Genomic DNA, 50622 nt, shown 5'->3' on the forward strand with positions numbered 1-50622 from the left:
AAACCCCCCCCCACACCCCACCCCCCCCCCCCCCCCCCCCCAAACCCCCCCCCCCCCCCCCCCCCCCCCCCCCCCCGCCGCCCTGTTCTCTGCCGGTACCCCGCCGGCCGTCGGGAGCGAGCGGCCCGGTACCGGCTTCTCAGCCGGCCATCGGCAGCGAGTTCCCCTGGACCGCCTGGATGTCCAGCTCCACCCGGAGGGTGGTGCCGATGGCGGCGATACCGGCCGCCACGACCTGGTTGTAGTTCATCTTGAAGTCCTCGCGGTGCAGCTCGGCGGTGGCGCTGAACGCCGCCCGCGTACCGCCCCACGGGTCCGGGCCCGTCCCCAGGTACGAGAGGTTCAGGTCCACCGGGCGCTCCACGCCGTGCAGCGCGAGGTCGCCGTGGACGATCCAGCGGTCCGGACCGGCCGCCTCCAGACCCGTGGAGCGGTAGGTCAGCTCCGGGTAGGTCTCCACGTCCAGGAAGTCGGAGTTGCGCAGGTGCCCGTCGCGCATCCCGTTGCCGGTGTCGATCGACGAGGCCTTGATGACCGCCTCGACGCGCGACTTCTCCACGTCCTCCGCGATGTCGATCCGGCCGGCGAACTCCGTGAACCGGCCGCGCACGCTGGAGATCCCCAGGTGCTGCGCGGCGGCGGCCACCGACGAGTGCATCGGGTCGATCGTCCACGGCCCGGGCGGCGGCAGCTCCGCGCCGCCCTGCCGGGCCAGCGTCACGGTGCCGACGTCCATCCGGCCGCTCGCCGTCACGATCGAGGTCGAGGCGACCGGCGCGTAGCCCACGGCCGTCACGATCACCGTGTACGGGCCGGGCTGCAGCGGGGCCGCGTCGCGCACGACGCCGTCCTCGTCGGCCGTGGCGCGCAGGACCTGCGTGCCCGTCATGTCCGTGACGGTCAGCACCGCGTGCTTGACCGCCCAGCCGTCGCGTGTCCGGACCTGTGCCCGAACGCCCGCGCCAGTCGAACTCATACCCACTCCCGATTCGTGCTTGGTACATGTGGGCCCCGGTGGCGGCGGGCAGGCCGTCCCCTGCCTATGTCGCCCGCCGCCGCCGAGGCCCTGTGGTCCGGCCCGGGACGCGTCTCCGCTCAATGCGTGCCCCGGACCGGGGCTCTGCTCACAGGGCGATCGCCCCGGCCCCCGTTCTGATGACCGCCGGTCAGTCGCCGGGGTGCGCGAGCTCGACGTCGTAACCGTCGACCCCGCCCGTGTCGACCGACAGCGCGTTGGCCACCGGCGGGTACCCGCTGGCGATCACCGTGTAGTCGCCGGAGTCCAGGTCGGTGAAGGCGTACGCGCCGTCAGCGCCGGTCGTGGAGGTGGCCACGACGTTGCCCGCCGCGTCGACCAGCGTGACCCGCGCGTCCGGCAGCGGACGGCGGTCCGCACCGGCCCGTACGACGCCCTGGACGCGGGCACCGGACTGCAGCGCGATCTCGATGCGGGTGGTGCCCTGGCCGCTGACCTCGACCGGCTGTGCGGTCGGCCGGTAGTCGGTGGCGTTCACCGCGACGGTGTACGTACCGGCGGCCAGCTCGTCGAAGGCGAAGTTGCCCTCGACGCCGGTCTTGCCGGTCGCCAGCACCTCACCGCGGACGTCCGTGACCACGACCATCGCGCTGTCCACCGGCGCGCCGGTGACCACGCTGCGGACCTGGCCCCGGAGGCCGCTGGTGCCGCTGAGCAGGATGTCGTAGCCGATCGGCTGGTCGCCGACGACGACCGTGGACGCCTGCGGCTGGTGGCCGTCGGCGGCGGCGATCAGGACGTACGAGCCGGCGCCGGGGGCGTTCAGTACGTACGAGCCGTTGGCCTGGGCCACCGAGCGGCCCAGCTGCCGGCCGCTGAGCGAGATCAGCGTGACCGCGGAGCGCGGGACCGGGGTGCCGTCACCGTTCCGGACGAAGCCGGTGATGGCCGGGCCCTCCGGGGTGCCGGGGTCGCCGGCGGAGGCGTACGCCGCCAGCGGCTGGGCCTGGGTGGCCCTGGCCGGCTGGGCCTGCGCCCAGGACGGCGTCCGGTCGTCGGCCACGGAGGGGGCGCCGACCAGGGCCGGCTCCCGCTCCTCGGTCGGCGCGGCCGAAGCGGCGGCGGCCGAGGCGGTGGCCGGGGCGGCCGCGGCGTCGGCCGGAACCGCCGTCGCGTCCGTGGTGGTGCCGGGCGCCGTGGCGTCCGGGCCGTCGGAGGACTGTGCCAGTCCACCCTTGGTCTTCAAGGCGACCTCCTTGATGAAAAGCGTCAGAAGGAAGGCGAGCAGCGCGCACGGGGCGGCGATCAGGAAGATGTCACCGACAGCGTGCCCGTAAGCACTCTCCATGACCGTCCGGAAGGGCGCCGGGAGGGCGTCCAGGTCCGGAATGCCCCCGCCGCCGGTCCCGGCCTGGCCCGCCTTGGCGGCGGCCGGTCCGAGGTCGGTCAGGCCGTCCTTGACGTAGTGCGTGACTCGGTTGGCCAGCACCGCGCCGAGCGCCGAGACACCCACCGCACCACCGAGGGAGCGGAAGAAGGTGACGACGGACGAGGCGGAGCCGAGGTCCTGCGGGGCGACCTGGTTCTGCGTGCACAGGACCAGGTTCTGCATCATCATGCCGATGCCGAGACCCATCAGGGCCATGAAGATGGCGATGTGCCAGTACTCGGTGTCGTACCGGATCGTGCCCAGCAGGCCGAGGCCCGCGGTCAGCAGCACGCCACCGGCGACCAGCCAGGCCTTCCACTTGCCGGTCTTGGTGATGATCTGGCCCGACACGGTCGACGAGACGAACAGCCCCGCGATCATCGGGATGGTCATCACGCCGGACATCGTCGGCGACTTGTCGCGCGCCAGCTGGAAGTACTGGCTGAAGAAGACGGTGCCGGAGAACATCGCGATACCGACGAACAGCGAGGCCGCGGAGGCCAGCGAGATCGTCTTGTTGCGGAACAGCCGCAGCGGGATGATCGGCTCGGCCGCCTTGGTCTCGACCAGGATGAAGAGCAGCGCGAGCACGACGGCCCCGCCGACCATGGCACCGGTCTGCCAGGACATCCAGTCGTACTTGTCGCCGGCCAGGGTGACCCACACCAGCAGCAGGCAGACCGCCGCACTGATGAAGAAGGCACCCAGCCAGTCGACCTTGACGCCCTCGCGCTTGATGACGGGGAGCTTCAGGGTCTTCTGCAGCACGATCAGCGCGATCACCGCGAAGGGCACGCCGACGTAGAAGCACCAGCGCCAGCCGAGCCACGAGGTGTCGGTGATGACACCGCCGAGCAGCGGCCCGCCGACGGTCGCAACCGCGAAGACGGCACCCAGATAACCGCTGTACCGTCCCCGCTCCCGCGGGGAGATCATCGCGGCCATCACGATCTGGGCCAGGGCGGACAGACCGCCCACGCCTATGCCCTGCACGACACGGCAGGCGATCAGCATCCCGCTGTTCTGCGAGAGCCCGGCAACGACCGACCCTGCCACGTAGATGACGAGGGCCAGCTGCACCAGCAGCTTCTTGCTGAACAGATCGGACAGCTTGCCCCACAGCGGGGTGGTCGCGGTCATCGCCAGCAGCGAGGCCGTGACGACCCATGTGTAGGCGCTCTGGCCACCGTTCAGGTCGTGAATGATCTGCGGCAGCGCGTTCGACACGATCGTCGAAGAAAGAATGGCGACGAACATACCGAGCAGCAGCCCGGAGAGCGCCTCCATGATCTGACGGTGCGTCATGGGGGCTCCGGCGGAGGCGTCACCGCCGCCTCCGTGCTTGGCGTGGCCGGCCCGCACACCGGCTGGTGTGGTTGTAGCCATGTAATTCCTTATCGTCCTGCTGATGTACGGGTGGTTTCGGTACGCGTGACGTCCGTACGCGTGGGTTCCTGGTGCGCCCGGGTGCGGCAGTCGCCGAAGCTCTCGTGCAACTTCGCGAGCAGCTCGTTCAGCCGGCCGACGTCGTCGTCGGACCAGTCGTCGAGGTACCGGGCGAGGGAGTCTGTGTAACGGACGGACAGCTCGGCGAGCAGTTCGCGTCCGCGGGTTGTCAGTCGCAGCAGCCTGGACCGCTTGTCCAGAGGGTCGGGCTCCCGCTCGATCCAGCCGCGTTCCGCGATGTGCGCGACGTGCCGGCTGGTCACCGACATGTCGATCATCAGCAGCTCGGCCAGCTTGCTCATCCGCATCTCGCCGTACCGGTCGAGGATGGTGAGCACGCCCACCGAGGCGGGCGGGCAGTCATGCGGCAGGATGCGCCCGAGCTCGCGTTTCACGGCACCGATGGCGCTGAGTTGCCTGGCCAGCTCCTGGTACTGACCCTGCGCGGCCATGGGCACCTCCACACATCTTTTGTTGCTTGAGGCAACCATAGAACCACTTGGTTGCCGAAGGCAAACGAATCCGACGCCCGCGAGGTAAAGGAAACCAAAAAGATGCACCGCACACGGGTCAAGGGTGCGAGAGGGTCTCGTAAATCCCCAGGTCAGAGAGGCGTACGGCGCCAACCCCAGGGCATACGACGCGCCGCCCCCTCCCTGTGTGATCTCTCCATCACCACTTTGCGGGGCTCTGGCCGACTCCGCACCGATGTCGGCTGTGCCCGTGCGGGCCCGTCGGCCCGGCGCCCAGGGGTGTGCCGCTACCCGCCGGTTCGCTAGTGTCTCGGCCTATGGCGAACAACCCGCAGACGCCCGACGGCAACCACGACCCGGCCGGCAGCACGCAGATGTTCCGCGCCTTCGTCGACGAAGGCGCCCCCCAGACCCCCCGCACCGCCGCGGCCACCCCCCAGTCCTCCTCGGGCCCCCGCGCGGGCATCATCATCGGCGTAGTCGTCGCCGTCGTGATCGTCGCAGCAACGGCTTGGCTGGCACTGAGCTGATCCCGTACTCGCCTCTCCCGAGTAACGACACTCACCCCTCCCCTCCCTTCGAACGATCAATAGGGCTTCTCCCGGGCAGACACACACCCGGAAGAAGCCCTTATTGCTGGCGCGCGAACCGGCCGACCGGCCGGCTATGAGGATCCGCGCCCGCCCCGGCTCTCCGCGATCCTGAGCGCGTCCCGCAAGGCCTCCACCAGCCCGTACGCCAGACACCGCACCTCATTGGGTCGACCCCGGTCATCCCGTCCCCGTCTGCCGAGCACCTCACTCGCCCGCTCGACCAGCCGAGCCCCCATGGCGAGCTGCACGGCTTCCACGTCATCGGCCAACCGCGCGACGTAACCGCCGCCGTCCCCGTCCTCCGACAGATAACACCGCTGCCCGTCGGCCCCGGTCCAGGGCAGCAGTCGCAACCGCTCCGGATCGCTCACCAGGCGAACACCGAGAAGCCGCCGTCGTGGGCGAAGAGCCGAGCGGCCCGCTCACGCGCCTGCTGCTCACACTCGACGAGATACGGCCGTACTGGACGGGTGGCGTCCCCGTCGATCACGGTGTCGAGCCGAGGGAGCCGTCGCGGTGGTCGCGGGGAGGCGGGCAACAGGGGATCAGCAACTGTCGCACCAGCCGACGGCGCGGTATCTGAGTGCCTGCGCCCAGCCACCCACCCAATGACGCTTCGGACGATACGGTGACGCATGTCGATGCTCCTTGCACAGAAGGATTCAGCGTTGACCACGCCCCGGGGCTGTTGGCGCAGCCGCCGGGGCTCTTACTGTCAGCGCATTCTATGCATACTACGGCCTACTAGGTATTGCCTCGATCGCGTGGTTCAGTGCAGAGTGCTTAGCGTGGTCATGTGATCGAATTTGCTCCTGACCGACCTCGCTGGCGCCAGGTCGCCGACGTGATCCGAAAGCGCATCGCCGACGGCACGTACTCACCCGGCACGCGCGTCCCGTCGGTGCTCCAGCTCCAGGAAGAGTTCGGCATCGCCGTAGCCACGAGCCAGAAGGTCCTGCGCGGGCTGCGTACAGAAGGGCTGCTCTACACCGAACCGGGCCTCGGCTCCTTCGTCTCGAAGCAACTTCCCGAAGACTTCACCGGCGACCCCCCGGACGCATGAGCAGCGCTCCGCTGGACTTCGACCCGACGCGTCCCAAGTGGGTGCAGATCGCGGACGTTATCCGTGCGCGGATCGCAAGCGGCGAGTATCCACGGCACCACTTGCTCTCAGAGGTCCGTCTGGAGGCAGAGTTCGGTGTCGCGCGCGTGACCGTACGCAAGGTCACCGCCGCCCTCCGCGCCGAAGGCCTCATCGTCACGACCCCGGGCATGGGCTCCTTCGTCTCCAAGAAGCTCCCGGAGAACTTCGCGGGCGAACCCCCGGACGCGTGAGCGCGCCACGAACGGTTCCATCGACCTGCGCCGCTGAGTCAACGACTGCCTCTCCATATCACCGAACTGTGGCTGCTCAAGCCGGCAGAGGAGGATCCGGTGAGCGCGGACCTTGTCGCAGCAGCCGTCGACATGTTGGCTGAGAGCGGGCCGATGCGGGCAGACCTCTGGTCGACCGCATCACCGGCAGCCGGGTTCACCACCTCAAGGAGCTTCGGCCGGGAAGCACGGGTAGGACCGAGGTTCGGGTCCTGTTCGTCTTCGATCCGGTACGTGAGGCGGTTCTCCTTGTGGCGGGGGACAAGGCGGGCCGTTGGAACCAGTGGTACGAGGACGCGATCCCGCTTGCCGAGGCTCGCTATAACGCGTACTTGGCGAGTGCCCACCGCACAGGAGAGGACGGGAACGCCTGATGACTGGCCACAGCAGTTGGGCCGAGGTGAAGCGCCGGATGCGTGAAGCCCATCCCGAGGTCACCGATGCCGAGTGGGAATCCCGCAAGCAGGCAGCCCGGACGGCGACCGAGGCATACGTACTCGGTTACCACCTGCGCAGGATCCGAGAGGAACAGGGACGCACACAAGCCCAGATTGCGGCGGCGGTCGGCGTTTCCCAGGCGAGGGTTTCCCAGATCGAGCGGGGCGAGATCCACAACCTGGAGACGATGCGCACGTACGCTGCGGCGCTGGGTGCCCGGATCACGCTATCCATCGAATACGGCGACCGAGTGATCGGTGCTGCCTGAGGAGTCCCTCCCCGTGACCGTACGCGAGGTCACCGCAGCCCTCCGCACCGAAGGTCTCATCGTCACGACCCCAGGCATGGACTCCTTCGTCTCGAAGAACCCGCCGAAGCCGTAGGCCGGCTCGAGGAGTCAGTGAACGGGTCGGGTTGAGGTCAGATCGCTCGGCGCGCACCAGTTCAACCTCCGAGTCCCAGTGTGGCCGACGCCGTCCGGGAGCATTTTGGCTGCGCCGCCCACCTCTGCGAACTGGAGGAATCGCCAGCGGGTGAGAGAGCCACACCCACGCCAACTCGTAGATCTGTACGGGACAACCTTTATAGTCACATCATTTTCGCCTGTCCGCCTGGTTGCGTGAAGGCGCCTATTCGAGGGAGCGGTATATCTGCAAGGCGGCGGTGCAGAAATCTTCGGGTGGCGAGTATGAGTGACTGTCAACGTAATGAACAATCATTGCAGGGGCGGCGTATGTAACGCCCCTTGAGCTGGTTACGTGAATTTCGCCACTTCCGATGAACGTATCATTCCAGGAAGTGTTTTCGCGAGCCACCTGGAAAGATGGGCAGAGTTCGCAGAAATGCATGCCTCGCTGAACGTTTACCGAATTTTCGGCGAGTTTGGCGAGTGCTTTTACGAGCCCTTCAGGAGTCTCCTTCTTTTGATAGTCATGCTCTCTGGAAAGCCATCCGACGTTCAGCATGGAATCATTGGACTCGGAGTACGTATAAGGGCTCAGGTCCGGGTAGTAAGTCATCTGTCATCACCAAGGCTTGATGTGTTCGCGGCAAATCACGACGTGTACGGCGCCCATGCCTTCAGTGACGATATCACTGAGCCGAGTGGGTGCGTTCACGGTTATTGACTTGCTGCTGATGTTCAGGTTTTTCGGTACATCCACAGTGTAGTCAGGTAGGTTTTTTCCGGGGCCGAAAGTCTCGAATGGCGCCCTGTTCCCGCCGACCTCCACCTCATGGCCGATAGCGTCGGAAAGGCGTTGTCCGTCTTCGACGTAGAACTTAAGCCATGTTCCTGATGGGACGGTCATGTCACCTGCGCCGAACTCATAATATCCGTGTCCGGATATTACCTGGGAGTTATCGGTCCTCCCCTTTTGCGTCACACTTTTCGCCCAGTCGTTACCGTTCCCCTCGCCATGTGCAGGCGGTTGGGCGCGCCTGTCTTGGTCCGGCGGACACGGAGCTAGACCAAGAACATCGGTCGATGCCATTGGGTTGTGGACATATGCAGCCGGGTTAGGGGCTGGGCTCAGACCCAAGGGGTCAGGTGAAAGGTAGCGTGCGGTGCCAGGGTCGTAGTACCGGAAGCAGTTGTAGTGCAGGCCGGTTTCAGGGTCGAAGTATTGACCTGGGAAGCGTAGGGGTGTGTAGGCGGTTGCGTCCGCGTTCCAGGTGGTGGTGCCCCAGAGGGTGGTGCGGGTGCGCCAGGCTATTTCGCCGTTGGGGGAGACGAGTTCGGTGGGGGTGCCGACCAGGTCGGTGATGATGGCGAAGAAGCGGGAGTCGATCTCGGATTGCGGGGCGTCCGCCGCGGTGATGCGTTCGGTTTGGGCGAGGGGGGCCAGGCCGTTGTGGTCCCAGGTGAGAGTGATGGCAGGGGTCGACTCGCTGGCCGAGGTGGTTTGTTCGGTGAGGGTGGCGCCGTCCCAGGTGAAATCCACCTGTTCCAGGACAGTGGTGCCGTCTGAGGAAAGGCGTTGCTTGGCGGTGCGGCGGCCCAGGGGGTCGTAGAGGTAGCGCCACGTGGTGCCGTCCGGGGTAGTGACGGACGTGAGGCGGTCCTCGGTGTCCCAGGTGTAGTGCCAGGTTTCGCGTTTGCCGGAGAGGTGGCGCTTCTGGCGTACGGTCATCCGGCCCGCGGCGTCGTGTTCGTAGCGGATGCGGCCGGCCTGGGTGAGGCGGGTGCCGGTGTACGTGCGTGCGCCTGTGGCTTCGGAGTTGGCGTGGGTGGTTGGCCACTCGGCCTGGGTTTGGTTGCCTGCCTCGTCGTATGCGTAGGTCTCCGTCCAGTTGTGGGCGGAGACCGCGGTGACGTGGCCTACGGAGTCCAGGGTGAAGCGGCGCGGGCCGTTCAGCTGGTCGTCGATGGCGGTGAGGTAGCCGTCGGGGCGGTAAGCATACGAACGGTGTTGGAGGGGTGCGCTGCCCGTACTGGCGCCATCGGGGTCGGCTGCGGCACCTGTACCGGTCCCGTACAGGGATTGGGACGCCAGGCGGCCCGTCGCATCCCAGCTCTGGTGGAGAGTGATCAGACCGCCGGTCAGGTGGCGGCTGATCTCCTGGCCCGCGGCGTCGTGGGTGAAGTCGAGCGTGCGGCCGGATGTGGTGAGGGAGGTGCGACGGCTTGCGGCGTCGTAGGCGTAGGTGGCCTCGGCGCCGGTGGGGGTGCGGCGATGTATGCGGCGACCGAGCACGTCGTACGCGTGCGACATGGTGCGGCCGTTGACCGATTCGGCCGTCACGCGCCCGAGGGCGTCGCGCTGCCAGATCACTTCGCAGTCAGACGTAGCCGCCCTCAGCGGCCGTCCGCTCGCGTCGTGGGAGTAACGGGTCACCACGCCGTCGCTCGTGCGCTTCGCAGAGGTACGGCCGAGTTTGTCGTACTGGTAGACGGTCGTGTCGCCGAGCGGGCTGGTACGAGCGGCGAGGCGGCCTGCCGAGTCGCGTTCGTACGACACCTGGCGCCCGTCGAAGTCCGTCTCCGACAGCAGCAGGCCGGCCGGGTCGTAGGCGTACGACCACTCCAGGCCCTGTGGGTTGGTGACCTTGGAGAGCTGGAGTTTGGTGTCGTAGGTGAACGTGTAGCGGACACCGTTGGGATCCGTGCGGGCGACGAGCTGGTCGAAGTGGGTGTACTCGAAGCGGGTCACGCCGCCCGCGGCGTCGGTGTGGGTGAGGCAGTTGCCCTCGCCGTCGTACGTCCAGGATTCGGTCGCGCCGTCGGGGGCCGTACGGCGGCTGAGGTGGCCTTCGACCGTCCAGATGTAGCGGGTGGTGGCGCCGAGGGGGTCGGTGTGCGAGACGACGCGGCCGAAGGCGTCGCGTACGTACGCGGTCACACCGCCCAGAGGGTCGGTGATCTGCTGCGGGAGGCCGGCGGCGTCGCAGCGTACGTGGGTGGTGTGGCCCGCGGCGTCGGTGATCGAGGCGAGGTGGCCTCGGTCGTCGTACGCGAAGGTGGTCACCGCGCCGGCCGGATCGATGACCGAGGTACGCCGGCCGGCCTCGTCGTACGTCTGGCGCCAGACCGCGCCATCGGGCTCTGTTACCCGGGTCGGTAGCCCGAGTTCGTTGTACTCCGCCGTCACCTGGGTGTCGTCGGGGCGAGTGACGGCGGCCAGTTCGCCGGTGGCGGTGTACGTGTACGAGGCGGTGTGGCCCAGTGGGTTGGTGACGGAGACCGGGCGGCCGTGGCTGTCGCGTTCGGTGCGGGTGACCGCGCCTGTCGGGCTGATCTCGGCGACGATCTTGTAGCGGTCGTCGACCAGGTAGCGGGTCGTGTGACCGAGGGAATCGGTCAGTGCGGTGATGCGGTGGCCGGTTTCCGGGTCCGTCGCGTCGTAACTGATGCGGACCGCGAGGTGGCCCTCGGTGCCGCCCTCGGCGATGCAGCGGTCCTGGTCGTCGTAGGTGTAGTCGTAGCGGCGGTCGTTGCTGTCGGTCCAGGAGACGACGCGGTACCGGTCGTCGTACTCGAAGCGCAGCGGGAGGCCGGAAGAGTTGATGACCGACGTGAGGTTGCCATCGGTGTAGTCGTAACGGAGGAGCTGCTGGTCGGTGCCGTCCTCGGCCGCGCCTGCAAGGTGGAGGGCGGTGATCCGGCCGTCCTCGGTGGTGAGCTTGAGGTGGTAGCCGGCGGAGTGGACGACGCCGGTCGGCGTGCCGTCCTCGTCGCGGTCGAAGGTGATCCAGTGGTCGCCGTTGCGGTCGGTGATCTGGTCCAGGTGCGCGACGCCGTTCCCGGCCTCGTCTCCGTCGGAAGGCGGGGAGAAATGGCGTACGTGGCCGGTGTGCGGGTCGGTGAGGGTGTAACCCCCGTCAGGGGTACGTTCGAGCGGCCGGCGAGGGCCGGTCACCGGGAGCGTCGGCACGCCCGGGACAGGGTGGGGGTAGGACAGCAGCAGGCCGTCTTCGCTGACGAAGACGACGCCCTCGGCATCGACCTCCAGCCGTTGATCGGCCGTGCTCGCCCAAGAGGGGCCGAACCACCGTCCCGTCCTGCGACCGGATTCCAGTTGCCGGGAGAAGACCAGCGGGAGCGCGCCCGGTAGCACGATGTCCGTCTGAGGCAGGTACATCTTTCCGGTCGCGAGGTCCACCGGGTCCGTGTCGGCCGACTCCCGGTGCGGAGTCTCCGTATCGGACTGGTGGGGGCCGTCCTCGTCCAGGTGACGGCGCGCCGATCCTTCTCCCGCGTCCTCCACCGCCTCCCGCCCCTCGCGGCGGAGTGCGCTCTCTCCGGCGTCCTCGCCGAGGCGGGCCAACCTGGCCGTCCGGGATCCCGCGCTCGCCGCCGCGCCCGCGCCGCCCGTGAGGACGTCCAGGAGGACGTCGAAAGCGAGGCGGCCCTCGGCCTCCCGGCGGTCGTGGCTCCAGCCGGTGCCGACGACGGCGGCCGGGAGGCGCTCCGGGTGGTTGGCCAGGCCGACCAGGCCCGCCGCGGTCGAGTTCAGCGTCATCGCGTACTCGGCCGGGTGGGAGATGTTGTACGAGTCCATCGGGCTGATCGAGCGGGTGAAGGACGCGAGGCCGAAAGCGCCCTTCGTGAAGCCGCCCACCGTGTGCAGGAGCTCGGTCGGGGCGCCCTGGATCTTGTCGTACGCCTCCATGCCCAGCCTGTCGGTGAACTCCGGCTCGGTGGGGGCGTGGGCCAGGGCGGCGTCGACCTGGGTCACCGCGTGGGCGCCGGCCGTGTTGCGCTGCGTGCGGGCGTGCTTGAGCTTGTCCTTGGCCGCGTCGCGCAGCGCTTTGCCGGGGTCATGGGTGAAGCCGCCGGGGTCGGTGGGGCGCTTGCCCGGGTCCTTGCCCGCTTCCTGGGCGTCCTTGTAGGTCTGGAGGTCCTTCCCGTACGCGGTCACCTCCTTCGCGTGTGCGGCCCGCGCCTTGTCGGTCGCCTCCTGGCCCTTCTTGTACTCGTTGATCGCCACCTGGGCCTGCTGCTGCGCCCAGTCGACGGTCTCGGCGAAGTCGGACAGCGCCTTCGACGCCTTCTCGCAGGCATCGGCGGCGTGCGCCCACTTGGTGGGGTGCATGGCGAACTTCTTGCGGAAGGAGTCGGCGGCCTTGCCGCGCCACTCACCCGAGTCCAGCTGCCGCATACCGGAGGCGACCTTGTCGAACGCCTTCTGGAAGTCGGTGAGGTTCTTGGCCGTGGCGCGGATCTTGCCGACGCTGCCGTGCACCAGCTTCTTGGGGTCCTCGGTCTCGCCGAGCTGCCACTCCTCGACCTCGGCGCCGAGATGGTTGGCGACCGAGTCGCCCTTGCTGCGGACCCAGTCGGCGCCGCTGTCCCAGCCGGCGTCGTCCATGGTGTCCGCCAGCTGCCCGCTGTAGTGGTCGATGCTCCTGCCGATGGCCTTCTGGCCGTCCTCGTACGCGTCACCGACCTTGTCGGCGACGTCGTTGACCCCGTCCTTGACGCCGTCCGGTATCCAGTCGTCCCAGCCCATCAGCTCTTGCTTCCCCCGTGCTCGGTGCGGCCGTCCCCGCGCGTCTTCCCGTCGTTGGTCTGCTGATCCGGGCCGTACGTGTCGTCCATCGCGGCGTCGTACTCGTCCCCGTAACCGGCGAGCTCCGCGTACGAGCTGTACTGGCCGCCGATCATCCCCTCCGTGGTGAGGTCGTGCGCCGTCGCCTTCCAGACCTCCTTGGCGTTCTGGCCGGCCTCCAGCATGGACTTGGCGCTGTAGTCGGGGTTGGTGAGGTTGTGGATCGGGTTGTCCTCGAGGGTCTGGCCCCAGCTGCGCTTCTCGGCCTTCTCCTCGGACAGGTGGGGGTTGCCCATCGTCGCTGTCCAGCCGACCTTCATCGTGCCCTGGACGTAGTCGTCCGCCTCGTGCATCAGGCCCGCCGAGAGTCCCGCCCGTTCGGCGAAGTCGAGGGCCTCCTTCACGAGGGAGCGGACGCCCCACTCCCAGCGCTCGCAGAACGTCTCGAACTTCGCCGTGAGATCGGCGTAGCCGGTTTCCATGCCGGTCAGGGCGAGTTCGGAGAAGCCGCGGCCGACCTCGGCGCCGCCCGCCTGGCCGATGTCCTGCAGTTCGTCGATGGCACCGTTGATGCCGCTGGTGATCTTCTTGATGGCCGACGGGGAGACGTGGAGGTCTTTCAGCTCGTCGCTCATCTCGGGCTGCTCGCCGCTCACGCCGTCGCCTCCCCCGGGGCCGGGCCCGGGCCCGGGACCGGTCCCTCGCCTCGGCCCTCTCCCGTCGCCTTGGCCGCCGCGGCCGTCGCGAGTGCTTCACCGTTGGCGCCGTCCACGGCCGCTTCCTCGGGGACGATGCCGAGTACGGGCGGGAACATCACGCAGCCGCCCGCCTCGGCGTCCGCGACGTCCAGGGCCACGCCTGTCGGCTCGCCGGTCGCCGGGACCACCACGTCCAGCAGCCGGGCGCCGTACACGGTCAGGAACTCCAGGCCGTCCGCGGGCGGTGGCTCCCAGCCGGCGGCGACGGCGAAGCGGGCGAGGGCTTGCTTGTCGCTGAAGGCGTAGATCCAGCGGATGCCGCCGTAGGTCGCGGTCATCAGGTCGCCGTCGAGGGTTGGCACGATCACGGCCGTACGGCGGAACTCGCCCAGCCGGGCGGCGAACGCCCGCTTCTCGTGGGCGATCACCTCGTCGGCGTCGGGGGCGACGGCAGGGCTCGTGTCACGGTCGGTCGGCGCTGCCGCCGGCGGCGCCTCGTCCGTACGGTCCGCTCGCGGCTCGCTCGCCTGCCGCTCCCGGGCTGCCGCCTCGTCGTCGGCCTGGCGCAGCAAGTCCTCCAGGCGCGGCCGGCCATCTGCACCCGCAGCACCTGAAGTTGCCCCCACCCCACTGGTACTCATGCATCACATGTTCGCATTCGTGTCTGACAGGCGACCAGGAGCTTCGGGAGGGCGGGGCGTTGGGGCTGTTACTTCCAGGTGACGTCGACGTCCTTTGTGTCGATGTGCATGCCGAGTGGTACGCGCCACTCGTCCACGCACACCTTCCATGTGTGCGTTTCCCTTGCCCCGCCGGGGAGCGGGACGGGGAGTTCGCGGGTGGACTCCCGGGTGTCCCAGTCGATTCCCAGGCCGCCGATGATGTGCGTCTTGAAGGTGACCGTTCCGTCCGTCACCGGCCGGCCGCCGGTATTGCGGATCTCCACTGTGACCTTCTCGCACCACCGGACATCGGCCTTGGCCAGTTTCGGGGCGCCGACTTCGAGTAGGGCGGGGCTGTTGTCGGTGGGAGGAGGAGTGGACGTGGAAGGGGGAGTGGACGTGGGAGTGGGGGATGAGGGCGGGGCGCTGGTGTCCGGGGTGGTGCCGGTCGGCGGGCTCGTGTCGCCGTGGGAGGGCGGCTGCGGGCGCTGTGGTTCTTCTGGTGTGGCGCCTCGGGCGTCTTCGGGGAGGCTGCCGGTCGCCGTACCGCCGGGACGTTCACCGGTATCTCCGGGGGTGGCGTCGGTGTCGGCGCCGTCCAGCGGGATCAAGGAGACGTCGTCCGTCGGGGCCACGGGCCTCACCGGGGCCTTGCTGTCCGCCGTGCCCGCCGCGATGTAGCCCGGGCCCTCGGTGTTGCCGCAGTACGCCAGCACGCCACCCAGTAACAGCAGCACTCCCGCCGATGCGCCAACTGTCGTCCGTCGCATGGGTGCAGTGTGGGTGACGGGGCGTCAGGTGTACAGAGGTGTTCGCGTGCGCTGTACCGGGTTCGCGGGTGCGCATGCCGAAGCCCCGGGCCAGGTGATCGCTTGTGGCGCCTGGGGCCCGGGGGTGCGTTGCGTCGTCAGTCCGTGGTCAGGCCGTCACGGAGTTGGGCGAGGGTGCGGGTGAGGAGGCGCGAGACGTGCATCTGGGAGATGCCGACCTCCTCGCCGATCTGGGACTGGGTCATGTTCGCGAAGAAGCGGAGCATGATGATCTGGCGTTCGCGCGGCGGGAGTTTGGCGAGCAGCGGCTTGAGGGACTCGCGGTACTCCACGCCCTCCAGGGCGGTGTCCTCGTAGCCGAGGCGGTCCGCGAGGGAGCCCTCGCCGCCGTCGTCCTCGGGGGAGGGGGAGTCGAGGGAGGAGGCGGTGTAGGCGTTGCCGACGGCGAGGCCGTCGACGACGTCCTCCTCCGATACGCCGAGGCAGGTGGCGAGTTCGGCGACGGTGGGGGAGCGGTCGAGCTTCTGGGACAGCTCGTCGCTGGCCTTCGTGAGGGCGAGGCGCAGCTCCTGGAGGCGGCGCGGGACCCGTACGGACCAGGACGTGTCGCGGAAGAAGCGCTTGATCTCGCCGACGACCGTGGGCATGGCGAACGTCGGGAATTCAACGCCCCGTTCGCAGTCGAACCGGTCGATCGCCTTGATCAGGCCGATCGTGCCGACCTGGACGATGTCCTCCATCGGCTCGTTACGGCTGCGGAAGCGGGCAGCGGCGTAACGCACCAGCGGGAGGTTCAGCTCGATGAGCGTGTCGCGGACGTACGTACGCTCCACGCTGTCCTTGTCGAGTGTGGCCAGCCGCAAGAACAGGGAGCGGGAGAGCGTACGGGTGTTGAGGGCGTCGTCGTCGTGCACGTGCGGTGCTGGTGCGGGAAGCACCTTCGAGCTGCCCAGTTCTACGGACATGCCACCCCCTTGAGGTCGCGGTCGGGTCGCCGCTGCGTCTCTTCGTCCCCATGCGGAGCAAAGAGTTCAGCCTCCACCTGAATACCGGAGGCGGCGCCACGGCAAACGCGGTTCCTGCAGAATGTCACATGTCGGCAACACGCTGTAGCGCCATGTCGACATATCCCTGCAGGAAGCGGGGGCGCGGCCTTGGGGGGTGTACCTCGTCCCGGTTAGGCGTCGATCCTGTTTGCGGATCTGAGCCGGGCGAAACTCCGCGAGAGCAGTCGGGAGACGTGCATCTGGGAGACGCCCAGCTCCGCGCTGATCTGGGACTGCGTCAGGTTGCTGTAGTAACGGAGCAACAGGATGCGCTGCTCGCGTTCGGGCAACTGTACGAGCAGATGGCGGACGAGGTCGCGGTGCTCGACGCCGGCCAGCTCGGGGTCCTCGTACCCCAGGCGGTCCAGCAGGCCGGGCAGGCCGTCGCCCTCCTGGGCGGCTTCGAGGGAGGTCGCGTGGTACGAGCGGCCGGCCTCCAGGCAGGCGAGCACCTCCTCCTCGCCGATCTTCAGGCGCTCGGCGATCTCCGCGGTGGTGGGGGACCGGCCGTGCAGCACGGTCAGGTCCTCGGTGGCGCCGTTGACCTGTACCCAGAGCTCGTGGAGGCGGCGGGGGACGTGGACCGTCCGTACGTTGTCGCGGAAGTACCGCTTGATCTCGCCGACGACGGTCGGCATCGCGAAGGTGGGGAACTGCACGCCGCGGTCCGGGTCGAACCGGTCGATCGCGTTGATCAGCCCGATCGTGCCGACCTGGATGACGTCCTCCATGGGCTCGTTACGGCTGCGGAAACGTGCCGCCGCGTACCGGACCAGGGGGAGGTTCGCCTCGATCAGCGCGTCCCGCACGCGGCCGTGCTGGGGGGTGCCCGGCTCCAGGCCGGCCAGCTCGGCGAAGAGGACTTGCGTGAGCGCCCGGGTGTCCGCACTCCTGCTCTGGCGGGATGGCGCCTTCGGCGCAGTACGGGCCGTCACGGTTCACGCCTCCCCTTCACAGCGCTCCAGTGCGTCAGTAAGTCACGTGCGTCGGTAAGTCGCGTGCGTCGGTAAGTCACGCGCTTCGGTTGCTTCGGTTGCTTCGGTGATGCGATGTCGCGGTCGTGCTTCGGTGATGCGGTGTCGCAGTCGTCTGCGGTAACGGACTCATCGGGCAAAAGCGGTCATAGCATCACAAGACATGTGCACTGTGTGCAAGCACCGCATATTGCCGTGTTGAAGGGCAGTTGGCGGTGGTGGGTGGGCGTCGAGGGGGCGGTACGGAGGGGGCGGGAGGCGCCTTTCTCGGGCCGCCGGCGGGTGGGCGGGCATGAAGAAACCCCCCGCCCGCAGGGGCGAGGGGCTGTTCGGCCCGGAGGGGGCCGGGGCGGTGCCGCCGGGCGCTCGGGCGCGCGGCAACCGCCGTATCGCGGTCCGGCCGGGGCCGGACGGCGCTCAGATCTCGTAGTCGGCGATCACCCAGGTGGCGAACTCCGCCCACTGCTGGACACCCGCCTGGTGGGCGGGGTGCTCCAGGTAGCGCGTGAGGGCGTCCTTGTCGGCGACGGCCGAGTTGATCGCGAAGTCGTAGGCGATCGGGCGGTCGGTGACGTTCCAGCCGCACTCCCAGAACTCCAGCTCGGGGATGAGGTCGCCGAGCTCCTGGAAGGCCTTCACGCCGGCCGCGACGCGCGGCTCGTCGCGCTCGACGCCGTCGTTGAGCTTGAAAAGGACCAGGTGGCGGATCACGGGCGGCCTCCAGGGTGCGGAACGGGGGGAATCGTTTCTGCTGTCGACAGGTCTGCGGAGCGGTGGTGCGACTACTTGATCAGTGAGGTCATGAAAGGTGAGGTCATGAAATCAGTGAGGTCATGAACTGGCCCACGCCCTGTGCGGCGTCCGAAATACCCTCGAACCCTATTTGCACGAGGTCGGCGGCCCGCGTCGGGGACGTGACGATCGTGTACAGGACGAAGACGACGACCACGTACAGCGCGATCTTCTTCGTTTCCACCATGCGTCCCCGTCTCCCCTACGGCCCTAACCGGCGGCTCCTGCCCGGTGCAGTCGGGCGAGTTTAACCACACCGGCCCCACGGCAGCAGCCGTGCCCGGGTCGGCTCCGGCCGTTCCGGCGCCCGTGCCGTCTCCGCCGTCCCCGGACTCACGCCGCCCTTATGGACGAAAGTCCCGCCAATCCGGGTCGTTCGGCGCCCCGTTGGACCGGGGGTACGGCTGCACGCTGGACGGTGAGCCCGGCGGATTCGGCAGGAGTCCGCGGGGTGGGGACCGGGACCTCGCTGCGGGGTCCGTACCGCTTTCCTCCCGGCCGCGGTGCGGGCCATGAGGCCCGGAACGGACGAAGGGCCCGACTCATCAGAGTCGGGCCCTTCGTGCGAGCGGTAGCGGTGGGATTTGAACCCACGGAGGAGTTGCCCCCTCACGCGCTTTCGAGGCGCGCTCCTTCGGCCGCTCGGACACGCTACCGAGATAGAGCTTAGCCCAAGGGGGGCCGTGCGCCGAAATCGGTTCCGGGGGAGCGGCGTGGGAACGGGGTTCCGAGCCGCGCGAAAGGGGCCGGGTGGCGGTCCATAAGGCGCGCGGCGCGCCCTCAGCGGTCGCGGAAGAAGTCCGTGAGGAGTGCCGCGCAGTCGTCGGCCAGGACGTCGGTGATGACCTCGGGACGGTGGTTGAGGCGTCGGTCACGTACGACGTCCCACAGGGAGCCGGCCGCGCCCGCCTTCTCGTCGCGGGCGCCGTACACGACCCGGTCCACCCGGGAGAGCACGATCGCGCCCGCGCACATCGTGCAGGGTTCGAGCGTGACGACGAGGGTGCAGCCGGTGAGCCGCCATTCGCCCGCCCGTCGCCCGCCACCGCCCCGGCCGGAATCGCCGCGCGATGCTTCCTTTTGGATCGTGTCGGCCGCCGCCCGGATGGCGAGGACCTCGGCGTGCGCCGTCGGGTCGCCGGTGGCCTCGCGTGCGTTGTGGCCCGTGCCGATCACCCGGCCGTCCGCGGACAGCACGACGGCGCCCACCGGGACGTCACCGGTCCCGGGGGCGAGCGCGGCCTCGGCCAGGGCCTGCCGCATGGGCGCGGCCCACGGGTCGCGCAACGGATCGGGTGCGGGGTCCGCCGGGGCCGCGGCGGGCTGTGCGTCGGTCATGGGAACAGTGTCCGGGACCGGTGGACGCCGGCCCGCGGCGGGCGGACGGGGAGCGGCCCGCGGTGCGCCGCTCCCCGGCCGTCACCGCACCGCCTCCAGGACCTCCGTGCAGCCGAGCGCGTCGGCGATCCCGCTCAGCGCGTCGCCGTGGTTGTCGAAGGACAGCAGCTCCTTGGCGCTGACGCCGAGGTCGTCGAGGAGCTCGACATCGCCGAGCGGGCCGGCCGGCGCCGGGTCGTCAGCGGCGGCCTCCGGCTCGTCCTCAGCGCCCTCGGGCTCACCGTCCTCCGTACCGTCCAGGTTGGTCAGACCGTCGAGATCCTCCTGCTCCTCGTCGTCGCGGCCGAGCAGCTCGTCGGCCAGCATGGCGCCGTACGAGCTACGGGACGCGGCGGCGGCGTTCGAGATGAAGACGCGGGGGTCGTCCTCGCCGTCCACCCGGACGACGCCGAACCACGCGTCCTCCTGCTCGATCAACGCCACCACCGTGTCGTCGTCGACCGCCGCCTGCCGGGCCAGGTCGGCCAGGTCGGCAAGCGTCTCCACATCGTCGAGCTCTGTATCGCTCGCTTCCCACCCGTCTTCGGTGCGCGCGAGCAGTGCGGCGAAGTACACCGTGACTCTCCCACTGGTCAGAGGCGTATCCGGGCCGGGCGAGGGCGGACGCGCGTGCGCCCGGAGTCCCCGCCCCATCGGAATCGTGGCAGAAACAACGCGTTCGCGCGGGGTCTTCGGCGCTGCGTCGTGCGCGGGTTCTGCGAGATCCGGTCCGCGTGGGGGCCGGACGGGGGCCGGACGGGGGTCGGATTCCGCTCCGCAGCCCGTCCGGACGGGGCGCGTACGCCTCATCCGGACGGGCTGCGGGCGCCTCATCAGTGGGGCAGCCGCGAGGACGGTCGCCAGGACGTTCGTGTCACCAGCGGAACGTCCGCATGCGCATCGCCTGCCGCATCCGGGCGGCACGTGCGCGGCGCGGCTGCACGCGGTCGCGCAGCTCCTTGGCCTCGTTCAGCTCACGGAGGAACTGCGCCCGCCGGCGTCGGCGCGCCGCGTCGGACTCGGTGGTCCCGCCGGCCGCCGGCTCCTCCTCTTCCCGGTCCGCCGGGTGGTCGGGTCTGGGGCCGCCGCCCTCGCTTCTCGCCGCGCCGTGCGCGGCGCCGGGCCTGCGCGCTTCCGCACGGTTCTGGCGTGCGTCCGGCCTGCTCTGCCGGGTGTCCTGCCGGTTCTGACGGTTCTGCCGGGCGTCCTGACGATTCTTCTGGTCGGGCATGAGCGACACCGCCTCGGGCCGAGGTTCTCGCCCGGAGGCCGGCCGGCGATCCGGGCGTCTGTGCCCACTTTCCCCCTAAGTGGTGGGTTGATGCGACTTGGTTGACGTTGGCCGAGGGGTGGTCCGTGGATGGCTGATCTTCGTACGGCGAGGTCGCGCGCCCACCGGCGGGCGCTTCGGGGGCCCGGCCTCGGTTACTGTCGATGTCATGCGGATCCACGTCGTCGACCACCCGCTGGTGGCGCACAAACTCACCACGCTGCGCGACAAGCGCACCGACTCCCCGACCTTCCGGCGCCTCGCCGACGAGCTGGTCACCCTGCTCGCGTACGAGGCGACCCGCGATGTGCGCACCGAGCAGGTCGACATCGAGACCCCGGTGACGGCGACCACCGGCGTCCGGCTCTCCCACCCCCGCCCGATGGTCGTGCCGATCCTGCGGGCCGGTCTGGGGATGCTGGACGGCATGGTGCGGCTGCTGCCGACGGCCGAGGTCGGCTTCATGGGCATGGTCCGCAACGAGGAGACGTACGAGGCACAGACGTACGCCACCCGGATGCCGGAGGACCTCTCCGGGCGCCAGGTCTACGTCGTGGACCCGATGCTCGCCACGGGCGGCACGCTGGTCGCGGCGATCAAGGAACTGATCAAGCGCGGCGCCGACGACGTGACCGCGCTGTGCCTGCTGGCCGCGCCCGAGGGCGTGGAGGTCATGGAGCGGGAGCTGGCGGGGACGCCGGTGACGCTGGTCACCGCCGCGGTCGACGAGCGGCTGAACGAGGACCGCTACATCGTCCCCGGGCTGGGCGACGCGGGCGACCGCATGTACGGGACGGCCGGCTGAGCGTACGAAGGGGCCGCTGATCCCGACAGGGTGATCGGCGCCCTATGGAGCGGTCGGCGCGCCGGTGGTGCTCAGCACTGCGGCGTGTCCGGCTTCTCCTTCGGCGGGGCGGTCAGCGCGGCGAGCGCGGCCTTGGCGTCCTTCTCCTTCGCCAGGTCCTTGTACTTGTCGCCGATGATCAGGTCGACGACGCCGCCCTTGCGGGCGTCGGTCTTGCGCTGGGCCCCGGACACCTGCGTGCCCAGCACCTTGAAGGAGCCGTCCGCCGCGGCCGGCGCGCCGAGCAGTACGGCGGTGCCCTTGACCTTCTTGTCGTAGGCGGCGGGCGCGTTGCCCACCTCGCCGATCGTGAAGCCGCGCTTCTTGAGCGCGTCGGCGGTGTCCTTGGCGAGCCCGCTGCGGGTGGTCGCGTTGAACACGTTGACCTTGATCGTCTTCGGCTCGGGCAGCGGCTTCGCGGTGTGCTGCGGCTTGCCGCCGTCCTGCCCGGACGGGCACTTGGGCTTCTCCTGCGCGGCCTGCGCGGTGCCGCCCTGCCCGGTGAAGACGTCGATGAGCTGTACGGCGCCCCAGGCGCCCACGCCCAGTACGCAGGCCGAGGCGACGACTGCCACAACGATCCTGCGCTCACGACGGGGACGGCGCATCCGCGGATACCTGTCGCCCGTGATGCGGTACTTCTTACCGCCCATGCCGGGGGGCGTCAGCATGCTCATGTCCGCAGCGTAGTGCGGCTGCCGCGCTCTGCCTATTAAATGATCTGTTCGTGGCGCGAGACCTGACCCGAAAGGGCCAATACCGGGCGTCGTCGCCACGCCGTGTGAGGCTCGGGCCCTCGATTCGGGCGTCGAGCGGCTCTCGATCAGCCCTTGGACACAGGCTCTTAGTGGCGGGTCTCAGTCCAGTTCCAGGACGCGGGCGTGGAGTACCTGGCGCTGCTGGAGCGCGGCCCGGACCGCGCGGTGCAGTCCGTCCTCCAGGTACAGGTCGCCCTGCCACTTCACGACGTGCGCGAACAGGTCGCCGTAGAAGGTCGAGTCCTCCGCGAGCAGCGTCTCCAGATCGAGCTGCTGCTTGGTGGTGACCAACTGGTCAAGGCGTACCGGGCGCGGGGCCACATCCGCCCACTGGCGGGTGCTCTCCCGGCCGTGATCGGGGTACGGCCGCCCATTTCCGATGCGCTTGAAGATCACACGGAAAGCCTACCGGTCACCCGGCCTCGGGCGCAGCCATGTCGCACGGGTACGAACGGGGTGTATACGGCGTACAGGGAGCAATACCCCGGCGCCGCCCGAGTACGGCACGGCGGGCCGGTGGAGACCGGCCCGCCGGGAGTGCGTCACCACACCAGCGCGTCGGCCGGGTTGTCCTGCCAGTACGTCACCTTGGCGGCACCGGGCTGGATGAAGACCGGGCCACCCTTGACGGTGACGGACTTCAGGGCGACGTCCTTGGCGACCGCCACCTCGATGCTGCCGGTCTTGAAGCCCTTCTCCGACGAGTCGGCGGCGGAGAGGGTCAGACCCGCGTAGGCGGTCTCGCCGGGGGCGAGGGTGACCACGGCCTGCGGCTCGGAGCCGTCGACGACCGGGGTGACCGCCTGCTGGTCCTTGTGGAGCCGCAGGAGGGGGTAGGTCTCGGCCGAGAAGTCGCAGGTCTTCTTCGAGGTGTTGGTGGCCTTGATCAGGACGTGGTTGATCGGGCGGCTGACGGTGCCGGCCTCGAACTTCAGCGCCGATGCCGTGCAGGGCGCGGGCCGGGCGGCGGCCGGCCGCGCGGACTGGGCGAGGGCCGGGCCGGCGGTGGCGGCCAGCGCGCCGACGGCGATGAGGGAGGCGACGGCGGCCTTGACGGTCTTCTTCGAGGTCTTCTTCGACATGGTGGGTTCCCCCGTGAGTGGTGACTGCGACGGCTGGTGGTGAGGCGGCCGGCTGGTCCCTCCGGCACGACATCCACTCTGCCCGGGTGGGCTATTGGTCCACTAACGTCCGGCTAATGCCACCCACCTGCCGCTAAATGCGGCGGAGCCGGGCAGCTGAAACAGCCACCCGGCTCCGCGCGCCGCTCGGCCCTGGGCGCGAGCGGTACTGATCACATCGTCGAGGTGTCGATCACGAAGCGGTAGCGGACGTCGCTCGCCTGCACCCGGCGGTACGCGTCGTTGATCTGCTCGGCGGAGATCACCTCGATCTCCGCGCCGATCCCGTGCGCGGCGCAGAAGTCCAGCATCTCCTGGGTCTCGGGGATGCCGCCGATCATCGAACCGGCCATCGCCTTGCTGCCGCCCAGCAGGGAGAACGGCGAGAGGCCGAGCGCGCCCTCGGGCGCGCCGACCTGCACCATCGTGCCGTGCACGCGGAGCAGCGAGAGGTAGGCGTCCACGTCCAGGTCGGCGGAGACGGTGTTGATGATCAGGTCGAAGCGGCCCGTCAGCTCCTGGAAGGTGGCCGGGTCGGAGGTCGCGTAGTAGTGGCTCGCGCCCAGCTTCAGCCCGTCGTCCTTCTTGCGGAGCGACTGGCTGAGCACGGTGACCTCGGCGCCCATGGCATGGGCGATCTTCACGGCCATGTGGCCGAGGCCGCCCAGGCCGACGACCGCGACCTTCTTGCCGGGGCCCGCGCCCCAGCGGGAGAGCGGCGAGTACACGGTGATGCCCGCGCACAGCAGCGGCGCGGCGGCGTCCAGGCCGATGCCCTCGGGGATGCGGAGGGCGAAGTCCTCGGAGACCACGACGTGGGTCGAGTAGCCGCCATAGGTCGGCTCGCCGTCCCGGCCGATGGCGTTGTACGTCTGTACGTTGCCCGTGCCGGTGCAGTGCTGCTCCAGACCGGCCTTGCAGTTGTCGCACTCCCGGCAGGAGTCGACCATGCAGCCGACGCCGACCCGGTCGCCGACCTGGTGGCGGGTGACCTCGGGGCCCACTGCGGAGACCACGCCGGCGATCTCGTGGCCCGGGACCATCGGGAAGATGGCCTGGCCCCAGTCCTCGTCCACCTGGTGGATGTCGGAGTGGCAGATCCCCGCGTACTTGATGTCGATCTCGATGTCGTGCGCGCCGAGCTCACGGCGCGGAATGGTGGTGCGCTCAAGCGGTGCCTTGGGCGCGGGTGCTGCATACGCGGTGACAGAGGTGTGTGTCATGCCATCAAGGCTGCGTCGGGACGAGAAGCGGAGCCAGAGCCCCCGTTTTCGTACGCACGCGGTTGGTACCACTGGTAGTGGCACCCTCACGCCCGCTCGGCCGGCCCGTACGGACGCGGCGGGCCGGATACTGGGCCTATGGACCAGCGCACCGAATTGAGCGAGTTTCTGCGCACCCGCCGCGCGCGTCTGCAGCCCGAGGACGTCGGACTGCCGCGGCCCAGCGGGCGGCGCCGGGTGCCGGGCCTGCGGCGGGAGGAGCTCGCGCAGCTGGCCGGGGTGAGCGTCGCGTATTACGTACGGCTCGAACAGGGCCACGGCCAGAACGTCTCCACGGCCGTACTGGACGCGATCGCCGGCGCCCTGCGGCTCAACGAGGCCGAGCGGGCCCACCTCAATCACCTGGTCAAGCCGAAGGCCAAGCGCTCGCGCGGCGCCGGGCGGCCGCAGCGGGTGCGGCCCGCGCTGCAGCAGCTGCTGGACGCGATGGAGGGGATTCCGGCGTATGTCGCGGGCCGCCGCCTGGACGTCATCGGCTGGAACCGCATGGCGTGCGCCCTGCTCGGCGACTACGCCGCGCTCCCGCCCGAGCAGCGGAACATCGCCTGGCAGGTCTTCCTGGACCCGGCAGCGCGCGAGCTCTACGTCGACTGGGAGAGCAAGGCCGCCGACATCGTCTCCTACCTCCGCCTGGACGCGGGCTGCCATCCCGACGACCCGCTGCTCGCCTCGCTGATCGGGGAGCTGTCGGTCAAGAGCGAGGAGTTCCGGCAGCTGTGGGCCACGCACGACGTGCAGGACAAGGGCTTCGGCGTGAAGCGGCTGCACCACCCGGTCGTCGGGCCGCTGACCCTGTCGTACGAGACGCTGCGGCTGCCCGCCGACCCGGACCAGCAGCTGATCGTCTACCACGCGGAGCCGGGCTCGGCCTCGGCGGAATCGCTGCGGCTGCTGGGCGACTGGGCGGCGGCGGACCCGGTTGCCGTAGAGCCGATGGCCGAGGACACCGCCCGGCGGCGGGACGGGGGAGGTTAGAGTGGCCGGGCCGTGGTGCTCGGGAAGACCGGTGAAGACCTACGGGTCCGATTCCGGAGCGGCCCTCGCCACTGTGATCGGGGAGCTACCGACCCATTCCCCGTGCGTGCACCGCGTACGTACGGGGGGCCACTGACCGCGGAGTGCGGACGGGAAGGCCGGGGCGGGCGCGTCCTCCTCCACGCTCTTGACGAGCGGGGAGGAGATCCTCGTAAGCCAGGAGACCGGCCACGGCATCTCACGAACTGATTCCACGAGGTGCTGGAGCGTGATGGCCGGATGACCGTGCCCACTCATACCCCCACGTCCGCCGATCTGTCGCAGTTCCGCTGGCAGCGGCGCGACACCGTCCGTACGGCCGGCCTGCTGGCGGTCATAGCCGCTTTGCACATCGTCGCGTTCGGTGTGCTGTTCCTGCTCGTCGTGCCCGGCCACTACACCGTCGGCACACAGGTGTTCGGCGTGGGCCTGGGCGTCACCGCGTACACCCTCGGCATGCGGCACGCGTTCGACGCGGACCACATCGCCGCGATCGACAACACCACCCGCAAGCTCATGGCCGACGGGAAGCGGCCGGTCTCGGTGGGCTTCTGGTTCGCGCTCGGCCACTCCAGCATGGTCGTGCTGATGGCCGCGCTGGTCTCGGGCGGCGCGGCGCTCGCGGGGACCCTGATGGACGAGGGCTCCCGTACGCACCAGGTGCTCGGCACGGTCGGCACCACCGTCTCCGGGGCCTTCCTCTACCTCATCGCCGCCCTCAACCTGATCGCGCTGGCCGGCATCTGGCGGGTCTTCCGCGCCATGCGGGCCGGGGAGTACGACGAGTCGGAGCTGGAGCGGCAGCTGGACTCGCGCGGCTTCATGAACCGGGTGCTCGGCCGGTTCACCAGGACCATCACGCGGCCGGGCCAGATGTACCCGATCGGGCTGCTCCTCGGCCTCGGCTTCGACACCGCGACCGAGGTGACGCTGATGGTGATGGCGGGCAGCGGCGCCGCGTCCGGGCTGCCCTGGTACGCGGTCCTGTGCCTGCCGCTGCTGTTCGCGGCCGGGATGAGCCTCTTCGACACCCTCGACGGCACGTTCATGAACTTCGCGTACCAGTGGGCGTTCTCCAACCCGGTGCGCAAGGTCTACTACAACCTCACGATCACCGGCCTGTCCATCGCCGTGGCCCTCTTCATCGGCACCATCGAGCTGGTGACCGTGCTGCACGACAAGCTCGGCCTGAAGGACGCGGTCACCGACCGGATCTCCGGCCTGGACCTGGACAACGTCGGCTACCTCATCGTCGGCCTCTTCGTCGTCGTCTGGGCGGCGGCGATCGCCTACTGGCGGCTGTCGGGCGTCGAACAGCGGTGGGCGGCGCGGGTGGCCGCCCCTTCGGAGGGCTGAGCGCGCACGCCCCGGGCGGCGGGCCGCGCGGCCCTACTTGCCGGCCGCCTTCTTCGCCGCCCGCTTCATCTGCTGCTTGTACGCCCGGACCTCGGCCAGCGACTCGGGGCCCGTGATGTCGGCGACCGAGCGGTGCGAGCCCTCCTCGCCGTACGGCCCCGCGGCCTCGCGCCAGCCCTCGGGGCGCACGCCGAACTGCTTGCCGAGGAGGGCCAGGAAGATCTGTGCCTTCTGCTTGCCGAAGCCGGGCAGGTCGTTGAGGCGTTTCAGCAGCTCGGCGCCGGTTTCGGCGTCCCGCCACACGGCCTCGGCGTCCCCGTCGTAGTGCGTGACGAGGTACTGGCACAGCTGCTGCACCCGCTTGGCCATCGACCGCGGATAGCGGTGCACGGCCGGCTTGCGGGCCAGCAGCTCCTCGAACGCCTCCGGGTCCTGCGCCGCGATGGCCTGCGCGTCCAGGTCGTCCCCGGCCATCCGCCGGGCGATGGTGTACGGACCGGTGAACGCCCACTCCATCGGCACCTGCTGGTCCAGCAGCATGCCCACCAGCGCGGCGAGCGGACTGCGGCCGAGCAGTTCGTCGGCTTCCTCCTGCTGGGCGACCCGCATCCTCACGTTCATGTTCCGATGATCCCTTCCGGCGCCGCACCGCGCATATCCAGGCAAGCGTTTTCGTGCGACGATCCCGTCCATGCCGACACTGAGCGAACTGATCCCCGCCGAGGCCGTGCGGCTGGACGTGGCGGCGGCGGACTGGCAAGCGGCGGTACGGGCCGCCGGCGACCTCATGGTCGCGACCGGTACCAGTACCGGTGAGTACACCACGGAAATGATCGAGAACGTCGAGGAGAACGGTCCGTACATCGTCATCGCGCCCGGCTTCGCCTTCGCGCACGCCCGCCCCTCGCCCGCGGTCCTGAGGACCGGCATGTCCTGGGTCCGGCTGGCCGAGCCGGTGGAGTTCGGGCACGAGTCGAACGACCCGGTGAGCCTGGTCGTCGCGCTCGCGGCGAAGGACTCCGGGGCGCACACGGAGGCGATGGCGGCGCTCGCGCGGCTGCTCGCGGACCCGGAGACCGAGCGGGCGCTGCGCGAGGCCCGGACGCCGGAGGCGGTGCACGCGGTGCTGGCGGGCCGGGACGCGCCGGCGGAGCCGGCGGAACGGCAGGCCGGCGGCGGGTCCGCGCACAAGATCCTCACCGTCTGCGGCAACGGCCTGGGCACCAGCCTCTTCCTGAAGAACACCCTGGAGCAGGTGCTCGACCGCTGGGGCTGGACGAAGTACGTCACCGTCGAGGCGACCGACACCATCTCCGCCAAGGGCAAGGCCGGCGAGGCCGTCGCCATCCTCACCTCGGGCGAGATCGCCCGGACGCTCGGCGACGTCGGCGTCCCGGTGAAGGTCGTCGAGAACTTCACCAGTACGGGTGAGGTCGACCGCATCCTCCGAGACACCTACGACGTCCAGTAACGAAGGGCGCACCATCTCCATGCACTGGCTCGTATCGATCGCCGAATTCCTGGTCAACGAGGTCCTCAGCCAGCCGGCGTACCTGGTCGGCCTGATCACGGCCACCGGCCTGATCGCCCTGCGCAGGTCCGCAGGGCAGATCGTCGGCGGCGCCCTCAAGGCGACGCTGGGCTTCCTGCTGATCGGGGCCGGCGCCAATCTGGTCGTCACGGCCCTCGCCCCGCTGGGCGAGATGATCCAGGGCGCGACCGGCGCGCACGGCGTCATCCCGACCAACGAGGCGATCGTCGGCATCGCGCAGGCGCAGTTCGGCGCCCGGGTCGCCTGGCTGATGATCGTCGGCTTCGGGGTCAGCCTGCTGCTGGCCCGCTTCACGCCGCTGCGGTACGTCTTCCTGACCGGCCACCACATGCTGTTCATGGCGACGCTGCTGACCGTGGTGCTGGCCACCGCCGGCCAGTCCTCGGCCGTCGTGGTGCTGGTCGGCGGCGTGCTGCTGGGCATCCTGCTGGTCTCCATGCCGGCCTTCGCGCACCCGTGGACCAAGCGCATCACCGGCGACAACACGATCGCCATCGGCCACTTCGGCACCGCCGGGTACGTCGCGGCGGGCGCGGCCGGGCAGCTGGTCGGCCGGCGCAGCCGCAGTACGGAGGACATGAAGCTGCCCGAGGGGCTGCGCTTCCTGCGGGACTCGATGGTCGCCACCGCGCTGTCCATGGTCCTGATCTACGTGATCATGGCGGTCCTCTTCCTGGCCAGGGCCGGCCGGGAGACCGCGTTCAAGGCGTTCGCGGGCGACGGCGGCGCGGCCGCCACCGGCCTCGGCAACTACGTGATGCAGTCCGTCATGCAGGGCCTGCAGTTCGGCATCGCCGTCGCGATCATCCTGTTCGGCGTGCGGACGATCCTGGGCGAGCTGGTCCCGGCGTTCCAGGGCATCGCCAGGAAGGTGGTGCCCGGCGCGGTGCCGTCGCTGGACGCGCCGATCGTCTTCCCGTACGCGCAGAACGCTGTCCTCATCGGCTTCCTCTGCAGCTTCCTCGGCGGCCTGGTCAGCCTCGGGCTGCTCTCCGCGCTCTTCCACCCGTGGTTCGGCCTCGCGCTGGTCCTGCCGGGGCTGGTGCCGCACTTCTTCACCGGTGGCGCGGCCGGCGTCTACGGCAACGCGACGGGCGGCCGGCGCGGCGCGGCCGTCGGCGCCTTCGTCAACGGCGTCCTCATCACCTTCCTGCCCGCGCTGCTCCTGAAGGTGCTCGGCGCGTTCGGCGAGGAGAACACCACCTTCGGGGACGCGGACTTCGGCTGGTTCGGCTCGCTGATCGGCAACGCGGCCAAGCCGGGCGGCGCGGGCGCCGTCGTGCTGATGCTGGCCATCGGCGCGGTGGTGCTGGGCGGCGCCGTGCTCGTGCAGAAGCGGGTGGTGGAGACCGGCTGGGATCCGGGCGCGCGCCGGGATGCCGTACTGCCCCGTACGGAAGCCCCGGCGGCCGCGGCCCCGACGACCGGCAGGACCGGCACGACCGCTCACGCGAAGATCGCGCCGCCGGCCGGCGCGCCCACGCCGCCCCCGCCGCCGGAGTCCGACTGAGTACTTTCGTGGGGAGCCCGGCGGCCGCGGCTCAGCCGGAGCGCTGCCGGGTCGGCGGGCGGATGAGGAGCATCATCGCGTCGTCCCGGGAGGCGCCGTCGCGGTAGCGGGCCAGGTCGGCTTCGAGCGTGTCCAGGACGACGGTCGGCTCGCGGTCGCAGAACGCCGTGAGGCGCTCGGCGAGGGGGTAGAACTCGCCGTCGCCGTTGCGGCATTCGGCCACCCCGTCCGTGCACAGCAGCAGCCAGTCGTCCGGCGCCGGCCGCACGACCGCGGTCGGGCACCGGTCCTGCACCATCCGCATCAGCCCGAGCGGGGCCGTCGCGTCCAGCCCGGCGAGCCAGGAAGCCCGGCCGCCGCGTACCAGGAGCGGCGGTGGATGGCCGCAGCTCAGCAGCTCCACCCGGCCGTCGTCGTACACATTGATCAGCAGCGCGGTGACGAACCCGTCGTGGTGGTGGATGCGGGTGACGGCGGTGTCCATGCGCAGCGCGATGCCCGCGAGGCTGCTCTCGTGGTGCGCGAGCTCCCGCCAGATGTGCAGCGTCTCGGCGGCCGTGGCGACCACGTCCAGGCCCTTGCCCGACACGTCGCCGATGAGCAGCCGCACCCCGAAGCGGGTGCGCTCGGCGCCGCAGATGTCGCCGCCGACCGTGGCACCGGGGGTGGCCGCGAGGTACCGCGCGTCCAGCCGCACCCCGCCCACCGACTCGGGCGGCCGGGGCAGCACCGCCGCCTGGGCCACCTGGGCCAGCCGGCCGAGGCGGGCGAGCTTGGACTCCTGGCGGCGGCTGCGGCGGGCGGCGGTGCGGGTCAGCACGGTCACCGTCAGGACGCCCGCCAGCGCCGCGACCACGTTCACCGGCCGGGCGCCCCAGCCCAGTACCGCCACGCCGCCGAGCGCCGCCGCGCCCGCGCTCAGCACATAGCGCCCGCCCGTCCGCCCGACCGCGGGCAGTGCCGCGACGGCGGGCATCAGGGGCAGGAAGAGCTGCGGGAGGCCGATGGCCCGTCCCAGGAGGGCGCAGACCATGGCCAGCGCCAGTGGGAAAAACGTTCCTCGAACCAGCCTCACGGAAGTGCCGGACGGCGGTGCGGCCGGAACGGTACTGACGCGTCCGGCCGGAGGAAGCTTCGGCATGGCGGTACCTGCCCGCAGAGCGGCGGCTGGAGCGGAACAGCCTAGTGAGCATTCGATGCACGAGGTGTGCATATGGCGAATTCCCTGAGGAAGAAGCTGGTCAAACATGTGCGCCGGACATCAGGATTCGCGCAGCGTCCAGGTCAGGAAGCGGTTCAACAGCGTCCGCTCCTCTCCCGACAGACGCAGCCGTTGCCGCCCGTAGGCCCGGGTGGCGCGCGGCATCCGGAAGGCCGTGCCCTCCTCCTTGTCCGGGTACGGCTCGATCAGCGACTGCCAGGCCAGCCCGGTGAAGGCCGCGACGAGCGGGCCGGGCGGCAGCTGCGCGTCGCCGCAGATCTCCACTGCGTGCGCCAGCTCGAAGCTGCCGGGGAAGACGCTGAGCCGCGCCCAGAGCAGCCGCTCCTCGGCCGTGCACAGCCGCAGGCTCCAGCTGAGGGATTCGCGCAGCGAACGCTGGCGGCCGGGCAGGCCGGGCGCGGTGGCCGGCAGGTCGAGCGCGGCCTCGGGCCGGGCGAAGCAGGAGAGCACGTCGGCGGCGGAGCGGTGCGCGAGCTGGTCCGCGGCGATCCGCACGGCGAGCGGCAGGCCGTCCAGCAGTGCGCAGATCCGCCGGACCGCGTCGGGCGCCGCCTCCTCGGTGTCCAGCTGCCGGGCGTACGCCGCGAACAGGCCGGTCGCGACATCGAGCGGTACGGGGGACAGCGGATACAGGCCCGGGGTACGCAGCGGGGTCCGGCTGGTGGCCAGCACGTGCAGGCGGGGGCAGGCGCTGACGAGCGCGGTGAGGACCTCGGTGCACCGCCCGGCCAGGTGTTCGCAGGTGTCCACGACCAGCAGCGCCGGGGTGTCCCCCAACGCCTCGGCCAGCGCGGCGAGTTGGGGCCTTCCCGCGGGACCGTCCATGCCCAGCGCGCGGGCCAGCCAGTGCGGCACGAGCCCGGGGTCGGCGAGCGGCGCGAGGTCGGTACGGGCCACGATCACCTCCGGGCCGAGTCCCGGCCGGCGCGCCAGCGCTCCGGCGAGCGCGCTCTTGCCGACGCCGCCGGGCCCCGTCACCGTCACCAGTCGCCGGTGCCGCAGCAGGTACTCGACCTCCGCGAGCGCCACGTCCCGCCCGGCCAGGGCGACCCGGTCGCAGTTCTCCGACTCCAACATGGATCCCGCCTCCGAAGTGCACATCCGGACCGGCCCTCTCCGGAAGAGGTGGCCAGCCTGCCCGGTGGGGCGGCACGGAGACATCGGTGACCGGCAGGGATAGGTATACCTAACTCCTTTGCGCTCTCCGGGAGTCAGGGTGTCGGCAGGCCGGGGCCGGCGCAGTGCACGTCGGCCGCCGGCACGGCCCCGTCCACCAGGTAGGCCGCCGCCGTGCCGTCGACGCAGCCGTTGCCGCGGCTGGCGAACACGCCGTGGGAGTAGTCGTCGTGCAGGGTGACCAGGCGGGAGCCGGGCAGCCGCCGCTTCAGGTCGCGGGCGCCGGTTATCGGCGTGACCGGGTCGTGTGCGGAGGCGATCAGCAGGACCGGGGGCGCGGCGGGGCTGCCGAGCGCCGTGCGGTGGGCGGGCCTGTGGTGCCAGTACGCGCACACCGAGGCCTCCATGCCGGTGAGCACCGGCTGCGGGTCGAGCCGCCGCATCCGCCGGATGTCGGCGGTCACTCGCGCGGGCGTGGGCCCGGGCCCGTCCGCGCACTTGACGGTGCGGTTGGCGGCCTCGTACGTACGGGATGCCGCGCCGTCGAAGGGGTCGGCCGGGCGCAGCGCCGCGACGGTACCGTCCCGTAGGTACGTACGCATGCCGTCGGCCAGGCCCGCCCAGCGTTCGGTGCGGCCGAGCGCCCGGTAGACGGTGCGGTCGAACTCCGCGGCGCCGAAGCCGTCGACGGGGCGGTCCGCGAGGCCGTCGCGGGTGCGCTGGTAGGCGGCGCGGACGGCCGCGGCGCTGCCGCCCAGCCCAAAGCGCTTCTCGTGCGCGGCGGCCCAGCCGAAGAAGGTGTTCCGCTGGCGCAGCAGAGCCCGGCTCTGCCGGAGGTCGAAGTCGTACCAGTCCTCGGGCCCGACGACGCTGTCCAGCACCATCCGGCCGACGCGGTGCGGGAAGTGGGCGGCGTAGGCCGCGCCGAGGTAGCTGCCGTAGGACACACCGAGGTAGCCGATCACCCGCTCGCCGAGGGCCGCGCGTATCGCGTCCATGTCGTACGCGGTCGCGGTGGTCGAGAGGTGCGGGAGGGCGGCGCCGACGCCCGTGGCGCAGTCGTCGGCCGTGCGGCGCAGGGAGTCGAGGTGAGCGCGCTCGGCGGCGGGGGTCTTCGGCACCGGGTCCCGGCTCGGCGCGTCGAAGAGGCCGCCCATGGGGCCGCAGTCCGCGGGCGCGCTGCGTCCCGTGCCGCGCGGGTCGAAGCCGATCACGTCGTACGCACGCCGCACGCGCTCGGGGAGTTTGGCGCGCTTGGTGACGGCGTACGGGAGCCCGGAGCCGCCGGGGCCGCCCGGGTTCACGAGCAGGACGCCGCGCCGCTCGTCCGGTGTGCCGGAGGCCGGTACGCGGGAGACCGCGATGCCGATGTGCCGGTCCTCGGGATGGTTCCGGTCCAGCGGGACGCTCAGCTCGCCGCACTCGACGCGGTCGGGGGTGGGCGGGTCCGGCACGGAGTCGGGGCAGGCGCCGAAGTGCAGCGCGGGGGCCGGGGGAGCGGCGGCGTGCGCGGGCGCCGCGGGGAGCAGCGTGGCGGCGGTGGCCGCGAGGGCGCAGAGCAGGGCGGGACGGCGGGCGGCGGTGATCACAGAGCTCGCATTCGGGGCAGTGGCGGGAACACCGTGCAATGAGGTGACTTGAAAATGATTATCGTTTACAGTGTGGGTCGGTCAAGCCGGAGGCCCCTCGGAAGACGGGCCGCCGGCCGGCCGGTCGTCCGCAACTCGCGTCCGGAGAAGGGGAATCGTGGCTCATCTGCTGATGGTCGAGAGCTGGGTCGGGGCAATGAGCAGGCTGCTGCCACACGCGATCCGCGAGGGCGGACACGAGTTCACGTTCCTCACCCGGGACCTGCACCACTACCTGCGCAGCGCGCCCGAGGGCACGGCACACCCGCTGCTCGGCGCCCGCAATGTGCTGACCGCCGACACCAACGACCTGGACACGCTGCTGCCGTACGCCGAGCGGCTGCACGCCGCGCTGGGCTTCGACGGCGTGCTCACCTCGTGCGACTACTACCTGCCGACCGTCGCCCGGATCGCCGGCCACCTCGGCCTGCCGGGCCCTGCGCCGGAAGCGGTCGAGACCGCCTGCCGCAAGGACGCCACCCGGCGGGTGCTCGCGGACGCCGGGCTGCCCCAGCCGCGGTTCGCGGTCTGCGCCGACCGGTCCGAAGCGGCCGCGGCCGCCGCCGGGATCGGCTACCCGCTGGTGCTCAAGCCCGTGGACCTGTGCGCCGGGATGTTCGTACGCAAGGTTGAGGACGAGGCGGAGCTGCAGCGCGCCTACCGCGCGGTCGAGGACTTCCCCGTCAACGCGCGCGGCCAGCGCCGGGCCCCCGTCGTCCTGCTCGAAGAGCTGCTGCACGGGCCCGAGGTCAGCGTGGAGACCGTGACGCACGGCGGCTCCACGCACGTCGTCGGGGTGACCGACAAGAGCGTGGGCGGGGCGCCGGCCTTCATCGAGACCGGGCACATGTTCCCCGCCGCGCTCTCCGCCGCCGACGCGGCGGCCGCTGCCGACACCGCCGTACAGGCCGTCAAGGCGCTCGGGCTGGACGGCGTCGTCGGGCACACCGAGATCAAGCTGACGCCCGACGGGCCGCGCGTTGTCGAGGTCAACCCGCGGCCCGCCGGCAACCGCATCACCGAGCTGATCCGCCACGTCACCGGTATCGACGTGGCCGCCGCCTGCATGGACGTCGCGCTCGGTCACCGGCCCGACCTGACCGTCCGCGACACCGGACTGGCCAGCGCCGCGATCGGCTTCCTCGTACCGGGGGAGGCGGGCGTGCTCGCGGACATCGACGGCGGCGAGGCCGTGCGCGCGGCGGACGGCGTACTGGAACTCCAGCTCGCCGAGCCGGGGAAGACGGTGAAGGCGGCCGGCAGCAACAACGAGTACCTCGGGCACGTCATGGCCGGGGACGCGGCCGGGCCGGGCGCCCGTACGCGCGTCGAGACGCTGCTCTCCGCGCTGCACCCCCGGGTGGTGGGCCGATGAGCCCCGCCGACGGCCCCTGTACCGCCGTCACCTCCTACGACGACCTGGTGGCCGGCGTGCTGGCCGGCGCCTACGGGCCCGATCCCGCCGAGCGGCGGATCTCCGTGGCCTTCAGTACGCGGCAGGCCGTCCGGCACACCGGGCGCAGCGGCGGCTACCGCAACGAAGTACTCAGCCTGCGGCTGGGCGCGGCGGTCGGCTCCTGCGCGGTCGAACCCGGCGCGCTGACCGACGAGGCCGTCGAGCGGTGCGTCGGCGCGGACGTCGCCGCGCTGCTGGCGCACGAGCTGCTGCCCGTACGGGTGGCGGCGCTGGACGCGTACCTGATGGACGTCGCGCCGCACGGCCCCGCGAGCGGCGCCCGCCCCTTCCCGCTGCCCTCCGGCAGCTCGCTGGAGAAGTCCCGCGCCCGGGCACGCGCCGTCGTGGAGCTGATCGACGCGGCCCCCGGCGCCCGGGTGCTCGTCGTCGGCGTCGTCAACTCGCTGCTGGAGGCGCTGCGCGAGCGCGGCCTCGTTTACGTGCCGTGCGACCTCAAGGGCGGTACGACCGAGTGGGGCGAGCCCGTCGTCACCGACGCGCTCGCCGAGCTGGCGCGCTGCGACGCGGTACTCGCCTCCGGCATGACGCTGGGCAACGGCAGCTTCGAGGCGCTGCGCGCGCACGCTGCCGCGCACGGCACGCCGCTGGTGATGTTCGCGCAGACCGGCAGCGCGGTGCTGCCGCGGTTCCTCGGGTCCGGGGTGAGCGCGGTGTGCGCCGAGCCGTACCCGTTCTTCTGGCTGGACGGCGGGCCGGGGATCGTCCACCGGTACCGCGCCGCCGGGGCCGCGTCGGCCGCCTCCGGGGCCGCCGCATGACCACGGCCGTTCTGCACCCCACCGCCAATCCGCAGCTGCTCGCGCTGCTCGGCCGCACCCCGCTCGCCCGGATCACCACCGGCCTGCCCTGCCCGCACCCCGGCTTCTGGGCCAAGCTCGAAGGGCTCGGCGCGGGCGGCATGAAGGCGCGGGCCGCGGTGTCGATGCTGCTGGGCGCGAGGGAGCGCGGCGAACTGCGGCCCGGCGCACCGGTCGTGGAGTCCACCTCCGGCACCCTCGGCGTCGGCCTGGCCTTCGCGGGACAGGCCCTCGGCCACCCCGTCGTGCTGGTCGGCGACACCGAACTGGAGCCGTCCATGCGGCAGTTGCTGCGCACGTACGGCGTCCGGCTGGAGCTGGTGGACCGCCCGGCGGCCGAGGGCGGCTGGCAGGCCGCACGGCTGGCCCGGCTGCGCGCCCTGCGCGCCGAACTCCCGGACGCGTACTGGCCCGACCAGTACAACAACCCCGACAACATCGCCGGTTACGGGTCGCTCGCCGCCGAGGTCGCCGCCGACCTGGACCACCTCGACGTGCTCGTGTGCAGCGTCGGCACCGGCGGGCACAGCGCGGGCATCGTCGGCCCGCTGCGCCGGCACTGGCCGGGCCTGCGGCTGATCGGCGTGGACGCCACCGGCTCCACGATCTTCGGGCAGCCCGCCAGGCCCCGTCTGATGCGCGGCCTCGGCAGCAGCATCCACCCGCGCAACGTCGCGTACGAGGCGTTCGACGAGGTGCACTGGGTCGGCCCGGCCGAGTCCGCCGACGCCTGCCGCCGGCTGGCCGCGGGCAACTTCGTCAGCGGCGGCTGGAGCACGGGCGCGGTGGCGCTGGTCGCCGCCTGGGCGGCCCGCGTCCACCCGGGAGCGGTCGTCGCCACCGTCTTCCCCGACGGGCCGCAGCGCTACCTCGGCACCGTCTACGACGACGACTTCGCCACCGCGCACGGGCTCGACCTCACCACCGCCGCCACCCGCCCCGTCGAGATCCCGCACCCCCGGGCCGCGGAGGCCACCGGCTGGACGCGCTGCCGGACGGTCGCCGACCCGCTCGCCGCCCCCACCCCCGCACGCCCCACTCCCCGGGAAGAGACCCCGACCCCATGAAGCTCAGCCAGCGCACCGTACGGCTCCGGCTCACCGAGCCGCTGCGCATCTCCCGCTCGACCATGGCGGCCCGCGACGCCGTCTGGCTCGCGATCGAACACCAAGGACAGCGCGGCTACGGCGAGGCCGTGGCCAGTACGTACTACGACCTCGACGCCGACACCATCGGACGGCTGCTCAGCGAGACGGCGCTGGAACTCGCCCGCTTCGAGGGCCCGGAGGCGGCGCTCGACGCGCTCCGCGAGGGCGCGCTGCCCGCGCCGGACACCCCGCCCGCCGTGACCGCCGCCGTCGAGTCGGCCCTGCTCGACCTCGTCGGCAAGCGCGCCGACATACCCGTGCACCGGCTCCTCGGCGCCGAGCAGCCGCCCCGGGCCGCGACCGCGCGCACCATCGGCATCGGCTCGCGCCGCGCCGCCGGTGAGGAGGCCGGGCGGCTGGCCCGGAACGGCTTCTCCGTCCTCAAGGTCAAGGCCGGCTCGCCCGACCCCGAGGACGACCTGGAGCGCGTGCTCGCGGTGCGGGATGCGGCGCCGCACGCCCGGCTGCTGCTGGACCCCAACGGCGCCTGGACCACCGCGCAGGCCGCGGCGCTGCTGCCCCGGTACGCCGACCTCGGCGTCGAGGCCGTCGAGCAGCCCATCGCGCCCGGCCGCCCCGAGGCGCTGGCCCGGCTCGCCGAGCGCTCGCCGCTGCCCGTCATCGCCGACGAGGACGCCGTCGGCATCGAGGACGCCCGGCGGCTCGTCGGCCGGGTGCACGGCATCAACGTCAAGCTCGCCAAGTGCGGCGGCGTGCACGCGGCGCTGCGCATCGCCGACCTGCTCGCGGGCAGCGGCACCGAGCTGATGCTCGGCTGCCTGACCGCCAGCTCGCTCGGCCTCGCCCCCGCCGTTCACCTCGCCGACCGCGCCCGCTGGGCCGACCTGGACGGCCACCTGCTGCTCGCCCACGACCCGTGGACCGGCATCGGCGGCACCGACGGCACCGTACGGGCCGGGCGGCAGCCGGGCCTCGGCGTGCGGCCGGTCCGCCACACCGACCTGCCCGACGGAACGGCCGCGCCGGCCGGCCTCGTCCAGGAGGTGCCGCGATGAAGAAGACCTGGCACGAAATGCGCGGCTTCCCGCTCGCCATCCGCCTGCTGCTGGTCAACCAGCTCGGCGTCAACACCGGCTTCTACCTGCTCATCCCGTACCTCGCGGTGCACCTGGGCGAGGACCTGGGCATGTCGGCCGCGGTCGTCGGCATCGTGCTCGGCGTCCGCAACCTCAGCCAGCAGGGCCTGTTCCTCATCGGCGGCTCGGCCGCCGACCGGCTCGGCGCGCGCGGCGTCATCATCGCGGGCTGCGCGCTGCGCACCGTCGGCTTCGCGCTCTTCGCGCTCGGCGACGGCCTGGCCGTCCTGCTCGCCGCTTCCGTACTGAGCGGACTGGCCGGGGCGCTGTTCAACCCGGCCGTGCGCGCCTACCTCGCGCAGGAGGCGGGCGACCGCAAGGCCGAGGCGTTCGCGCTGTTCAACGTCTTCGCGACCACCGGCGCGCTGGTCGGCCCGCTGCTCGGCTCCGCCCTCCTCCTGGTCGACTTCCGGGCCTCCGCGCTCACCGCCGCCGCGATCTTCGCCGTACTGACCGCGGCCCAGGCCGCCGTGCTGCCCGCCCGTACCGCCGCGCCGACGAAGAATTCCGTACTGGGCGACTGGCGCGAGGTCGTCGGCAACCGCGTCTTCCTGGCCTTCTCGCTCGCCATGGTCGGCATGTTCACCATGGAGAACCAGCTGTACCTGCTGCTGCCGGACGGCGCACGGCGGGCCACCGGCTGGGACGGCGCGGCCGGCATCGTCTTCCTCGTCGGCACCGTCGCCAACCTCACCCTCCAACTCCGCGTGACCCGCGCCCTGAAGGACCGCGGCAGCCGGTCGCGCTGGATCACCGCCGGACTCGGCCTGATGGGCCTGGCGTTCGTGCCGCCGATGGCCGTGGCCGGACTGTCCGGGCCGCCCGGCGGCCTCGGCGCCGCCGCGCTGCGCGCGCTGCCCGTGCTGGCCGGAGCGCTGCTGCTCTACCTCGGCGTGATGATCGCCCAGCCGTTCGTGATGGAGCTGATCCCCGACTTCGGCCGCGCCGAGCTGACCGGTACCTACTTCGGGCTGTTCTACGTCGTCTCCGGCATCGCCGCGGCCGTCGGCAACACCGTCGTCGGCTGGGCCATGGACGCGGGCGGGCACGCCGGCGCGGCCTGGCTGCCGTGGGCCTGCTGCCTGGCGTTCGGGCTGCTGTCCGCCGCCGGCGTGGGCTGGCTGCACCGGCTGCGCGCGCTGCCGGACCGGGCGCCCGCCGGGGCCGTGGCGGTGGCGGCGTGATCACCACCAGCAATCTGCTGACCGACAACCCCGAGCTGTACGAGGCCAGGTTCCCCGACGCCGACCGGCTGGCCGGGCGCTGGGCCGAGGACTGCCTGCGCCGGTACGGCTCGGGGCCGCGCGTCCTGGACATCGGCTGCGGCACCGGGCGCGACGCCGCGTACCTCCACCAGGTGGGCCGCTCGGTCGTCGGCGCCGACCTCTCCGAGGCGATGCTGGCGTATGCGCGCACGCACCACCCGGGGCCTGCGTACGTACGTGCCGACCTGCGCGCCTTCCGCTTCCCCGCGCGGTCCTTCGACGCCGTCGTCTGCCTGGACAGCGCCCTGCTGTACTGCCACACCGACGCCGACCTCGACGGCTTTCTGGCCTCCTGCCGACGGAGCCTGGCGCCCGGCGGGCTGCTCGTGGCGGAGATGCGCAACGGCGCCTTCTTCCTGGGCCGTACGGAACTTCTCGACGCCCCGTCGGTCAGCCGCTTCACCTGGCAGGGCACCACCTACCGGGCAAAAACCACGCTCCACGTCGACCGGGCCGCACAACTGCTGCGCCGTACCCGCGTGTGGACCGCCGACGACGGCTCGGAGCCGGTCGAGCAGCACTCCGCCTGGCGGCTGTTGTTCCCCCTGGAACTGCGCCGCGCCCTCACCGCGCACGGCTTCGAGGTGCTCGCCCTGCACGACGGACCGGGGCCGCGCACGGAGCCCGTCTGGGAGGAGGGCGCCGCGCCGGGGGACCGGCTGGACGCCGACCGGCTGCATCTCGTCGCCCGCCTGACGCGCACCGCCTGACACCGCCCACCGCCCGACGATCCACTCGTACCGGAGGACACCGCCATGCCCCACGCCCCCCTCGACGACTCCCGCTTCCCCGGCCTGCGCCGCCGGGGATTCCTCGCGGCCGCCGGCGGCGCGGCCGGGCTCGGCGCGCTCGCCCTCGCCGGCTGCGGCGGCCCCGGCACCACCGGCGACGCGGGCGCAGGCGGGGGACCGCGGCGCGGCGGCACGCTGCGGGCCGCGTTCGCCGGCGGCGGCGCGAGCGAGACCCTCGACCCGCACCGCACCAACCTCTTCGCCGACGCCGCCCGCGCCAAGGCCCTCTTCGACAAGCTCGCCGACTACGGCGACGACCTCGCCGCCGAGCCGCGCCTCGCCGCCTCCTGGGAACCGAACGACGGCCTGGACCGCTGGCGGGTGAAGCTGCGCAAGGCCACCTTCCACGACGGGCAGCCGGTGACCGCCGCCGACGTCCTCTACAGCTACCGCCGCATCGCCGACCCGAAGGAGGCGTTCCGCGCCAAGGCGTCCCTGGAGCCCATCGACCTCAAGGCGAGCCGGGCCGTCGACGACCGCACGGTGGAGTTCGTACTGAAGCGCCCCACGGCCGAATTCCCCAACGTGCTGGCCGCGTTCGGCGCGTACATCGTTCCCGAGGGCGCGCGCCACTTCGACCACCGGCCGGTCGGCAGCGGCCCGTTCCGCTTCGTCTCCTTCGCGCCCGGCCGGTCCGCCGTCGTCGAGCGGTACGACGGGTACTGGGACGGCGCGCCGCACCTGGACCGGCTGGAATTCGTGATCGCCAACGAGGAGTCGGCCCGCGTCAACGCCCTCCTCGGCGGCCAGGTCGAGTACGCCCACGAACTGAACCCGACCACCGCACGCGCGCACGAGGGCAAGGGCCAGATAGAGATCGTCCGGCTGCGCAACAGCGCCATGCAGGCGTTCGCGATGAAGACCGACCGGGCGCCGTTCGACGACAAGCGGGTACGCGAGGCGTTCTTCCTGATCGCCGACCGCGAGGAGCTGGTCAAGGGCGCGCTGTCCGGCGCCGGCGAGATCGGCAACGACCTCTTCGGCAAGGGGTACGAGTACTACGCCGACGGCCTCCCGCAGCGCACCCAGGACCTGGACAAGGCCCGCCACCTGCTGAAGAAGGCGGGCGCCGAGGGCCTGAAGGTCACCCTGGACACCTCCGCCGTCGCCGCCGGCTTCACCGAGGCCGCGTCCATCTTCCGCGACCAGGCCGCCAAGGCGGGCGTGCGCATGACGGTCAGGACCGGCAGCAAGGACAGCTACTGGGCCGACACCCTGGACTCCGGGACGCTCGCCGGCTACCGCTCCGGCGCCATGCCCATCGAGTCCCACCTCTCCCAGCGGCTGCTGACCGACTCCACCACCAACGCCACCCAGTGGCACCACAAGGACTTCGACGCGCTCTACCAGCAGGCTCAGTCGACCAAGGACAAGAAGGACCGGGCGGCCCTCTACGAGCGGATGCAGCGCCGGCTGTACGCCGAGGGCGGCTTCCTGGTCTGGGGCTTCGCCGACTGGATCCTCGGCACGGCGCGCAACGTACGCGGCATCGCGCACGACGCGCCCGCCAACACTCTGGGCTGGGCCCGCTTCGACAAGGTGTGGCTGGCGTGAGCGACACCGAAGCCCCGAGGACCGCGCGCGTCTCCAAGGGTGCGCGCGTCTCCAAGGCCGTGCGCGGCGACGGGCTGCGGGCCTGGGTGGTCCGCCGGGTGCTGCTCGGCGCCGGCCAGACCGTGGCCGTCGTCCTGCTGGTCTTCGCGCTCACCGAGGCGCTGCCCGGCGACGCGGCCGTGGCCCTCGCGGGCGACCAGCCCGACCCGGCCCGTATCGCGGCCATCCGCGAGGCCCTGCACCTGGACCGGCCCGCCCACGAACGGCTCGCCGCCTGGGCGGCCGGGCTCCTCCACGGCGACCTCGGCACGTCCCTGACCTCCGGCCGCCCGGTCGCCACGTATCTCGCGACCGGCTTCGGCCCGACCGTGCTGCTCGCGGCCCTGACGGTCGCGCTCCTGATACCGGTCTCCGTCGGCCTCGGCGTCCTCGCGGCCCGCCGCGAGGGCCGGCTCGCCGACCGCCTCATCAGCTCCGTGACCCTGGGCGTCTACGCCGTACCGGAATTCGCCCTCGGCGTCCTCCTCGTCACGGTCTTCGCGCTGCGCCTGGACTGGCTGCCGCCGACCGCCGTCGGCTACGGCAGTGACCTGCTCGCCCACCCCGCCGCGCTCGTCCTCCCGGTCCTCGTCCTGCTCGCCCGGCCGGTGTGCTCGCTGGCCCGGCTGGTCCGGGCCGGCATGATCGACGCGCTGGCGTCGCCGTACGCCGCGCAGGCCCGCCGGTACGGCATCCCGGGCGCGCGCGTCCGGTACACGCACGCCCTCCCCAACGCCCTCGCCCCCGCCGCGCAGCAGCTGGCGCGCACGATCGACTGGCTGCTGTGCGGCGTCATCGTCGTCGAGGCGCTGTTCGTGATCCCCGGCCTCGGCACGGTCCTGATGAACGCCGTCGCCGAGCGCGACGTCCCGGTCATCCAGGGCCTGGCCGTCGTCTTCGGGCTCACCGCCGTCGTCCTGAACCTCGGCGCGGACCTGGTGGCGCGCCGGTTCACGCCACGGGCGGGGGTGGCCGCGTGAAGCCGCGTACGCGCCCGTCCGGCCGCTTTGCTCTCGCCCTCCTGATCACCGCCGTACCGCTGCTGATCGCCCTCCTCGGCCCGCTGTTCGCGGGCGAACCCGGGCCCCGCGGCGCCTCGTTCACCCTCGGTGGCGGGCACTGGGCCGGCACCGACTTCGTCGGCCGGGACGTCTGGCGGCAGGTGCTGCTGGGCGGCCGTACGGTGGTCCTCACCGCGCTGTCCGCGACCGTGCTGGCGTACGTGGTGGCCCTGCCGCTCGGCCTCGCCGCGGCCCTGACCCACCGCGGCCCGCTCGAAGAGCTCCTGATGCGCCCGCTGGACGTCCTCCTCGCGGTCCCGTCCCTGCTCCTGATCCTCCTCGCCGCGGCCGTCTTCTCGCCCGGCGCCGCGGGGCTCGCGCTCCTCGTTGCACTGGTCAACATCCCGGACGCGGCCCGCATCATCCGCGCCACCGCCGCCGAGGCGGCCGCCCGCCCCGCCGTCGAGGCGCTGCGGATGCAGGGCGAGACATGGTGGCGGATGGCCGTGGGCTACGTCGGCCGCTCGGCCCTGCGCACGCTCGCCGCCGATGCCGGCACCCGGCTGACCGGCGTCCTGTACCTCGTGGCCACCGCCGCCTTCCTGGGCGTCGGCGTGGCCCCGGACGCCGCCGACTGGGCGGTGATGGTCGACCGCAACCGCACGGGCCTGTTCGTCCAGCCCTGGGCCGTCGTCCTGCCCGCAGTGCTGATCATCGCCCTGACCACGGGCGCCAACTTGCTCTTCGACGAGGGGCTGGCCCGCACCCGGCCCTCGGCGCGGTCCTGGGCGCGGTCGTCGGCGCGGCCCTGGGCGCGGTGCTCGGCGCGGCCCTGGGTGCGGTCGTCGGCGCGGCCCTCGGTGCGAAAGGAGACCCGCTCGTGAACGGGCCGATGCCCACATCCCTGCTGCCCACCGGTGACGCGGTCGCGGAGATCGAGGACCTGCGGGTCGTGGTCGACGCGGAGACCGGTCCCGGCCGCGCGATCGTCGACGGGGTGTCCCTGCGCCTGTACCCCGGGCGGATCACCGCGCTCGTCGGCGCGTCCGGCAGCGGCAAGACGACCACGGGGCTGGCCCTGCTGGGCGAGTACCCGCCCGGCACCCGCGTCACCGGCGAGGTGCGCGTACCGGACGGCCTGATCGGTTACGTGCCCCAGCACCCGGCCGCCGCCCTCAACCCCGCCCGCCGGGCCGACGCCCTCCTCCGCGACATCGCCCGCGCGCAAGTACGCGACCTGCCCCGCCGCGACCGCCGCGCGGCCGTCACCGAACGCGTCCTGCGCGCCTGCGCGCAGGCCCAACTCCCGGACGCGGAAGCTTTGCTGCGCCGCTACCCGCACCAGCTCTCCGGCGGCCAGCAGCAGCGCTTCGTCCTCGCCCAGGCCCTGCTGACCGGCGCCCGCGCGGTGATCGCCGACGAGCCGACCACCGGCCAGGACGCGCCGACCAAACGCCGCATCGCCGGACAGCTCGCCGCACTGGCCCGCCAGGGCATCGCCGTCCTCCTCCTCAGCCACGATCTGGACGTCGTACGCGCCCTCGCCGACGACCTCCACGTCATGCGCGCGGGACGCGTCGTGGAATCGGGCCCGACGGAGGAACTCTGGTCAGCTCCTCAACACGCCTGGACGCGCGAACTGTTGTCGGCATCAACACCGCTCACCGCTGCTGGGCCCACCGCCCCCGACGACCGTACGGCCAAGGCCCCCACCAGCCCTCTCCTCCACCTCCGCGACCTGACCGCCCGCCACCACCGCACCCCCGTCCTGCACGTCCCCGCCCTCACCCTCCGCTCCGGCGAGTGCCTGGCCGTCGTCGGCCCGTCCGGGAGCGGCAAGACGACCCTCGGCCGCTGCCTGGCCGGCCTCCACCGCACCCACGACGGTGAGATCCTGCTCGACGGCACGCCTCTCCCACGCAGCCTGCGCGCCCGCACCCGCGCGCAACTGGCCGCCGTTCAGTACGTCTTCCAGGACCCCCGCGCCGCCTTCGACGAACACCGCCCGGTCCTGGACCAGGTGGCCCGTACCGCCGTCCGGCTGCGGACCGTGCCCGTCGCCGAGGCCCTGGCCGAGGCGCGGCACACCCTCACCGCCCTCGGGCTCCCCGCCGACCTGGTACGCCGCCGCCCCCACCAGCTCTCCGGCGGCGAGCTCCAGCGCGCGGCCCTGGCCCGCGCCCTGCTGGCCCGGCCCAGGGTCCTGATCTGCGACGAGATCACCTCGGGCCTGGACACCGTGACCCGCCGCTCCCTGCTCGCTCTCCTCACCGGCCTGCTCCGCACCCGACCGGACCTCGCTCTAGTACTGATCACCCACGACCGCGACACCGCGGCCGTGGCCACCCGCACCGCCGTCCTCGAGTCGGGCCGCCTCACCGACCGCGGCCCGGCCGGGGCAGCAGACCCCGCATCGTCTCCGCCGCCCGTACTGCCGCGTCCCCGCAGCAGTTGTTGAACAGCACGTGGACGGTGTCGGCGCGCTCGGCCATGGACCGTATCCGCGGTACCCACTGGGCCAGTTCATCGGCCGAATAGACGTGCCGGTACCGATCCTCCTTACTGCCCGATCCCCAGGCCTCGCTCCTCCCATGGAAGCGGACCACCGCCGTGCGGGGCGAGGTCACCGGGGTGACGGGCGGCACCGACACCGGCAACGCCTGCGTCATGTCCACGGCCACGGCCGCCATGCCCAGTTCCGAGAGCAGCTCCGCGGTCCGGTCGGCCGTCTCCCCCCGCCACCAGCCGGGATGCCGGAACTCCACGGCGACGGGCCACCCCTCCGTACGCTCCCCGCACTCGCCGAGAAACTCCTCGGCGCGCGCACCCGGTTCGAACCACGGCGGGAACTGAAACAGCAGCGTGCCGAGGCGGCCGGCGTTCCGCAGCGGTTCGAGCGCCCCGCTGAACCACTCCCACACCTCATCGGCCAACCCGGGATCGACGTATCGAGCACCCCGGGCCCGAGAACCGCGTACGAACGCCGGACGCAACTCGCCAGGCAACGCCGCCGCCCGCGTGGGATGCCCGGTGAGCAGCGAGAACGCCTTCACATCAAACCGGAAACCGTCCGGCGTGCGCGCCGCCCACAGCGCACTGTTCCGCGCGCTGGGCAGCGCGTAGTACGTCGCGTCGACCTCCACCACGGAAAACCGCCCGGCGTAATACCGCAACCTCCCCTCCGCCCCCCGACTCCCCGCCGGATACCACCCACTCCGCACCAGCGCCGGATCCGTCCACGAACACACCCCAACGACAATCCCACCCATACCGCCCGACTACCCACCCTCCCGCCCCTTCACCGCCCACCCCCTCCCGTCCGGCGTACGACCTGGAGCAGGTACTCCTTGCGGTCGAGGGGGTTGGGGTCGGTGCGGGGGCGGGACGGGGGTGGGGTGGTGGGGACCGGGCGGTAGCGGTCGAAGGTGGTGTCCAGGACGCCCTCGCCGCGGGTCAAAAACGGGAGGGTGCGTTGGAGTTCGCGTACGCCGGCTGCGGGGATCGTGCCTTCGAGGCGGCAGGTCGAGGTGCGCAGGAGGGGGGTCTCCGGGACGGCGCCCAGGCGGGCCAGTACGGGCAGTACCGGGCCGAGGGCGTCGGCCGGGAGGTCGAGCAGGAAGCGGTGTACCGGCTCGTGGACCCGCGTACCGGCCTGGCGCAACGCGCTCATCAGCACCAGCGGCGTCAGATTGCGGAAGTCCCCGGCCGTGCTCGACATGCTCTTGTCGAAGACGGCGTGGGCGTGGCTCTGGCGTGCCGCGTACCCGGAATGCGTCAGGGTGACCGCGCAGTCGGGGATGTGCCAGCCGTGCAGGCCCTGGCGCAGTGTCTCGCGCACGGTCTCCTCGACGGCCTTAATGAACGCGTAGGGCATCGAGCCCAGTTCGATCGCCAGCCGGAAGTCCACGCCGTCGCCCGGCGGCGCCGGCTCGACGCGCAGCCCGACGGTGGCGAGGAACGGATTGCCCTCCTTGTGCATGATCTCGAAGGCCGCGCCCGGGCCGACGAGCCGCTCGGTGCAGATCACCGTGGTGCTCCGGAACGCGACGTCGATACCGAAGTCCTGCGCCAGCGTCGCCTGGACGACTTCCTTCTGCACTTCCCCGTAGAGCGACACGGACAGTTCCTGCCGGACGTCGTCCTGGCGCAGGCCGATCAGCGGGTCCTGCTCGGCGAGCTGGGAGAGCGCGACGTGCAGTGCCGCCTTGTCGGACGGCCGGGCGGGGACGATGACCGTCTCCAGCGTCGGGGGCGCGAAGTGCCGGGAGGCCATGGCCGCCCTGCCGTTCCGGTCCGCCCCGGGGCCGGTGACGGCGTCACCGATCCGTACGTCCTCCAGTCCCCACAGCACCCCGATCTCGCCGGCGGCGACCATCCCGCACCGCCGCACGACCGCCCCGCGCTCGAAGACCCCGACGGCGGTGACCTTGGCCTCCGTACCGCTCAGCGCCACCCGGTCCCGGGTCCGTACCGTCCCCGAGAACATCCGGACGTACGCGATCTTCTCGCCGGCCGGTCCGCGCTCCACCTTGAAGACGGTGCCCGACACCGGCCCGTCCGCCGCGCCCGCGGCCGTCGGCAGCAGCTCCTTGAGGCCGGCGGTCAGCGCTGCCACGCCCGCGCCCGTGATCGCCGAGCCGAAGAACACCGGGTGCACCAGGGCCCGTCGCGTCTGCGCGGCCAGTGCGGCCCGGAGCCGGTCGTACGGCACCGCCGTCTCGTCCGCCACGTACGCGGCCAGTAGCGCGTCGTCGTGCTCGGCGAGCACCTCGGCCAGCCGCGCCGCGAAGCCCTCGTCGGTTTCCGTGTACGGGAGCCACGCGGCTTCCGGCGTGCCCGTGCCGCCGCCGACCGCGCCCATGGCCACGACCGCCGCGTCCAGCTTCTCGGCGAGCTCGCGGACGACGGACGCGCAGCGCGCTCCGCGCCGGTCGATCTTGTTGACGAAAATGAGCGTGGGGATGCCGAGCCGCCGCAACGTCCGCATCAGAATGCGCGTCTGCGGCTGCACCCCTTCCACCGCCGAGACGACCAGCACAGCGCCGTCGAGCACGTTCAGCACCCGCTCGACCTCGGCGATGAAATCCGGGTGCCCGGGCGTATCGATCAGATTGACCGTCAGTTCGTCGTCGTCGTCATCGTCGGCGGCGACGACGAACGACACGACCGCGGACTTGATCGTGATGCCCCGCTGTCGCTCCAGCTCCAGCGAATCGGTCCGCGTACTTCCGTCATCGACGCTGCCGACCTCGTCGATGACCCCGGCGGCCTGCAGCAGCCGCTCGGTCAGGCTCGTCTTACCGGCGTCGACGTGCGCCAGAATTCCCAGGTTGAGACTGTGCACCGAGTGTCATGTCCTCCGAATGGGCGGCGATTACCTGCTGCTGGGACATGAACGTCTTCGGCATTTCCGTCTCCTTCTTCGGTGGATTGCGCGGCACGTCGGTACGACCCGGCGATCGGGCGGCCCGGGCTATCCGGCAGTGCAGCAGAGCCCCGCCCCTCCGGCAACGTATTTATCGGGGTTCCGCGCCATCGCCGATGCCACTGCCTCGCCCCGAACTGGGCCGGGGCGAGGCAGCGGTGGTTGCGTGTTCTGTGGTTCCTACGCTCGTTGGCCGGATTCCTCGGGCTGCTCCTGGGAGCGGAGCATCTGGGCCATTGCCTCCAGGCTCTGCGCTGCGGCCGTGCCGCCGCCGCAGGTCAGGGAGGCGATGAGGCTGCCGAGCAGGCCCGCCCGGTCAGCGACTATGCGGACTTGGCCGACTTCCACGACGAGACCCAACAGGTCCAGCCGTAATCCCTGTGGAATATCGAGTACGACACACTCTTGAGGCGGTGTGGTCATTCTGAGTCCCCCCTTTGAAGGACGCTAACCGTGCTCTGATACCCCCTCGACGGGCCGCCCATACTCGACCGGTGGATTGCCGCTCATGCTCGGCCGCAGTGGCGCGAATGGATGCAACTGCCGTATATCCCGCACCATTTATCGAGGCCGGCAACGAGTGTCACGGTGGAATCACCGAACACCCCACAGGAATACGTCAACGGGAGAGAGCGTATGAGGTACCGGGCCACAGCCGGCGGCTCGACGGGTACTGACGCGAAGGCGGCCGGGCGCGGCCGGGCGCGACGGGCTCAGCGTGCACTGTCGTCCGACTTGCCCTCGGCACGGTGGTACGCGGCGTTGATGCGCTGGGCCTCTTCGAGCTGGTCCTCGAGGATGACGATGCGGCACGCGGCGTCGACCGGGGTGCCCTGGTCCACGATCTCGCGGGCGCGGGCGGCGATCCGCAGCTGGTAACGGGAGTACCGGCGGTGCCCGCCCTCCGAGCGGAGCGGCGTGATCAGTCCGGCCTCGCCGAGGGCGCGGAGGAAACCGGGAGTGGTGCCGAGCATCTCGGCGGCCCGTCCCATGGTGTACGCGGGGTAGTCGTCGTCGTCCAGCCGACCACTGAGCGGGTTGTCTGCTGTCATTTCACCTCGTTGTACCGACCGTCAGGGCCTCTTGGCGCCGTGCGGCATCAGGGCCCGCAGGCAATTGAACACCAGCCTTCACCGTGCGACTGGTCAATGTCTACTCCGGCCGGGACAGATTTCAGCGCGTTCGGTGGGCAGGAACGAGCCACTGAATAGAATCGGCTCCCATGTCGAACCCTGACGCGCTGCTCGTCGACATCGCCACCATGGTGGAGTCCGAGCAAAGCAATCAGATGCCCCTGACCGTCGTCACCAGCAGCGCGGTCATCACCGGCCGACTGGCCCCCGAAGCCCTGTGGCGGGAGCGGGTGTCGGAGGTCCTGTCGGACTCGGAGCGGCTGAGCCCGTTCTCCGGCATCTTCACCGCCGACCGGACACAGAACCGACCCGGCCGCGTGAACGTCCCGACGCACCTGCACTTTCACGTCGCCCGCATCCTGCAGGGCAGCATCGGGATCCCGGAGACGGGCGGGATGTACCGCGTCGCGATCCAGGACGTGAGCGCGTGGACCGTGGGCGACTTCAGCTACTCCGACCACTGAGAAGTACGCGTTACTGAGACGTACGCGTCACCGAGGCGTATGCGTCATTGAGACATACGAAAGGAGGGCCCTGCCGGCGCGTGCCGGCAGGGCCCTCCTCGTTGTTCCGTTGTCGTCTTCCGCTCGCGAGAGTTACTCGGAGTCGGGCGTCCCGAGCAGTGCCGACGCGGCCTCCAGCGGCGAGAGCGCCTCCGTCGGCGCGGTCTCGGCGGTGTGGCACGTGAAGCCGAGCCGGGTCATGGCCCGGGTGACTTCCCCGGTGGTGAAGTCGCGGCGGTCCTGCCGGGTGACGATCGCGCCCACCTGCTTGACGGGGTAGTGACGGCGGCCGATGACCACCGAGTCACCCGTGATGGGCTCCGGCTTGATGCCCTTCATCGCGGCCAGGACCCCTTCCTTGGAAAGGTCGAACGGGAAACGAGCGATGATGCAGCGCATGATGCCTCACAGACAGGGGGAGAGGGGCCGACTGAGGGGAGGGACGATCAGCGGGAACCGGTCCCCGTGGCGGGGGTGGACTGTCGCTGGCCGGGGGCGCGGCGGGTGCGGTCGGTGCGCCGGTTCTGGGCGTTGCGGCTGCGGCGGCCTCGGGTGGAGGAGGGGCTGCCGGTGCGGGGGCGGTCGGCGGCGGGCTTGGGGATGGTGACCGGGATGCCGGAGGGGGCCTGGGCGCCGGTGATGCGGGTCAGTTCCTGGTCGCCGGAGCGGACCTGGGTGAT

General features: G+C 71.4%; 49 protein-coding genes, 1 tRNA gene, 3 pseudogenes and 1 riboswitch. Of the genes and pseudogenes, 22 read left to right on the forward strand and 31 right to left on the reverse strand.

What is annotated here, in order from left to right; all coding sequences use genetic code 11:
* Positions 1-139: 139 nt before the first annotated feature.
* The 3 genes from ACZ4MH_RS32655 to ACZ4MH_RS32665 all read right to left on the reverse strand — a co-directional run bounded on the left by ACZ4MH_RS32655 (position 140) and on the right by ACZ4MH_RS32665 (position 4303).
* Positions 140-976: a YceI family protein gene (locus tag ACZ4MH_RS32655; protein WP_351601365.1), complete on the reverse strand. Its 837-nt coding sequence runs from the start codon at positions 974-976 to the stop codon at positions 140-142.
* A gap of 190 nt (positions 977-1166) precedes the next feature.
* On the reverse strand, positions 1167-3710 hold the full coding sequence (locus ACZ4MH_RS32660; RefSeq protein WP_467754831.1) for an MFS transporter: 2544 nt from the start codon (positions 3708-3710) through the stop codon (positions 1167-1169).
* 89 nt (positions 3711-3799) lie between these two features.
* Positions 3800-4303, reverse strand: a complete 504-nt coding sequence (locus tag ACZ4MH_RS32665) for a MarR family winged helix-turn-helix transcriptional regulator (RefSeq protein ID WP_351595340.1) — start codon at positions 4301-4303, stop codon at positions 3800-3802.
* Positions 4304-4641: 338 nt separating this feature from the next.
* Between ACZ4MH_RS32665 and ACZ4MH_RS32670 the strand changes: the two genes are divergently transcribed.
* Positions 4642-4854 carry a hypothetical protein gene (locus ACZ4MH_RS32670; protein WP_351595337.1) on the forward strand — a complete coding sequence of 71 codons (213 nt, stop codon included), beginning with the start codon at positions 4642-4644 and terminating at the stop codon, positions 4852-4854.
* A gap of 430 nt (positions 4855-5284) precedes the next feature.
* Here ACZ4MH_RS32670 and ACZ4MH_RS32675 read toward each other — a convergent pair whose 3' ends face one another.
* Positions 5285-5407 carry a hypothetical protein gene (locus tag ACZ4MH_RS32675; RefSeq protein WP_351595334.1) on the reverse strand — a complete coding sequence of 41 codons (123 nt, stop codon included), beginning with the start codon at positions 5405-5407 and terminating at the stop codon, positions 5285-5287.
* Positions 5408-5713: 306 nt separating this feature from the next.
* Here ACZ4MH_RS32675 and ACZ4MH_RS32680 point away from each other — a divergent pair, with 306 nt between their 5' ends.
* From ACZ4MH_RS32680 to ACZ4MH_RS32695, 4 genes and pseudogenes are all read left to right on the forward strand, one after another.
* Positions 5714-5980, forward strand: a complete 267-nt coding sequence (locus ACZ4MH_RS32680; protein WP_351595331.1) for a GntR family transcriptional regulator — start codon at positions 5714-5716, stop codon at positions 5978-5980.
* On the forward strand, positions 5977-6252 hold the full coding sequence (locus ACZ4MH_RS32685) for a GntR family transcriptional regulator (protein WP_351595328.1): 276 nt from the start codon (positions 5977-5979) through the stop codon (positions 6250-6252). The genes ACZ4MH_RS32680 and ACZ4MH_RS32685 overlap by 4 nt, the downstream gene beginning before the upstream one ends.
* 45 nt (positions 6253-6297) lie before the next feature.
* Positions 6298-6665: pseudogene (locus ACZ4MH_RS32690) on the forward strand (type II toxin-antitoxin system RelE/ParE family toxin).
* Positions 6665-6997, forward strand: a complete 333-nt coding sequence (locus tag ACZ4MH_RS32695) for a helix-turn-helix transcriptional regulator (RefSeq protein WP_351595325.1) — start codon at positions 6665-6667, stop codon at positions 6995-6997. The pseudogene ACZ4MH_RS32690 and the gene ACZ4MH_RS32695 overlap by 1 nt, the downstream one beginning before the upstream one ends.
* Before the next feature lie 361 nt (positions 6998-7358).
* On the opposite strand, the gene ACZ4MH_RS32700 is transcribed toward ACZ4MH_RS32695, so the two are convergent.
* The 13 genes from ACZ4MH_RS32700 to ACZ4MH_RS32760 all read right to left on the reverse strand — a co-directional run bounded on the left by ACZ4MH_RS32700 (position 7359) and on the right by ACZ4MH_RS32760 (position 20269).
* Positions 7359-7748, reverse strand: a complete 390-nt coding sequence (locus ACZ4MH_RS32700; RefSeq protein ID WP_467754832.1) for a DUF7919 family protein — start codon at positions 7746-7748, stop codon at positions 7359-7361.
* Between the two features lie 6 nt (positions 7749-7754).
* On the reverse strand, positions 7755-12680 hold the full coding sequence (locus ACZ4MH_RS32705) for a putative T7SS-secreted protein (RefSeq protein ID WP_351595321.1): 4926 nt from the start codon (positions 12678-12680) through the stop codon (positions 7755-7757).
* Entirely contained in the window at positions 12680-13375 is a 696-nt protein-coding gene (locus ACZ4MH_RS32710) for a hypothetical protein (protein WP_351595319.1), read from the reverse strand. The genes ACZ4MH_RS32705 and ACZ4MH_RS32710 overlap by 1 nt, the downstream gene beginning before the upstream one ends.
* On the reverse strand, positions 13372-14058 hold the full coding sequence (locus ACZ4MH_RS32715; RefSeq protein ID WP_351595317.1) for a hypothetical protein: 687 nt from the start codon (positions 14056-14058) through the stop codon (positions 13372-13374). The genes ACZ4MH_RS32710 and ACZ4MH_RS32715 overlap by 4 nt, the downstream gene beginning before the upstream one ends.
* A 68-nt stretch (positions 14059-14126) precedes the next feature.
* Positions 14127-14849: a hypothetical protein gene (locus ACZ4MH_RS32720; RefSeq protein WP_351595315.1), complete on the reverse strand. Its 723-nt coding sequence runs from the start codon at positions 14847-14849 to the stop codon at positions 14127-14129.
* A gap of 137 nt (positions 14850-14986) precedes the next feature.
* Positions 14987-15814 (reverse strand): RNA polymerase sigma factor SigF, encoded by an 828-nt coding sequence (locus tag ACZ4MH_RS32725; RefSeq protein ID WP_351595313.1) that lies wholly within the window; start codon positions 15812-15814, stop codon positions 14987-14989.
* 212 nt (positions 15815-16026) lie between these two features.
* Entirely contained in the window at positions 16027-16830 is an 804-nt protein-coding gene (locus tag ACZ4MH_RS32730) for an RNA polymerase sigma factor SigF (RefSeq protein WP_030259822.1), read from the reverse strand.
* A gap of 456 nt (positions 16831-17286) precedes the next feature.
* On the reverse strand, positions 17287-17580 hold the full coding sequence (locus ACZ4MH_RS32735; RefSeq protein ID WP_351595310.1) for a Dabb family protein: 294 nt from the start codon (positions 17578-17580) through the stop codon (positions 17287-17289).
* 103 nt (positions 17581-17683) lie between these two features.
* On the reverse strand, positions 17684-17848 hold the full coding sequence (locus ACZ4MH_RS32740; protein ID WP_351595307.1) for a hypothetical protein: 165 nt from the start codon (positions 17846-17848) through the stop codon (positions 17684-17686).
* A gap of 382 nt (positions 17849-18230) precedes the next feature.
* Positions 18231-18317: transfer RNA gene (locus tag ACZ4MH_RS32745), tRNA-Ser, on the reverse strand.
* A gap of 124 nt (positions 18318-18441) precedes the next feature.
* Entirely contained in the window at positions 18442-18999 is a 558-nt protein-coding gene (locus tag ACZ4MH_RS32750; RefSeq protein WP_351595304.1) for a nucleoside deaminase, read from the reverse strand.
* An 81-nt stretch (positions 19000-19080) separates the two neighbouring features.
* Positions 19081-19614 carry a tRNA adenosine deaminase-associated protein gene (locus ACZ4MH_RS32755; RefSeq protein WP_351595301.1) on the reverse strand — a complete coding sequence of 178 codons (534 nt, stop codon included), beginning with the start codon at positions 19612-19614 and terminating at the stop codon, positions 19081-19083.
* A 298-nt stretch (positions 19615-19912) separates the two neighbouring features.
* Positions 19913-20269 (reverse strand): hypothetical protein, encoded by a 357-nt coding sequence (locus tag ACZ4MH_RS32760; RefSeq protein WP_351595349.1) that lies wholly within the window; start codon positions 20267-20269, stop codon positions 19913-19915.
* Between the two features lie 208 nt (positions 20270-20477).
* Here ACZ4MH_RS32760 and upp point away from each other — a divergent pair, with 208 nt between their 5' ends.
* Positions 20478-21113, forward strand: a complete 636-nt coding sequence (gene upp, locus ACZ4MH_RS32765; protein ID WP_351595298.1) for a uracil phosphoribosyltransferase — start codon at positions 20478-20480, stop codon at positions 21111-21113.
* 71 nt (positions 21114-21184) lie between these two features.
* Here upp and ACZ4MH_RS32770 read toward each other — a convergent pair whose 3' ends face one another.
* From ACZ4MH_RS32770 to ACZ4MH_RS32785, 4 genes are all read right to left on the reverse strand, one after another.
* The gene (locus ACZ4MH_RS32770) at positions 21185-21805 is read right to left on the reverse strand and encodes a LytR C-terminal domain-containing protein (RefSeq protein WP_351595346.1); all 621 of its coding nucleotides are present in this window, start codon (positions 21803-21805) and stop codon (positions 21185-21187) included.
* Positions 21806-22009: 204 nt separating this feature from the next.
* A complete protein-coding gene (locus ACZ4MH_RS32775) occupies positions 22010-22306 on the reverse strand; it encodes a type II toxin-antitoxin system VapB family antitoxin (RefSeq protein WP_004943146.1) in 297 nt (98 codons plus the stop codon).
* A 146-nt stretch (positions 22307-22452) separates the two neighbouring features.
* Positions 22453-22992: a DUF4232 domain-containing protein gene (locus ACZ4MH_RS32780; RefSeq protein WP_351595296.1), complete on the reverse strand. Its 540-nt coding sequence runs from the start codon at positions 22990-22992 to the stop codon at positions 22453-22455.
* Between the two features lie 212 nt (positions 22993-23204).
* Positions 23205-24254, reverse strand: coding sequence for an NAD(P)-dependent alcohol dehydrogenase (locus tag ACZ4MH_RS32785; RefSeq protein WP_351595293.1), 1050 nt, complete (start codon positions 24252-24254; stop codon positions 23205-23207).
* Positions 24255-24392: 138 nt separating this feature from the next.
* Between ACZ4MH_RS32785 and ACZ4MH_RS32790 the strand changes: the two genes are divergently transcribed.
* On the forward strand, positions 24393-25289 hold the full coding sequence (locus ACZ4MH_RS32790; RefSeq protein WP_351595290.1) for a helix-turn-helix domain-containing protein: 897 nt from the start codon (positions 24393-24395) through the stop codon (positions 25287-25289).
* Positions 25286-25536: riboswitch (cobalamin riboswitch) on the forward strand. (Overlaps the previous gene by 4 nt.)
* Before the next feature lie 32 nt (positions 25537-25568).
* Positions 25569-26684 (forward strand): Nickel transporter NicT, encoded by a 1116-nt coding sequence (gene nicT / locus ACZ4MH_RS32795; RefSeq protein ID WP_351595287.1) that lies wholly within the window; start codon positions 25569-25571, stop codon positions 26682-26684.
* Positions 26685-26717: 33 nt separating this feature from the next.
* Here nicT and ACZ4MH_RS32800 read toward each other — a convergent pair whose 3' ends face one another.
* Positions 26718-27305 (reverse strand): HhH-GPD-type base excision DNA repair protein, encoded by a 588-nt coding sequence (locus tag ACZ4MH_RS32800; RefSeq protein WP_351595284.1) that lies wholly within the window; start codon positions 27303-27305, stop codon positions 26718-26720.
* 70 nt (positions 27306-27375) lie between these two features.
* Between ACZ4MH_RS32800 and ACZ4MH_RS32805 the strand changes: the two genes are divergently transcribed.
* Positions 27376-28155 (forward strand): PTS sugar transporter subunit IIAB, encoded by a 780-nt coding sequence (locus ACZ4MH_RS32805; RefSeq protein ID WP_351595281.1) that lies wholly within the window; start codon positions 27376-27378, stop codon positions 28153-28155.
* A 19-nt stretch (positions 28156-28174) separates the two neighbouring features.
* Entirely contained in the window at positions 28175-29746 is a 1572-nt protein-coding gene (locus ACZ4MH_RS32810; RefSeq protein ID WP_351595278.1) for a PTS ascorbate transporter subunit IIC, read from the forward strand.
* A gap of 31 nt (positions 29747-29777) precedes the next feature.
* Here the strand turns inward: ACZ4MH_RS32810 and ACZ4MH_RS32815 are convergent, their stop codons facing one another.
* The 3 genes from ACZ4MH_RS32815 to ACZ4MH_RS32825 form a co-directional block, all read right to left on the reverse strand.
* A complete protein-coding gene (locus ACZ4MH_RS32815) occupies positions 29778-30821 on the reverse strand; it encodes a PP2C family protein-serine/threonine phosphatase (protein WP_351595275.1) in 1044 nt (347 codons plus the stop codon).
* Positions 30822-31007: 186 nt separating this feature from the next.
* Positions 31008-32045: an ATP-binding protein gene (locus ACZ4MH_RS32820; RefSeq protein WP_351595272.1), complete on the reverse strand. Its 1038-nt coding sequence runs from the start codon at positions 32043-32045 to the stop codon at positions 31008-31010.
* A gap of 134 nt (positions 32046-32179) precedes the next feature.
* Positions 32180-33673: an alpha/beta hydrolase gene (locus tag ACZ4MH_RS32825; RefSeq protein WP_351595269.1), complete on the reverse strand. Its 1494-nt coding sequence runs from the start codon at positions 33671-33673 to the stop codon at positions 32180-32182.
* 157 nt (positions 33674-33830) lie between these two features.
* On the opposite strand from ACZ4MH_RS32825, the gene ACZ4MH_RS32830 reads away from it, so the two are divergent.
* From ACZ4MH_RS32830 to ACZ4MH_RS32880, 11 genes and pseudogenes are all read left to right on the forward strand, one after another.
* A complete protein-coding gene (locus ACZ4MH_RS32830; RefSeq protein WP_351595266.1) occupies positions 33831-35087 on the forward strand; it encodes an ATP-grasp domain-containing protein in 1257 nt (418 codons plus the stop codon).
* Positions 35084-35947 (forward strand): Rossmann-like domain-containing protein, encoded by an 864-nt coding sequence (locus ACZ4MH_RS32835; protein ID WP_351595263.1) that lies wholly within the window; start codon positions 35084-35086, stop codon positions 35945-35947. Before ACZ4MH_RS32830 ends, ACZ4MH_RS32835 begins: the two co-directional genes overlap by 4 nt.
* Complete coding sequence (locus tag ACZ4MH_RS32840) at positions 35944-37053, forward strand: PLP-dependent cysteine synthase family protein (RefSeq protein WP_351595260.1); 1110 nt, start codon at positions 35944-35946, stop codon at positions 37051-37053. The genes ACZ4MH_RS32835 and ACZ4MH_RS32840 overlap by 4 nt, the downstream gene beginning before the upstream one ends.
* A complete protein-coding gene (locus ACZ4MH_RS32845) occupies positions 37050-38150 on the forward strand; it encodes a dipeptide epimerase (protein ID WP_351595257.1) in 1101 nt (366 codons plus the stop codon). The genes ACZ4MH_RS32840 and ACZ4MH_RS32845 overlap by 4 nt, the downstream gene beginning before the upstream one ends.
* Positions 38147-39415, forward strand: a complete 1269-nt coding sequence (locus tag ACZ4MH_RS32850; protein WP_351595254.1) for an MFS transporter — start codon at positions 38147-38149, stop codon at positions 39413-39415. Before ACZ4MH_RS32845 ends, ACZ4MH_RS32850 begins: the two co-directional genes overlap by 4 nt.
* Positions 39415-40206, forward strand: a complete 792-nt coding sequence (locus tag ACZ4MH_RS32855; protein ID WP_351595343.1) for a class I SAM-dependent DNA methyltransferase — start codon at positions 39415-39417, stop codon at positions 40204-40206. The genes ACZ4MH_RS32850 and ACZ4MH_RS32855 overlap by 1 nt, the downstream gene beginning before the upstream one ends.
* Before the next feature lie 45 nt (positions 40207-40251).
* Entirely contained in the window at positions 40252-41841 is a 1590-nt protein-coding gene (locus ACZ4MH_RS32860) for an ABC transporter substrate-binding protein (protein ID WP_467754833.1), read from the forward strand.
* A 59-nt stretch (positions 41842-41900) separates the two neighbouring features.
* Positions 41901-42860 (forward strand): ABC transporter permease, encoded by a 960-nt coding sequence (locus ACZ4MH_RS32865; protein WP_351600860.1) that lies wholly within the window; start codon positions 41901-41903, stop codon positions 42858-42860.
* Between the two features lie 149 nt (positions 42861-43009).
* Positions 43010-43129, forward strand: a pseudogene (locus tag ACZ4MH_RS32870) (ABC transporter permease); the annotation flags it as partial.
* Between the two features lie 39 nt (positions 43130-43168).
* Complete coding sequence (locus tag ACZ4MH_RS32875; RefSeq protein WP_467754834.1) at positions 43169-43765, forward strand: ABC transporter permease subunit; 597 nt, start codon at positions 43169-43171, stop codon at positions 43763-43765.
* Positions 43766-43773: 8 nt separating this feature from the next.
* Positions 43774-45339, forward strand: coding sequence for an ABC transporter ATP-binding protein (locus tag ACZ4MH_RS32880; protein WP_351600857.1), 1566 nt, complete (start codon positions 43774-43776; stop codon positions 45337-45339).
* On the opposite strand, the gene ACZ4MH_RS32885 is transcribed toward ACZ4MH_RS32880, so the two are convergent.
* The 4 genes from ACZ4MH_RS32885 to ACZ4MH_RS32900 all read right to left on the reverse strand — a co-directional run bounded on the left by ACZ4MH_RS32885 (position 45257) and on the right by ACZ4MH_RS32900 (position 49358).
* Entirely contained in the window at positions 45257-46150 is an 894-nt protein-coding gene (locus ACZ4MH_RS32885) for a DUF72 domain-containing protein (RefSeq protein ID WP_351600849.1), read from the reverse strand. The genes ACZ4MH_RS32880 and ACZ4MH_RS32885 overlap by 83 nt on opposite strands.
* 29 nt (positions 46151-46179) lie before the next feature.
* Positions 46180-48225, reverse strand: a complete 2046-nt coding sequence (locus ACZ4MH_RS32890) for a translation factor GTPase family protein (protein WP_351600846.1) — start codon at positions 48223-48225, stop codon at positions 46180-46182.
* A 261-nt stretch (positions 48226-48486) separates the two neighbouring features.
* Positions 48487-48654 carry a hypothetical protein gene (locus tag ACZ4MH_RS32895; protein ID WP_351600843.1) on the reverse strand — a complete coding sequence of 56 codons (168 nt, stop codon included), beginning with the start codon at positions 48652-48654 and terminating at the stop codon, positions 48487-48489.
* Between the two features lie 365 nt (positions 48655-49019).
* Positions 49020-49358, reverse strand: coding sequence for a helix-turn-helix domain-containing protein (locus tag ACZ4MH_RS32900; RefSeq protein WP_351600840.1), 339 nt, complete (start codon positions 49356-49358; stop codon positions 49020-49022).
* A gap of 170 nt (positions 49359-49528) precedes the next feature.
* On the opposite strand from ACZ4MH_RS32900, the gene ACZ4MH_RS32905 reads away from it, so the two are divergent.
* Positions 49529-49903: a hypothetical protein gene (locus ACZ4MH_RS32905; protein ID WP_351600837.1), complete on the forward strand. Its 375-nt coding sequence runs from the start codon at positions 49529-49531 to the stop codon at positions 49901-49903.
* 132 nt (positions 49904-50035) lie between these two features.
* Here ACZ4MH_RS32905 and ACZ4MH_RS32910 read toward each other — a convergent pair whose 3' ends face one another.
* On the reverse strand, positions 50036-50341 hold the full coding sequence (locus ACZ4MH_RS32910) for an SCO5918 family protein (RefSeq protein WP_351600834.1): 306 nt from the start codon (positions 50339-50341) through the stop codon (positions 50036-50038).
* Between the two features lie 47 nt (positions 50342-50388).
* A pseudogene (locus ACZ4MH_RS32915) lies at positions 50389-50622 on the reverse strand (DEAD/DEAH box helicase); the annotation flags it as partial.

The organism is Streptomyces sp. NPDC026301 (genome assembly GCF_055567935.1).

Excerpts from the sequence above, each read along its gene's own strand:
- ACZ4MH_RS32655 (WP_351601365.1), bottom strand. The coding sequence starts at position 976 with ATGAGTTCGACTGGCGCGGGCGTTCGGGCACAGGTCCGGACACGCGAC.
- ACZ4MH_RS32660 (WP_467754831.1), bottom strand. The coding sequence starts at position 3,710 with ATGACGCACCGTCAGATCATGGAGGCGCTCTCCGGGCTGCTGCTCGGT.
- ACZ4MH_RS32665 (WP_351595340.1), bottom strand. The coding sequence starts at position 4,303 with ATGGCCGCGCAGGGTCAGTACCAGGAGCTGGCCAGGCAACTCAGCGCC.
- ACZ4MH_RS32670 (WP_351595337.1), top strand. The coding sequence starts at position 4,642 with ATGGCGAACAACCCGCAGACGCCCGACGGCAACCACGACCCGGCCGGC.
- ACZ4MH_RS32685 (WP_351595328.1), top strand. The coding sequence starts at position 5,977 with ATGAGCAGCGCTCCGCTGGACTTCGACCCGACGCGTCCCAAGTGGGTG.
- ACZ4MH_RS32695 (WP_351595325.1), top strand. The coding sequence starts at position 6,665 with ATGACTGGCCACAGCAGTTGGGCCGAGGTGAAGCGCCGGATGCGTGAA.
- ACZ4MH_RS32700 (WP_467754832.1), bottom strand. The coding sequence starts at position 7,748 with ATGACTTACTACCCGGACCTGAGCCCTTATACGTACTCCGAGTCCAAT.
- ACZ4MH_RS32705 (WP_351595321.1), bottom strand. The coding sequence starts at position 12,680 with ATGGGCTGGGACGACTGGATACCGGACGGCGTCAAGGACGGGGTCAAC.
- ACZ4MH_RS32715 (WP_351595317.1), bottom strand. The coding sequence starts at position 14,058 with ATGAGTACCAGTGGGGTGGGGGCAACTTCAGGTGCTGCGGGTGCAGAT.
- ACZ4MH_RS32720 (WP_351595315.1), bottom strand. The coding sequence starts at position 14,849 with ATGCGACGGACGACAGTTGGCGCATCGGCGGGAGTGCTGCTGTTACTG.
- ACZ4MH_RS32725 (WP_351595313.1), bottom strand. The coding sequence starts at position 15,814 with ATGTCCGTAGAACTGGGCAGCTCGAAGGTGCTTCCCGCACCAGCACCG.
- ACZ4MH_RS32740 (WP_351595307.1), bottom strand. The coding sequence starts at position 17,848 with ATGGTGGAAACGAAGAAGATCGCGCTGTACGTGGTCGTCGTCTTCGTC.
- ACZ4MH_RS32750 (WP_351595304.1), bottom strand. The coding sequence starts at position 18,999 with ATGACCGACGCACAGCCCGCCGCGGCCCCGGCGGACCCCGCACCCGAT.
- ACZ4MH_RS32760 (WP_351595349.1), bottom strand. The coding sequence starts at position 20,269 with ATGCCCGACCAGAAGAATCGTCAGGACGCCCGGCAGAACCGTCAGAAC.
- upp (WP_351595298.1), top strand. The coding sequence starts at position 20,478 with ATGCGGATCCACGTCGTCGACCACCCGCTGGTGGCGCACAAACTCACC.
- ACZ4MH_RS32770 (WP_351595346.1), bottom strand. The coding sequence starts at position 21,805 with ATGGGCGGTAAGAAGTACCGCATCACGGGCGACAGGTATCCGCGGATG.
- ACZ4MH_RS32780 (WP_351595296.1), bottom strand. The coding sequence starts at position 22,992 with ATGTCGAAGAAGACCTCGAAGAAGACCGTCAAGGCCGCCGTCGCCTCC.
- ACZ4MH_RS32785 (WP_351595293.1), bottom strand. The coding sequence starts at position 24,254 with ATGACACACACCTCTGTCACCGCGTATGCAGCACCCGCGCCCAAGGCA.
- ACZ4MH_RS32790 (WP_351595290.1), top strand. The coding sequence starts at position 24,393 with ATGGACCAGCGCACCGAATTGAGCGAGTTTCTGCGCACCCGCCGCGCG.
- nicT (WP_351595287.1), top strand. The coding sequence starts at position 25,569 with ATGACCGTGCCCACTCATACCCCCACGTCCGCCGATCTGTCGCAGTTC.
- ACZ4MH_RS32800 (WP_351595284.1), bottom strand. The coding sequence starts at position 27,305 with ATGAACGTGAGGATGCGGGTCGCCCAGCAGGAGGAAGCCGACGAACTG.
- ACZ4MH_RS32805 (WP_351595281.1), top strand. The coding sequence starts at position 27,376 with ATGCCGACACTGAGCGAACTGATCCCCGCCGAGGCCGTGCGGCTGGAC.
- ACZ4MH_RS32810 (WP_351595278.1), top strand. The coding sequence starts at position 28,175 with ATGCACTGGCTCGTATCGATCGCCGAATTCCTGGTCAACGAGGTCCTC.
- ACZ4MH_RS32820 (WP_351595272.1), bottom strand. The coding sequence starts at position 32,045 with ATGTTGGAGTCGGAGAACTGCGACCGGGTCGCCCTGGCCGGGCGGGAC.
- ACZ4MH_RS32835 (WP_351595263.1), top strand. The coding sequence starts at position 35,084 with ATGAGCCCCGCCGACGGCCCCTGTACCGCCGTCACCTCCTACGACGAC.
- ACZ4MH_RS32840 (WP_351595260.1), top strand. The coding sequence starts at position 35,944 with ATGACCACGGCCGTTCTGCACCCCACCGCCAATCCGCAGCTGCTCGCG.
- ACZ4MH_RS32845 (WP_351595257.1), top strand. The coding sequence starts at position 37,050 with ATGAAGCTCAGCCAGCGCACCGTACGGCTCCGGCTCACCGAGCCGCTG.
- ACZ4MH_RS32850 (WP_351595254.1), top strand. The coding sequence starts at position 38,147 with ATGAAGAAGACCTGGCACGAAATGCGCGGCTTCCCGCTCGCCATCCGC.
- ACZ4MH_RS32860 (WP_467754833.1), top strand. The coding sequence starts at position 40,252 with ATGCCCCACGCCCCCCTCGACGACTCCCGCTTCCCCGGCCTGCGCCGC.
- ACZ4MH_RS32875 (WP_467754834.1), top strand. The coding sequence starts at position 43,169 with ATGCGCCCGCTGGACGTCCTCCTCGCGGTCCCGTCCCTGCTCCTGATC.
- ACZ4MH_RS32880 (WP_351600857.1), top strand. The coding sequence starts at position 43,774 with ATGCCCACATCCCTGCTGCCCACCGGTGACGCGGTCGCGGAGATCGAG.
- ACZ4MH_RS32885 (WP_351600849.1), bottom strand. The coding sequence starts at position 46,150 with ATGGGTGGGATTGTCGTTGGGGTGTGTTCGTGGACGGATCCGGCGCTG.
- ACZ4MH_RS32900 (WP_351600840.1), bottom strand. The coding sequence starts at position 49,358 with ATGACAGCAGACAACCCGCTCAGTGGTCGGCTGGACGACGACGACTAC.
- ACZ4MH_RS32905 (WP_351600837.1), top strand. The coding sequence starts at position 49,529 with ATGTCGAACCCTGACGCGCTGCTCGTCGACATCGCCACCATGGTGGAG.
- ACZ4MH_RS32910 (WP_351600834.1), bottom strand. The coding sequence starts at position 50,341 with ATGCGCTGCATCATCGCTCGTTTCCCGTTCGACCTTTCCAAGGAAGGG.